The following is a 57,055-nucleotide window of genomic DNA, read 5'->3' on the forward strand; positions in this document are numbered from 1 at the left end:
ATCGGGGCGATCAAGTGTCGCGTCTCCGCAATAGGAAAACTCGATCAGGTCGCGCGGGCCGCAATGGGGGCAGGTGATGATCATCGAAACGGCCTCAATGTCTCCAGGGGAACGATCCCTGGCCCTTCTCGTCGATGACGTAGCCGCGGTGGAAGCGGTCGAGCGAATAGGCCGCGTTGAGGGGGTGCGGTTCGTCCCTGGCGATGGTGTGGGCAAAGCACCATCCGGACGCGGGTGTTGCCTTGAAGCCGCCGTAGCACCAGCCGCAGTTCAGATACATGCCGGGCAGGGGGCCGGTGGTAATGATCGGCGAACCGTCCATCGACATGTCCATGATGCCGCCCCAGGAGCGCAGCAGCTTGACCTTGGCGGCGGCCGGAAACAGCGCGGCGGCCTCGGCCATCACGTCCTCGACGATCGGCAGGTTTCCGCGCTGGGCATAGGTGTTGTAGCCGTCGATGTCGCCGCCGAAGACGAGGCCGCCCTTGTCGGACTGGGAGATGTAGAGGTGGCCGCCGCCGAAGGTGACGACCGTGTCGATCATCGGCTTGAGCGATTCCGACACGAAGGCCTGCAGCACGTGGCTTTCGATCGGCAGCCGGTCGATGCCGGCCATCTTCATGACGTGTCCGGTGGAGCCGGCGACACAGACCGCGACCTTCCTGGCGCGGATCTCGCCGCGCGAGGTCCTGACGCCGGTTACCTGGTCGCCGTCGCGCAGGAAGCCGGTGACCTCGCAATTTTCGAGAATGTCGACGCCGCGCCGGTCGGCGCCGCGGGCATAGCCCCAGGCGACGGCGTCGTGGCGGGCAGTGCCGGCGCGCGGTTGTTCGAGGCCGCCGAGGATCGGGAACCGCGCCGAACCGGACAGGTCGAGCCCCGGCACGCGCCGTTTCAGTTCATCCGGCGTCAGCATGCGGGCGTCGACGCCGAACAGGCGCATTGCGTTGCCGCGCCGCGCGGTGTCGTCCATCTGCGCCGGCGAGTGGCACAGGTTAATGATACCGCGCTGCGAGAACATGACGTTGTAGTTCAGTTCGTGGCTGAGGTTTTCCCACAGCTTCATCGAGTGTTCGTAAAAGGGCGTGTTGCCTTCCAGCAGATAGTTGGAGCGCACGATGGTGGTGTTGCGGCCGATATTGCCGGAGCCGAGCCAGCCCTTCTCGCAGACCGCGATATTGGTGATGCCGTGGTTTGCTGCGAGATAGTAGGCGGTGGCCAGGCCGTGGCCGCCGCCGCCGACAATGACGACGTCATAGGACTGCTTCGGCTCCGGCTTGCGCCAGGCCGGCTTCCATCCGGTATTGCCGGTGACGGCATTTTTCAGAACCTGCCAGGCAGAGTATTCCGCCATCGCCCCTCAGCCTTCTTTGCAATGACCGACAATCTAGCCCGCGGCGCGGCCGCCTGCATTGTAAAAAATCGCCCTGCATTTGCGCATTGACGACGGGCGGGTGTCGCGGCGGCGGCGCCCCGGCATTTCGTTTCTTTCGGACGGCGATTTTGTGTTATCAGCCGGTCGATGAGACATGTTGCGAGAATTCTGACGGTTTTCCTGTTGCTGGCTTCGGCGGGTCTGGCGATGGCGCAGGATTTCGACAAGACCTCGGCTGTCGTTGAAGGATTCGATCGCGACCTGACGCAGATCGCCGCCTCGCTGGAACCGGCGCGCCAGGACGACGCCGCGCTCGTGGCTCTCAACGAACGCATGCGGACGCTTAGCGACAACATCGTCCAGGCGGGCGTGGATCTTTCGCCCAGACTAACCGAAATCCGCGCGCGACTGGACCAGCTCGGACCGGCTCCCGAGGACGGATCGGAACCGGACACAATCAAGGAACAGAGAGATAAGCTCATCCAGGAACGCAGTCTTATCAATGCGTTGTTGGGAAAACTGGAAGATCTTTCCATCCGGGCGAAAACGCTCAGCAACGAGATTTCCGATGCGCGGCGCATCCTGTTCACCTCGACCCTGTCGCGGCGCTACGACATCACGGCGGCCTTCGGCCCGGATCTCCTGAGCGATGCCCGGCAGCGCTATTCCGACCTGACCTACAGAATCTCGTCGTGGGCGCGCTTCGCATGGCGGTTCAAATTCGGAGCGATGATGGCGGCCACCGTGCTTTCACTCGCCGCCGCCCTGCTTTTCATGGTGCTCGCTCGCAAGCTGCTCGGCCAGATGATCTGGCGCGACCCGACGGCCGAGGAACCCGGCTATTTCTCGCGGCTGACGGTCGGATTTCTCGGCACGGCGCTACCGACGCTGGGCGTCTGGCTATTTCTCATCCTCGTCTATGCGCTCTACACCAATTTCGGCGTGCTGCGCGGCGATATCGGGCTTTTATTGCTGACCTTCTTTGTCGGGATCGGCGTCATTTTCCTGGTCTGGCAGCTTGCGGAGGCGGTGTTCGCGCCGCGCCTGCCGGCCTGGCGGCTCGTCAAGGTTTCGAATCCGGCAGCGCTGACCCTGAAGCTGCTGGTGGTCGTCATGACAGTCACCATCGTCGTCAACGTCGTGATCACGGAGATGCTCAAGCTCGTCGGGGGCTCGCTTCCGATTACGGTCGCCAACGCGCTGGTCAGCAGCGTCACCGTTGGGGTCATCCTGTTGCTGATCGCGTTCGTGCGTCCGTTTCCGGGCGCGAACGGGGAAAGAGACCGGCGCTGGCCGGCATTGATCCGGATCCTGCTCGTTGGCACCGGGCTGATGCTGATCGGGTCGGCATTGTCGGGCTATATCGGATTCGCCGAATTCGTTTCCAAGCAACTCGTCATCACCGCCGCCATCGCGTCGACCATGTATCTGGGCCATCTCGCCGCGCGCGCGATGTCGCGCGAGCGCGCGCTGGCGCATTCAAAGTTCGGGCAGCGCTTGAGCGTTTCGCTGGAGCTCAGCGAATCGCGGCTCGATCAGCTGGGACTGCTGGCCGGGATCCTGCTTTCGCTCGCCATCATCATCATCGGCATGCCGGTGCTGCTGCTGATATGGGGCTTCAAGTGGGGCGACATCCGCGGCTGGCTTCTCGGCGCGGTCACCGAATTCACGATCGGATCGATCTCGATCTCGCTGACCGGAATCCTGGCCGGGATCGTTGTCTTTTTCATCGGTTTCTGGCTGACCAAACTGTTCCAGCGCTGGCTCGACGGCGACGTGCTGTCGCGCAGCCGGATCGATGTCGGCGTGCGCAACTCGATCAAGACCGGGGTCGGTTATGCGGGCGTCACGATCGCGGCGCTGATCGGCATATCCGCGGCCGGGATCAACCTGTCGCAACTGGCGCTGGTTGCCGGCGCGCTGTCGCTCGGCATCGGCTTCGGCCTGCAAAACATCGTGTCCAACTTCGTGTCCGGCCTGATCCTCCTCGCGGAGCGGCCATTCAAGGTCGGCGACTGGATCGAGGCCGGCGGGATCACCGGGACGGTGAAAAGCATCAATGTGCGCGCGACGGAAATCGAAACCTTCCAGCGCAAGTCGGTGATTCTGCCCAATTCGGACCTGATCAACTCCGCGGTCGGCAACTGGACCCACCGCAACACGCTGGGCCGGATCGAGATCCCGGTCGGCGTGTCCTACAAGAGCGATCCGAACCTGGTGCGTGACACGCTGCTTGAGATCGCGCATGACCACCCGCGGATCCTCAGCAATCCGGAGCCGTTCGTCGTTTTCGGCAATTTCGGCGATTCTTCGCTCGATTTCGAACTGCGCGCCTATCTCGCCGACATCAACTACATGCTGACGGTGAGCACAGAGGTGCGGTTCGCGATCTTCGAGCGCTTCAAGGCGCTCGGTATCGAGATTCCGTTCCCGCAGCGTGACGTGAACCTGCGTGTCGTCGGCAAGGAGGAAGAAATACCGATCGTGCTCCCCGAAGACGGCGAATTCGGCGTCATCAAGACCAGCAAGCAGAAACACAGGGACGATGACATCGACTGAAAGCCGTTCAGTTTCGGTTCAGGTGCGAAATCCTATATAAAGGTCAAGCAAGCGGGTGATCCCGCAATCAAGAAAGGGGGCGATGCCCTTGCGGCATCGTTTTAGAAGAATGAACAGAGTTCCGATTGCATTCCTCGCCGTCCTTGTCGCCACTTGCGCTGCCAGCGCCGCGACCTTGACCAACACGGACAGCGAAAGCCACACGGTCGTCGTGACCGAAGGCGGCGTCAAGAACGAGCTCGCCATCGCTGCCGGCGAAACGGTGACGTTTTGCAATGGCGGCTGCTTCCTGACGCTGCCCAACGGCGACCGCGCGGCGCTCGCCGGTCCGGAAAACGTGGAAATCGTCAAAGGCGAAGCGGTTATCAAGTAACCGGCTTCTTCGTCGAACTCGACCAAATTCATCAGCCGGCGGTGGTCCAAACCGCCGGTTTTTCCTGTTTCAGAGCCACCGCCAAGTACCGACTTTTCGGTTCTGGTCGCGCGGCGTTTTGCCGATGTCGCAAACAGGCTGAATTTGCGCCACCGCGCCGCCCTATAGTCTGGCCGCAATAGCACCTCGGAGTGGCGGGCAATGGCAAAATTTCCGGAAAAGGCGAAGGTCGTCATTATCGGCCTTGGCGGCATCGTGGGCGCATCGGTCGCCCATCACCTGATCGAGCGCGGATGGGACGACATCGTCGGCATCGACAAGTCCTCGATCCCGACCGATATCGGCTCGACCTCGCATGCGTCCGACTTCTGCTATGCGACCAGCCATGACTTCCTGTCCTGCTGGACGACGCTCTACTCGATCGATTTCTTCATGAAGCGCGGGCGCTATTCGAAGGTCGGCGGTTTCGAGATCGCACGTGTCGGCGATGACGGACGCATGGATGAGATCAAGCGCAAGGTTGCCTCCGCCAAAGCCTTCGGCACCGGGGCGCGGCTTGTCGACGCCGCCGAGATCAAGGCGAAGTTCCCGCTGGTCGAGGAGAGCCTGGTGCAGGGCGGCATGTGGGATCCGGACGCCGGCCTGGTCGCGCCGCGGTCGCAGACCGTGGCCGGCGAACTGGTCGACGAGGCGGTCGCCAGCGGCAAGCTCCAGTCCTTCGCCAACACCCCGGCGCAGGACCTGATCATCGAGAACGGCCGGATCAAGGGCGTGAAGACCCACCGCGGTACGATCGAGGCCGATTACGTCATCGTTTGCGCCGGCCTGTGGGGCCGCCTGATCGCCGAAATGGCTGGCGAGGATCTGCCGGTCATGCCCGTCGACCATCCGCTAACCTTTTTCGGGCCCTATACGGAGTTCGAGGGAACCGGCAAGGATATCGGCTGGCCGCTGCTGCGCGACCAGGGCAACTCGGCCTATATGCGCGATACCGGCGATCCGAAAACGCCGGAAGGCGGGCAAATCGAGTGGGGATACTACGAAGAGAAAAACCCGCGCCTGTGCCATCCGCGCGACATTCTGGAAAAGGAGCAGGCGCGGCTTTCGCCGTCGCAGCGCGACCTCGACATGGAGCAGATCATCGAGCCGCTGGAGCGGGCGATGGAACTGACGCCGATCCTCGGCGAACTGGGCTACAACGAAAGCCACTCGTTCAACGGGCTGCTGCAGGTGACGACCGACGGCGGTCCGTCGATCGGCGAGAGCCAGAAGGTGAGGGGGCTGTGGTACGCGGTCGCGATCTGGGTGAAGGACGGCCCGGGCATGGCCAAGCTGCTGGCCGACTGGATGACCGACGGCCGGACCGGAATCGACCATCACGCGATCGACTATTCGCGCTTCTATCCGCATCAGTTGGAAGAGCAGTACATCGAAGACCGCTGTTACGAGAGCGCGTTCAAGATCTACAATCCGGCGGTGCATCCGCGCGAACCCTACACGAAGGGCCGTAATATCCGCACCTCGCCCTTCTACGAGCGGGAAGTCGAACTCGGCGGGCATTTCATGGAACTCGGCGGCTGGGAGCGTGCGCATGGCTACGCGGCCAACGAGCACCTGCTGGAGAAATTCGGCGATCGCGTACCGGTACGCGAAAACGAGTGGGACAACCGCCACTTCTGGCGCGTCTCCAATGCCGAGCACATGGAGCTGAGCGAGAATTGCGGCATCATCAACCTGTCGCACTTTTCGATCGTTGATGTCGAAGGCCCGGACCATGTGGCGCTGATGGAGTGGCTGTGCGCCGCCAAGGTCGGTGGCGACAACATGGTCGGCAAGGGCATCTACACGCACTTCCTCGACGACGAGGGCATGGTGCGGGCCGACCTGACCGTGATCCGCATGGCCGACCGCTGCCGGGTAATCAACGGCGCCGACGCCGGGCCGCGCGACTATCACTACATGCGCCGGGTGGCCGAGGACAAAGGCTTCGATGTCACGATCACCGATGTGACGTCGAAATATGTGACCATCGGCATCTGGGGACCGAACGCGCGCACGACGCTGCAGAAGGTCGTCGAGGATCCGGACGGGCTTTCGCTCGAGAACTTCCCGTTTGCAGCGATCAAGCCGATCCGCATCGCCGGCAAGGACGTGACTGCTTTCCGGTTGTCCTATGTCGGCGAACAGGGCTGGGAACTGCATATGGCCTATGAAGACGGCCTTGCCGTCTGGGACGCGCTGCGCGAGACCGGCGTCACGCCGGTGGGCGTGGAGACATACGCAAACAGCCGCCGCCTGGAAAAGAGCCTGCGGCTGCAGAACGCCGATCTCCTGACCGAATACAATCTCTACGAGGCGGACCTTGCCCGTCCCAAGGTCAAGGAGGCCGATTTCCGCGGCAAGGCCAAGCACCTGGAATACCGGGCGCGCGACCATCAGCCGGCGATGCTGTGCACGCTGGTGATGACCGACAATGTCGATTCCAGTGGCGTCGCCCGCTACCCGGTCGGCATCATGCCGGTGATGGATCCGGAAACCGGCGAGACGCTGGTCGACGAACTCGGCCGCCGCTCGTTCACGACATCGGTCGTGTTCGGCCCGACGATCGGCAAGAACATCGCGCTCGCCTATCTGCCCTGGGCCTATTGTCAGGAAGGGCGCAAGCTGACGGTCGAGTATTTCGGCGAAACCTATCCGGTCGAGGTGGCGGGCGTCGGTTACAAGCCGCTCTACGATCCGGAGAACCTCAAGCCGCGGAGCTGACCTTCGCGGCGCGCACGAACGGAACGGATGTCCGATCATTTTTTCGCGATGGCGTTGTTTCGACATATGCCGCGCGGGGAATTTTCGCGTATCCTCCTGGCATGGGAAAAGCCGGATGTCTGGCGCCGGTTGCCGGCGCATTGCTCCTTGCCAGTGTGGTCCTGACGCCTGCAGCGACCCAGGAGAAGGTCGATGTCGCGCTCGTGCTCGCGGTCGACGTCTCGCGTTCGATGTCGCAGGACGAGTTGCGTATTCAGCGCGAGGGTTACGCGGCGGCGATCGCCAGCCCGCAGGTCGTGCAGGCGATCGGCGAGGGCGCCTACAGGCGGATCGCCGTGATGCTGTTCGAATGGGCCAACGACACCCACGCGCAGGAGATCGTCGGCTGGACGATAATCGAGAGCCAGGCGGACGCGGACCGTGTCGCCGCGACGCTGCTTGCGACGCACAGCGTCGGTCAGAGGCGCACCTCGATTTCAGGTGCCATTGATCATGGTGCGGGCCTGCTCGAAACCGTGCCTTTTGAGGCGGACCGCAGGGTGATCGACATTTCCGGCGACGGACCGAACAATCAGGGCATGCCGGTGACCGAGGCGCGCGACGCGGCGATCGCGAAAGGGATCACCATCAACGGCCTGCCGATGATTACAAGCGGCGGCGTCGGCCAGCGGTTTCATATCGAGGACCTCGACCGTTACTACACAAAATGCGTCATCGGCGGGCCGGGCAGTTTCGTGGTGCCGGTCAATGACTGGGACCAGTTCGCGGAGGTCGTGCGCCGCAAGCTGGTTCTGGAGATCGGCAGTGCGGATGATCCGGCGCCGCGCGTTGTGCCGGCGCAGTTCGTCCTCGAAGAAACGTATGATTGCCTGATCGGCGAAAAAATCTGGCAGATGCGCGGCTGGCAGTTCGACGATTTCAACCCGTGAGCGGGAAGGCTTGCCCACGCGTGAGCCCGCGGTTCACGCTGTCCGCGCAATGACCGTCCTTCGCATAGTGGCACTCCTGATCTGCATGACGCTCGCCGCCGGCAGCCTGTTGCCCGCAGCGGTGGCGCAGGAACGAGTCGATGTCGAACTTGTCATCGCCGTCGACGTGTCGGACTCGATGGGTCATTCCGAATTGCGGCAGCAAAGGGCCGGCTATGTCGCAGCCTTTCGCGCGCGGCAGGTGATTTCGGCGATCCGGGAGGGAAAACACCGCCGTGTCGCCGTGACCTATGTCGAATGGGCGCGCGACGACCTGAAGCGGGTGATCGTGCCGTGGACGATCATCGAGGATGCGGCCTCGTCGCGCGCATTCGCGGACAGGCTCGAAGCCGCACGGATCGCCAATATGCGCCGGACGTCGATCTCGGGCGCGATCCGCTTCGGCGTGGCGGCGCTCGCGGAAAACGGCATCGAGGGCGACCGGCAGGTTATCGACATTTCCGGCGGCGGACCCAACAACCAGGGCGGTCCGGTGACGGGCGCGCGCGACGCGGCCGCGGCAGCCGATGTGACGGTGAACGGGCTGCCGCTGCTCATCCAGCCCTGGTATCCGGGGATCGCGATGGGCGCGCCAGGGCTCGATCTCTATTACCGGCACTGCGTCGTCGGCGGGCCGGGCGCCTTCGTGGTGCCGGTTCGCTCGTGGGAGGAGTTCCCGAACGCGGTCTGGCACAAGCTGGTGATCGAACTGGCGGGGGCGCCGTCGCAGGAAGCGTCCGTCCTCCCCGCGCAGCTGCAGATCGGGCCGGAGGTCGATTGTCTGATCGGCGAGAAGGCGCGGCGCGCTATGGAGGACAAGCTCAAGTAGCCGGCCGGTATCGGCGTTTTGCACGGTTTTCCCGAGCGTAGGGCACTCGCGGACCGGATGTTTCCACTAGGCTTTCTACATGGACGGTTTGCGATTCCCGTCGGCGATGTTTCTGCCGGTCGCCCTCTTCGCGGGCGGCGGAGCGCTTCGCGCACAGGAGCGCATCCATGTATCGATTGCGCCATCGGCGAGAAGCTGCAGCGCGCGAGCGACAATTGAGGCCGGTCTGAAAGCCGATCAGGCGACCATCAACTGCTTGCGGTCGGCGCGCTCCTGCTGCGGCGATTTCGCATAGACCTCGCGGTAGCATTTGGAGAAATGCGACGCGGAGACGAAGCCGCATGCGATCGCCACCTCGACGACAGGCATCGACGACTGGATCAGCAGGTGGCGGGCGCGGTCGAGCCGGATTTCCAGATAGTAGCGCGCCGGCGAGCGGCCCATCTCCTGGCGGAACAGGCGCTCGATCTGGCGCCGCGACAGGCCGACGTGATCGGCGATCTCGATGAGCGACAGGGGTTCGGAAAGGTTGGCTTCCATCAGTTCGATGATGGTCAGCACCTTGGCGTTCTGGACGCCGAGGCGGGCGCGCAGAGGCAGGCGCTGGCGGTCGGTCGGGCTGCGCACACGGTCGGTCAGCACCATCTCGCAGATGCGGTTGACGGTGTTGTCGTCGAAATCGTCGCCGATGATCTTGAGCATCATGTCGAGCGCGGCGGTGCCGCCGGCGCAGGTGTAGACATTGCCGTCGATCTCGAACAGGTCGGAGAAGACGCTGACTTGCGGGAACGCTTCCTGGAAGCCGGGCAGGTTTTCCCAATGAATGGCGCAGCGCTTGTTGTTGAGCAGGCCGGCGGCGCCGAGCGTGTGGGCGGCGGTGCACAGCGCGCCAACCTTGACGCCGCGATTGTGTTCCTCGCGCAGCCATGCCGACAGCGACTTGGAGTGGTATCGCTCGATGTTCAATCCGCCGCAGACGAAGACGATGGACGGGCGGTGCTGGCCGAGCATGTATTTGCGCTCGTCGTCGATGGAGCTGTCGACGTCGATCTGGACGCCGTTGGACGCGCGCACGGGCTCGCCCGTCTTGCTGGCCAGGCGCCATGTATAGGCGTCATATCCGAGCACGCGATTGGCGCCGCGCAAGGGCTCGATGGCCGCGGTGAACGCAATCATCGTGAATTCGGGCATCAGGTAGAAAACGATCGTTTTCTGTGGGGCAGGTGCGTTCGTCATCGTCGCGCGGTCGCTCCCATCACTCGTTTCGCAGCTCTCGCTGTCGCATTCGGAACAGAAAATCAGTCTCTCGCGTTCCGGTCAAACAAAATCCGCGCGGGTATCCATGCGCATCACGCGTGGCCGGATCGGCGTGAAGAGCCCCGGCAACGGGATTGCCGAGGCGACCGATTGCTGCCGACGGTGTTGGAAATCGGATCAGCCGATGAAAAAACCATAGCGCGAGCCTGCGCGCGCGCCGGTTTCGCCGGGCATCGTGCGCGCTAGACGGGCGCGCTCGAACAGCGTGGTCTCGTTTACCGAAGTGCCGCGATTGCGGCGGAAAAACCTGGTGACAGCGTTCATTTTACACTCCATGCAATAGCCGGTTCACACGGAGCAGCCTTTTCGCGCCTCGACCGTTCCTACAGTGTTTTGGACACACCGACTGGCGGGAACGGGCCAGCTATTATCAAAGCGTTTTCCGGTTGCTTGGGTTCAACCGGGATCACGCTCCCTCATGGGCGGCTCTATGGCTCCCATATGGTCTTCACACGGTGCTTTCGCAATGCGAAATGCGAAGGGAATGCGAGGAAATGCGACATGCGGCGATGTCGCATATAAAACGGTAAACGAAGGATGACGAATGTCAGCCGCGGGCGCGGCGTCCGCCCTCGCGCCGGCGGCGGCCGGCGCCGCCCGCCTCGCCGCCGGATGCAAGCGCCTTTTTCGGCGGCAGCTTGACGGCTTTGGCGAGTTCCGGGAACGGATCGGTCTTGTTCGGCAGCGCCATGGCGGCGACGAAATGGTCCTGGAATTTCGGTTCCAGCGCCGTTTCGATCTTCTCGATCCTGCGCACGGTTTCCTCGATCTCGCGGCGGTAGTCGCGGTTGACGAGCGCCATGCGCGCGCCGGTGCCGGCGGCATTGCCGACCGCCGAAACCTTCGACAAGTCGCAATCGGGGATTAGGCCGAGCACCATGGCGTATTTCGGATCGATGAAGGAGCCGAAGGCGCCAGCGAAGCGGATCTGGTCGACATGGTCGATGCCCTGCTTGTCCATCAGGAGCTTGATGCCGGCGTATAGGGCCGCCTTGGCGAGCTGGATGGCGCGCACGTCGTTCTGGGTCACGGTGATCAGAGGATCGCCGTCATTCAGCACATAGGAGAAGGTGCGTCCGTTCTCGATGATGCGCGGCGACTTCGCGGCCATCGCGCCGTCGACGACACCGTCCTCGGAGATAATGCCAGCGAGGTACATCTCGGCGACGACCTCGATGATGCCGGAGCCGCAGATGCCGGTGATGCCGGTCTTGACGGAGTCGGCGAAGCCGTCCTCGTTCGACCACAGATCGCTGCCGATGACCTTGAAGCGGGGTTCGAGCGTTTCCGGGTCGATGCGCACGCGCTCGATGGCGCCCGGCGCGGCGCGCTGGCCGCAGGAGATTTCCGCGCCCTCGAAGGCCGGGCCGGTCGGGGACGATGCCGCGACGACGCGCTTCGAATTGCCGAGCACGATCTCGGCATTGGTGCCGACATCGACCAGCAGCATCATCTCGTCCTGGCGGTGCGGGCCTTCGGCGAGCGTCGCCGCGGCGGCGTCCGCGCCGACATGGCCGGCGATGCAGGGAATGACGTAGACGCGGCATCCCTGGTTCGCGTCGAGAGCGAGTTCCCTTGCCCGTGTGTGGATCGCGCCGGAGACGGCCAGCGCGAAGGGCGCGCCGCCCAGTTCCGTCGGGTCGATGCCGAGAAACAGGTGGTGCATGATCGGATTGCCGACGAAGACCGTGTCGAGAATGTCGTTGCGGTTTGCGCCGGATTCCTCGCAAACCTTGCCGATCAGGTCGTCGACGGCCTTGCGCACGGCATCCGTCATCGCCTCGCGCCCGTCCGGATTCATCATCACATAGGAGACGCGGCTCATCAGGTCTTCGCCGAAGCGGATCTGCGGGTTGGACGTGCCCGCCGAGGCAATCACGTGACCTGACAGCAGCGAAACCAGATGCAAGGCGATGGTCGTCGACCCGATGTCGCAGGCAATGCCCCAGGCTTCGTTGTGGAGGCCGGGCCAGAGCGCGATCATGCTTGCCTGCCCGGTGTCCTCGTCCTTGTGGATCGCCGCCGTGACGGCCCAGCCACCCTTGCGCAGCGTCGACTGCACGATCGGGAAGATATGCGGGTCGACCAGAATGTCGGTGAAGCCCCAATCTGTTTCGAGCGCCGCCTTGATGCGGTCGAGATCGCCGAGCGGCTTGTGCATGTCGGGTTCCTCGACCTCGACATAGCAGAGCTGGACGGCGGGCTTGCGCTCGAAGACGCGGGTGTCGGCCGCCTTGCGGATGATCTGGGCGTTGATCTGGACATCCAGCGGGATGTCGATGACGAGATCGCCCGTGATCGTCGCCGAACAGGAGAGGCGGCGGCCGGGCTTCAGGTCGCGCTTTTCGGCGTAGCGCCTTTCCTTCGGCCCGAAGGGGGAGAGGTGGTCATTGGCGGAGGTGATGCCGTGCTTGGCGAACTGGCCTTCCTGCACCTCGACCTGGCAGCGGCCGCAAATGCCGCGGCCGCCGCATACGCTTTCGACATAGACGCCGAGCTGCCGCGCGGCCTCGAGCACCGTCGTGCCTTCGGGAAAGCGGCCGCGCTTGCCCGACGGCATGAAGAGGATGAGAGGATCGGTCATTTCTGCGTTCCCGCGTCTGCGATCGGGACAATACGGGCTTTCCGGTTAAGCAATTGGAAGCCGGTCCGTGCGACCTTGGGCCGGCAACGAAAGGACCTTCCGCCATGCCGATGACGTTGCTGTCCGCCGTCTTGTCCAGTTTCTTCCTGGTCCGCCTGATCAAGGGGCCGTGGATGCGCCATCCGCATTATCTCGGCCTTGCCATGATCGGATCGATCCTTTCCACCGTCATTCTTGCGTCTGTCTCGCCCGGCATGGAGGACGAGTTCATCGCCGGAAATCTCGCCGCCTTCGCCGGCGCCTTTGTGGCGATCCAGGCCTTCGACAGGCTGAGCGGCATCAACGCGCCCTGACAGATGCCTTATCCGCGCGAGAGCCTTGCTTCGCGCCCGCCACGTCGTCCGCCCGCGCGGCCCGCCGGTGCGGCCGACACCGAGGCAGGGGCGCCCGCGGCATTCGGCTGATAATCCTTGTAGGTCCGGATCCAGTTCATGCAGTCCGGGTCGGTGCCGTTCAACACGTTGGCGGCGCGAACGGCTTCCATTTCCTGCGGGCGGCACGGGTTCATGATGGCCGAGGTCATGCCGGCGCCGATCACCATCGGGATGAAGCCGGCATTGATGCCATGGCGATGCGGCAGGCCGAAGGAGATGTTCGACAGGCCGCAGGTGGTGTTGACCTTCAGTTCCTCGCGCAGGCGGCGCAGCAGGGCGAAGACCTGTTTTCCGGCCGTGCCCATGGCGCCGATCGGCATGACCAGCGGATCGACGACGATGTCTTCCGGCTTGATGCCGTAATCGGCGGCGTGCTCGACGATCTTCTTGGCGACGGCAAAACGGACGTCGGGATCCTCTGAAATACCTGTCTCGTCGTTGGAGATGGCAACGACTGGCACGTCGTACTTCTTGCAGAGCGGCAGGATCGCTTCCAGCTTCTCCATCTCGCCGGTGACCGAATTGACCAGCGGTCGGCCCTTGGCGACCTTCAGCGCGGCCTCGATCGCGGCGGACACCGAAGAGTCGATCGACAGCGGTACGTCGACGAGTTCCTGGACGATCTGGAGCGTCTGGACCAGCAGCGCCGGCTCGGTGGCGTTCGGATCGACCGCGGTGACGCCTGCGTTGACGTCGAGCATGGTCGCGCCGGCGGCAACCTGTTCGAGCGCGTCCTTCCTGACCGTGTCGAAATTGCCTTCGACCATTTCGGCGGCCAGCTTCTTGCGTCCTGTCGGGTTGATGCGTTCCCCTATCACGCAGAAGGGCTGATCGAAGCCGATGATGATTTCACGGGTTGCTGATGCGACGACGGTGCGTGTCATAATGTCCTCGTTTAAGATATAAAGACTTCTTTATATCGTTATGGGTTTTCGTTCAAGGTCGGATGGCGGCCTGCTTAGCCGGTTCGTCCTTCCACGATCTCCTGCGGCGTCTGGCCATTTTCGGCACTGAGCATGTCTTCGAAGCGCTCGGCAACCATGCGATCGTCCGCGCGCATTTCGCGTTTCCACGGTTTGCGGCCTTTCAGGGCATCCGATTCGCTGACAATCTCGGCGACGTATTCCTCCTGGCGATAGGCCATCACATGGATGCCGGAGACGCCTTCGATCTCCTTCACCTCGTTGATGATGTCCACGCAAATGCGCTTGCCCTCGGCTTTCTGGTTCTCGGCCCCTTCCAGGCGCTTGATCACATGGTCGGGTATATGAATACCCGGCACGTTGGACCGGATCCATCGCGCGGTCTTCGCGGAGGCGAGGGGGCCGACGCCGCACATGATGTAGCATTTCTCGTGCAGGCCCATGTCACGCACCCGCTTCATGTACTCGGCGAACATGGGAACGTCGAAACAGTACTGGCTCTGTACAAACTGCGCGCCCGCCTCGATCTTTTTCGCAAGCCGGTGCGGGCGGAAATCGAAAGGCGGAGCGAAGGGATTGATCGCGGCCCCGAGAAAGACGGACGGTGAAGATGTCAGTTTTCTGCCCGACAGGAATTTGCCGTCGTCGCGCATGGTGCGAATGGTTTCCAGCAGCGACATCGAATCGAGGTCAAAAACCGGTTTCGCGCCGGGCTGGTCGCCTGCCTGCACACCGTCCCCGGTGAGGCACAGGATATTGGCGACACCCATTGCCGCGGCGCCGAGGACGTCCCCCTGAATGGCGATGCGGTTTCGGTCACGGCAGGAAATCTGCATCACGGGCGCATAGCCCATCCGGGTCAGCAGGGCACAGATTCCAACCGAGGACATGTGGGCGTTTGCGCCGGAGGCATCGACAGCATTGATCGCGTCGACCCAGCCGTCGAAGACGGCCGCGCGTTCGAAGACGTCGGCGGCGTTGGCGGAGTCGGGCGGATTCAATTCGGCGGTCACCGCGAATTCGCCGCGCCGCAACACGCGTTCGAGGCGCCCAAGAGACGAGTGTCCCGGAAGCGGATCAAGCGGCAAATCGATGCCAAGCGGATTCTCGTCGCTCTGCGGCGGGCGGTTGCCGGATTTTGATGTCATGACCGGTTTGCCTCCTCGCGCGCCGCCGCTGCCAATGCGGTCACGCGAAGCCATGAGGAGGTCTCGCGCAGCGACTGGTCGACGGGCTTCTGCACATCCAGAATAGCGTCGCGCTTGTTCATCCGGCGCGAACCGTTCCAGGCTTGCACCCAGACACACGGCATGTCCGGTTCGACTTCGCAGTTTCCGTTGGCGCGTACGCCGCCGCAGGGGCCGTTTCGCAACTGCTTCGGGCAGTTCATCGGGCAGGACATGCCTGTCGACGACAACACGCACTGGCCGCACATGCGGCAGTCGAACAGCAATCCCTTCACGCCCCGCTCGACAAATGTCACCGGTTTTTCAGCGCGGTTATACCCGACGGCCTTCCACACCGGATGCAGTGCCAGAAACGTGTTGGCGAAGTGGCTGTAGAACCATTCGAGGAAGCGCGAATGACGCACCGACCACAGACGGATCGTATAGGATTTGCGCTGGCGGCGGGCCAGTGTCAAATGAGCCGGGTTGAACGCGCCTTTCTCGGCAGCCTTTTTCTTCATCGCCTCCGGCGAGATGCCGGGCTTTGTGCGGCCGTCGGCCAGCGGGCTAGCCATCTGCGCGGCCTTCCGACTTGACGAGCGCCTTGAGGGCGCCGTCGTCGTATTTGTCGAGAATTTCATTCAAGGCGCGGTCGGCTTCGGCTTCGAGATCGTCGCTTACGGCAATCGGATCGCCCTTGCGCCACTCGGCCATATAGGCGTCGCTGTCGCGTGCGCCGACGCGCATCGCGCACATGTCGATGGCCTCCGTGAAGCGAAGCGGCAGTTCGCGTTTCGCGCTGTCACGCCGCTTGCGGATGATCACCTGTGCCGGGATATCGCGCCAATAGACTATGATCTTGTCAGCCACAGTTGTTCTCCATGTCGGTTCAGCAATGACGCAAGCCCGATTGTCCGGCTTGTTGCGCGACGACGTGCGGCAATTCAAAAGCGACAGCGCCGCGCCCAGTCAGATTACGCCGGCGGCCGGACGCATACCAAATTAAGCCAGTGATGCGGAGCGATTACAGGGTCAGAGCAGCCAGGAATGGGCGAAGGCGTGGGCGGCAAGGACGACGCCGACCATGATGCAGATCGCGACGACGCCGGTGACGACGCCGACGACGAGCCAGAAGCCGTCGCGCTCGGACAGGGCTATCCCGCAGATGAAGACGGCGAGCGCCGGCAGCCAGTTGCCGAAGGGGATCGGAATGACCACGGCGACGGCGAAGACAAGGGCGACCAGGCCGACGACCTTTTCCGCGCTCTTGGCGTTGGGAAAGGGCCAGTAGCGCGGCCGGACCCAGTTCTCCATCCGCTCGAGGAACGGGATGAGCCAGGTCGTCATCTTGTGGAAGCCCTTCTGGCTCAGCGAGCGGCGCAGAAAGAAGCGCGGCAGCCAAACGGTCGGATATCCCATCACCATCTGGAAGGCGACGAGGACGATCGGTACGCCGAGCAGAACGGTCGAGCCGGGCGGAAAGGGCAGCAGGTTGATCGAAGCGGTGAAGACGAGGAAGGTGGCGAAAGACCGGTCGGCGAGCGCGTTGCGGATGCGGCGCACGGAAACGGAATCGCGTTCCTCCGTCGCCAGCCCGGTCAGGACCTTCGAAAGCGGTCGCGGACGGCCATAGGATACCGTCGCTTCAGCCGCATCGAACTGGTCCGCCTTCTGCTGCAACATGCCGGTCTCTAGCCCTCGGAACGCCCATGGCGCCGCTGTGCGACGTCACGATGACGATATCCCCCATTTGCGACGATTTGGTTTACGATTGTGGCGTTTTTACCAACCGGTTGGCGTGCCGCATAGCGGGCGAAAGGTCGCCATATCCGGTCAGGCGGCGTTCGAAGGCAAGGCCGAGCAACTCGGCGCCGGCCCTGGCTTTCCCGGTGAGGGCGGGATCATCGGTCTGGGCGATGTAGAGCAGTCTCTCGTAACCGCCGAAATACATCTCCTTGAGTTCGGGATGGCGGTCGAGGCCGAGCGGCTTCAAAAGAAAGGTCTCGAAATGGCGGGCCAGGAAATCGGTGACGAAAAAGGTCCGCATATAGTCGTCATCCGCCGCCGCGAAGGCGTCATTGCCGAGATAGAAGGAAAAACAATGCGGCCCGGCGATGCGCTCGACGCCATGCTCCTGGCAGACCTTGTCGAGCATTCCGCCGGTACCGCAATCGGCGTAACCGACGAAGATATGGTCGTAGCCCTCGGCGCGCGCCTTCCTGATCGCCTTGTCGGTTTCGGGCGCGATGCGTTCGGGGTGATGATGGTAGTCCGCAGGCAGGCAGATCAGCGAAACATGATCGAGCCCGTTCATGCGGCAGACGTCGAGAATCTCGCGCGCAATCATGCCGCATGCGATCACCCTGACTTTTCGCTCTTGTCCGGCCATCTCGGTTCAGCTTTTTACCACGACACTGATAGATAGTGTGGATAACAGGGCTTGCCTATCGCGTACAATCGATACATGGCGCAAACGGATGGGAACCCTCGGGGTCAAGGGATGAATGCGCCTGAACTGTCAATAATATTGCCGGCTTACAACGAGGCGAAAAACATACCGCTGATCGTCGACAAGATCGCGGATGCCATGGGCGATATTCCCTACGAGATCATCGTGGTCGACGATGACAGTCCGGACGGCACGGCCAGGGTGACTCGGTCGATCGCACGCGAGAAGCCCTATGTGCGCTGTGTGCACCGGATCAACCGGCGCGGCCTTTCGGGGGCCTGCATCGAGGGCATGATGGCGGCGAATGCGCCGGTCGTCGCGGTGATGGACGCTGACATGCAGCACGACGAAACCCGCCTGCCGGTCATGCTGACGGAAATCCGCAAGGGTGCCGATCTCGTCATCGGCAGCCGTTACGTCGATGGCGGCAACGCGTCCACGGGCTTCCAGAAGAAGACGCGGGCGAAAGGCAGCGAACTGGCGACAGCGCTCGCCAACCGCATCACGGGCGCCTACACCACCGATCCGATGAGCGGCTTCTTCATGATGACGCGTGATCTTGCGGACCGGTCGGCGCGGGCGATTTCGCGTGACGGTTTCAAGATCCTGTTCGACATCGTCAGCCGGTTCGGTTCCGAACTGAATATCCGGGAAGTGCCGTTCCAGTTCCGCGAACGCAAGGAAGGTGAGAGCAAGCTCGGTTTCCTCGTGACGATCCAGTTCCTCGGCCTGCTGGCGTCTCGCTACACGGGTGGCTGGATCCCGGTGCCGTTCCTGCTCTACGGCCTGGTCGGGTTTTCCGGCCTGTTCGTCCACATGGCGACGCTGTTGTTCCTGAACGGTGTCGTCGGCGTCGGATTCACGGCGGCGCAAGTGGCGGCGACCTTTGCCGCCATGACTTCCAACTTCGCCTTCAACAACGAGGTGACGTATGCGCATCGCAAACTGAAGGGCTGGAAGTTCGTCACGGGGTTGTTGACGTTCTATGCAATCTGCGGGATCGGTGCGCTTGCCAATGTTTCGATCGCAATTCGGCTGTTCGAGTGGAACTGGTCGACGAGCGTTGCCGGTTTCGCCGGGGCGCTGATGAGCGCGGTCTTCAACTACGCGGTGACGAAGCTCGTCACCTGGCGCGATACCTGAAGTCTAGTTTTTCCGCTCGACCGGAATTGCGATGATCTCGAAACGGAGGAAGTTGCCGTTCTGCTGGCGGAGGATGCGCGGCTTGCCGGTGATCCGGTAACCGCCGGCATTCAAATCGTTGACGAGCAGGGCCCGAGCCTCATCAATCTCGCCGGGCTTTGCCGGTTGAACCGCGACGGCTTTTTGCGGATTGCCCGTTTCCAGATAGCGGAAGTGGCGCGGATCGAAGATGGGGACCACGGTCACCGCCGGTCCGAGCGCATGGCCCGCCTTGGCGCCGACGGTCCAAGTGCGCACGACGACGGCGTCTGGCGCTCCCAGGTCCGGCCAGGCATCGCGCAATGACGACCAGTCCTGTATTTGCCAGTTGATGTCCCAGCGCGGAGCGGCGGCATAGAACGGTCGCGTGATCATGCCCGTGTCCGCATGCAGGCCGACGGCAAGGGCGATTGCGGGAACCGCGACCGAGACAATCCGCCAGATCGTCAGGTTGACGCGTCGATAGCGGTCGCTGGCGCCGGCGACCCATTGTCCCGCAAGCGGAAAGCCGAAGAGGAAGCCGCTCATCGCCCAATGCGGCAATGACTTCCGGCTGACCAGCGCGATCGCGAGAAAGATGACGGGCGGCACGAGCGCGAACCAGGCAAAGAGCCGGTCGGCAGGCGCGCGCGGCCGCATGACACCTCTCACGGCCATGATCGCGATGACGATCCAGGTGCCCGGCAGAACGTAGACCATCTGACCGATGACCGTGATCAGGAAATTGACGGGCTGCAGCGAGCCGTGTCCCGTGCCGGCACGTCCGGCCTGAAAGCCGAACGATACCCAGTCATGACCGGCATTCCAGACCAGCGTCGGAACGAGACCGATGAAAGCGACGGCGAGCGTTGTCCACAGCACCGGCGACCGCAGCAGGCGGCGATGCGGCGGACTGGACAGCAGAAAGGCGAGGGCCGACAGGCCGAACAGGACAGCCTGGTATTTCGAGGCCAGCGCGAGCGCGAAACACAGGCCGGCGGCAAGCCAGCGGCCGGTGCGCAGTGGGTGGCCGGGGGCGAGTAGATCGGGAAGAACCACGCGCAAGGTCGCCAGCAGGAACAGGTCGAGCGGGCCGTCCGGGACGACGAAAAGATTGCCGGAGATGAAAAAGAATGGTGCGACGGAAAACCAGGCAAGCGCCCAGAACGCCGCCCGTTCGCCATAGGCGAGGCGGGTGATGTCGTAGAGGAGCCACGCGCTCGCGGTTCCGGCGAGAATGAAGGGAAGGCGGATCGCGAAGGCGTTTTCGGTTCCGGCCATCCAGGCCATCAGGCGGGCAAGCGTGAAAGCGAGCGGCGGATGGTCGTAATAGGACAGCGACCAGGCGCGCGATATGACGATGGCGTAGGACTCGTCGATCGTCGCCGGCATGAACCACGACACGACGAGCCGAAGCGCCAGAAAGACCGCAATCAGGAGGATGGCGTCCTGCGTTCCGTCTTTCACGGCAGGCTTGCCGGTCTTGCTTGTTTCCTCTCGCGTGCGCATCGCCGCTCTTCAATCGCTTTTTGCCGCCGGCGGCAAGGCAGTACGGCAAAAGGGCCGATGGAGCCTCAAGCAAAAGCCCGGGCGGAGGACCAACCCGGGCTTCAGGAGCGATTTTCGCGCAAATGGTGCCGAATCAGGCGGAGGCCAACCGGTTGTGCTTTCGCTTGATGAGATCCTTGGCGGTTTCGACCGCGACCGCGGCATCGCGGCAATAGGCATCGGCGCCGACGGCCTTGCCGAATTCCTCGTTGAGCGGCGCGCCGCCGACAAGCACGATATAATCGTCGCGAATGCCTTTTTCCTTCATCGTGTCGATGACCACCTTCATGTAAGGCATGGTCGTCGTCAGGAGGGCCGACATGCCGACGATATCCGGCTCATGCTCCTCGATCGCGGCGAGGTAATTCTCGACCGGATTGTTGATGCCGATATTGATCACGTCGAAGCCGGCGCCTTCCATCATCATGGCGACAAGGTTCTTGCCGATGTCGTGGATGTCGCCCTTGACGGTGCCGATGACCATCTTGCCGAGCTTCGGCGCGCCGGTTTCGACGAGAAGCGGCCGCAGAATCGCCATGCCGGCCTTCATGGCGTTCGCCGACAGCAGGACTTCGGGAACGAACAGGATGCCGTCGCGGAAATCCTCGCCGACGATGCGCATGCCTTCGACAAGCGCTTCGGTCAGAACCTCGTAAGGCTGCCAGCCGCGCTCGAGCAGGATATTCGTGCCCTCGATGATCTCCTCTTTCAGGCCGTCATAGAGATCGTCATGCATCTGCTGGACGAGCTCGTCGTCGGACAGTTCGGACAAAATGATTTCATCGTCGGACATGTTCTGTTTCATCCCAATGCTGGCGTGGACTACCCGGTGCCGTTGTGTAGCAGGATATTGAATCGGAAATAATCAAAAAAGCGCTTCAAATGCGACGGCGCCAAATGCTTTTGCGACCGGTTCACGGCCGTTCGGGGACGCATTCACTGTCGCGCCAGCGTCAATGGCTGGCGCGAATTGAAACGCCTGACGGCGCGACCGCCATCATTGTCGATTCATACGAGCCGGGCGCGAGCCGTTTCCGGCATATTCGATGTTCAAGGTGAAGACATGTCAGATTCCGCAGTGGAAACGGATGCAGAAGGCGCCGAAGGCGCACGCGGACGCGCCGGACGGCGCGCGGCAGGCGGCGCGGCGGCGCGGCGCGCGGCGCGAAGCGGCGGCCAGCGCAGCCCCGCCATGCCCTATATTACGCGCCGGGTTCCGGTCTACGAGGTCCTCGACGAGGAAGCCCTCGTCACGATCGAGACCAATGCCGACACGGTGCTGGAGGAAATCGGCATCGAGTTCCGCGATGACGAGGAAGCCCTGAAACTGTGGAAGGAGGCCGGCGCCGACCTCAAAGGCCAGCGCGTCCACTTCCCGAAAGGGCTTTGCCGCGAGCTCTTGAAAACCGCGCCCTCCGTGTTCACGCAGCATGCGCGCAACCCGGAACGCAGCGTCCAGATCGGCGGCAACGCAACGGTGTTCGCGCCGGTTTACGGCCCGCCCTTCGTGCGCGACCTCGATGGCGAGCGGCGCTACGCCACGATCGAGGATTTCCACAATTTCGTGAAACTCGCCTATCTGGCGCCGTCGATGCACCATTCGGGCGGAACGGTGTGCGAGCCGGTCGATATCCCGGTCAACAAGCGCCATCTCGACATGGTCTACAGCCACATCCGCTATTCCGATAAACCGTTCATGGGATCGGTTACAGCGCCGGAGCGCGCCGAGGACACGGTCGCCATGTGCAAGATCCTGTTCGGCGACGAATATGTGGAAAACAACACCGTCGTCATCAACCTGATCAACGCCAACTCGCCGATGGTGTTCGACGACACGATGCTGGGCGCGGCGAAAGTCTATGCGCGCCACAACCAGGCCTGCATCATCTCGCCGTTCATCCTGGCGGGCGCGATGAGCCCGGTGACGATCGCCGGCACGCTGACGCAGATTCTGGCCGAAGTGCTGGCCGGCGCGGCCTTCACGCAACTGGTGCGCGCCGGCGCGCCGGTCCTGTTCGGAACCTTCGCGGCGTCGATCTCGATGCAATCGGGCGCGCCGACATTCGGCACGCCGGAGCCGTCGCTCGTCTCCTATGGCGCGGCGCAGCTGTCGCGCCGTCTTGGCCTGCCGTTTCGCACCGGCGGATCGCTGTGCGGTTCGAAAGTTCCCGACGCGCAGGCCGCCGAAGAAAGCGCGGCGACACTCAACATGACGCTGCTCGCGGGCACGAACTTCGCGCTGCATTCGGCCGGCTGGCTGGAAGGCGGGCTGGTGTCGTCCTACGACAAGTTCATGATCGACGTCGACCAGCTCGGTATGCAGCAGCGTTTCGCCGAGGGCGTCGATATGAGCGCGAACGGTCAGGCGATGGAGGCTATCCGCGAAGTGGGCCCCGGCAGCCATTATCTCGGCTGCGATCACACGCGCGCCAATTTTGAAAACGCCTTCTACAGGTCGATGATCGCGGACAACAATTCCTTCGAACAATGGGACATCGAGGGCCGCAAGAGCGCCGACCAGCGGGCGAACGGTCTCGCGCGGCGGTGGCTCGAATCCTACGAGGCTCCGGCGCTCGATCAGGGGATCGACGAGGCATTGCAGGCGTTCATCCGCGAGCGCAAGGACTCCATGCCCGACGCTTTCAGCTGAAAGAAGCCCGTGGACGGCCGGGCTAAAGTGGCCGACATCATCCACGACGAAGTCTGGCGCGCGACGCGGCGTGAGCCGGAATGAGCCGGCTCGCCAACGCTCTTGCCGAACACGGGTTGATTGCGCGTGGTGGCTTCGTCTTCGCGGATGACGAGGATGCGCCGCCGGGGCTGTCGGGCAAGCCGGCGCGCAGCATCGTGCTGGCCGGTCACGGCGGCGGGACGATCTGGCCGCATTTCAAGGCTTGGCTCGACGCTCAACCAGCGTCGCCCGCCGATCCGCTCGATGCCTGGTCGAAGGAGGTTCTGGACAGTGTTGCGACGAGGGTCGGCGCACGCGCCGTCTTTCCGTTCGAGAAACCGTATTGGCCGTTCCAGCAATGGGCGATGCGCGCGGAAGGACTGCGTCCGTCGCCGCTCGGCATTTTGATGCATCCGGAATTCGGCCTCTGGCACGCGTATCGCGGCGCCTTGCTGTTCGATATCGATATCAAGATCCAGGCGCCTGCCAATCCGATTCACCTTTGCGACCTATGTGACGGAAAACCCTGCATGAATGCATGTCCGGCAAAGGCCGTGTCCGGCGCGGCGTTCGATGTCTCGTGTTGCCTCGGATTGCTGCGGACCGAGGATGGCGGCACGTGCCGCAGAGACGGATGTCTGGCGCGGTCGGGGTGCCCGCACGACCGGCACCGCTACGGACCGGAACAGATCGCGTTCCACATGGCGGCGCATCTCCGGGGCATTGCCGGCGGCTGAAAAAATTTCCTTCCGGACCCAAGGAATGGCAAGAACGCATCGTCACAGGTGTAATGATGACGATGCGTCCGGATGCGAACGGGCCGGAAACGGCCGCGCGGGAGGAAGACGATCATGCGCTCGCCCTACGGGCAAGCCATGGCGACCGGGATGCGTTTGCCCGGCTGATCGACCGTCACTACGCGACCATCCACCGCATCGCCTGGCGATGGTGCGGCAATGCCGGCGATGCGGACGACATCGCCCAGGAGGTCGCCATCAAGCTGGCCCGCGCGATCGGGAGCTGGCGCGGCGAAGCCGGATTTTCGACATGGCTCTACCGCATCGTGCTCAACACGGTGCGCGACCGGCAGCGGGCGCTCGCCGCGGAAAGGCGCCGGGTCGAGGCCTTCGCCGTCCAGGCGCTGGTCGACGCGCAGGGTTCGGATGAGTCCACGGATCCGGCGACGCGGCTGTGGGCCGCGGTCGGCACCCTGCCGGAACGCCAGCGCGACGCGGTTCTGCTGGTGCATGGCGAGGGGCTCGGACACGGCGCGGCGGCGGATGTGATGGGCGTGTCGGAGGGCACCGTTTCGTTCCACATTCACGAGGCGAAGAAGAAGTTGCGGGCGATGATGCAGGCGCCCGAGGATGAACTGTCATGACGCATGATTTCGATCTCGACGCTTTGAAGAGCGTGAAGCCGCCGGAGCCGTCGCAGGCCGCGCGCGAAACCGCGATGCGCGCGGCGCTCGACGCCTTCGACGACGAAACAAACAAGCGGCAGACCCAAGGATCGGCCTCCGGCGTCCGTCTCATGACCATTCTGCAACGGTCATGGAGCACGACAATGACAGCACTGACGAAAACCCGGTTGATGACGGGCACGGCCATCGCCACTATCCTGGTGGTTCCGCTCGCTGGCTATCTCGCCTTCAGCCTGATCAACGAAGGGTATTCCCCGCAGTTCCGGCAGGACACGCCGCTGATGGATCTCGGCGGCGCGAACCGAGCAAAGGACGAGGCCGACGCCGATGATTCGCGGATCGCCGCGGAACCGAAACCGGCGGACGGGGCGATCGCCGCGGCGCCGCCTGCTGCGGTCGCGGAATCCGAGGTGCGGGTTCAGAGCCCCGGACAGACGGGGCTTGCGAAAAGCGCGCCGTCGACACAATTGCGCCGGTCGGGCGAGAGTTTTTCGGCGGCAGGTGCGCCGGTGGCCGCCGACAGAATCGCGCCGATGCCGCGCGTCGAGGAACAGAGCGGCGACCGATTCGAGAAATTCGACAGCAATGGCGTGAAATCGGTCGCCGACGCGCCGGTTTCGACATTCTCCATCGACGTCGACACGGCATCCTATTCGGTCGTCCGGCGCTCGCTGATGGAAGGGCGGCTGCCCGACCCGGACAGCGTGCGGGTCGAGGAGCTGATCAACTATTTCCCCTATTCCTATCCGCTGCCGGAAAGCCGCCAGACGCCGTTCGGCGTCAATGTCTCGGTGTCGCCGACGCCGTGGAATGCCGACACCAAGCTGATGCATATCGGCATCCAGGGCTACGACATCGTTCCGTCCGAGCGGCCGGCGGCCAATCTGGTGTTCCTCATCGACGTGTCGGGGTCGATGAACGCGCCCGACAAGCTGCCGCTTCTTAAAAGCGCCTTCCGGCTGCTGCTCGACAAGCTCGACGACCGCGACACCGTCTCGATCGTCACCTATGCCGGCAATGCCGGCACGGTGCTGGAGCCGACGAAGGCGTCCGAACGCGAGAAGATCCTCCGGGCGATCGACACGCTGCAGCCCGGGGGTTCGACGGCGGGGGCGGCGGGGATCGAGGAGGCCTACCGGCTTGCCCGGGAAGCGAAGATCGACGGCGGCGTCAACCGCGTGCTACTGGCGACGGATGGCGACTTCAATGTCGGCGCGTCGTCGGACGCGGACTTGAAGCGCATGATCGAGAAACGCCGCGACGACGGCATCTTCCTGTCGGTGTTCGGTTTCGGGCAGGGCAATTACAACGACCAGCTGATGCAGGTGCTGGCCCAGAACGGCAACGGCACGGCCGCCTATATCGACACGCTTGCCGAAGCCCAGAAGACGCTGGTCGAGGAGGCGGGGTCGACACTGTTCCCGATCGCCAAGGACGTGAAGATCCAGGTCGAGTTCAATCCGGCCACCGTCGCCGAGTACCGGCTGATCGGCTACGAGACGCGGGCGCTCAATCGCGAGGACTTCAACAATGACCGCGTCGATGCCGGCGATATCGGCTCGGGCCATTCGGTGACCGCGATCTACGAGATCACGCCGGTCGGCAGCCCCGCCGTGAGCGTCGATCCGCTGCGCTACGGCGAGGCGGAGAAGCCCGCGGCGACAAATGCCGCCGGTACGGACGAATACGCATTCCTGAAACTGCGCTACAAGCTGCCGGATGGCGCCAGGAGCACGCTGGTGACGACGCCGGTCGGGCCGGCGCAGGAGAAGGCGTCGGTGGCGGGGCTTGGCGACGATACGCGGTTCTCGATCGCGGTCGCGGCCTTCGGCCAGAAGCTGCGCCATGAGGATGCGGTCGCCAACTATTCCTGGAACGCCATTCGCGATCTGGCGGCGAAGGCGCGCGGCGAAGATTCCTATGGTTACCGCGGCGAGTTCCTGCGGCTCGTCGGGCTGGCCGAAAGTCTCGACCGCTGAGCGGTGCCCGTCCGGTGCCGGCAAACGGCGCCGGACGCTCGCCATATTGAACCCGGAAGCGTGTTCGACTATATGGGGCGCATCAAGGGCACGAGGCGCCCGCCGCTCACCGGTTTTCCGATGGTGAAGCCTCCCGGTTCAGTCCGGTACGACAGCAGACCCGTTTCAACGCGGTCCTGCGGCAATGTGAGCTCCCGCCAGACATGACCGTACGAACAGAACGGAACTGCAGTCATGACCAATATACTTGCCCCCGACATCGCCAGACCGCGCACCCGCGACCAGGCGAAACAATACGCCAGGACGTTGCGCCGGGACCTTGCCGCGCGCGGTGTCGCCATCAGCCATTCCCAGGCGCTGGAACGCGTCGCGGCCGAACTCGGCTACCGCGACTGGAACACCGCGGTGGCGCGGCTGTCCAACGAACCCGAATTCCGCATCCAGGTCGGGGACGCCGTCAGCGGCACCTATCTCAAGCAGCCTTTCACCGGCCGCGTGCTCGCGCTGCGGGAAATCGCCGGCGGAAGCCATTTCCAGGTGACGCTTCATCTCGACGAGGCGGTGGACGTGGTGACCTTCGACAGCTTCTCGTCGTTTCGCCAGCGCGTCAACGCGACGATCAACGACGAAGGCGTGTCGCGCAGCCGCACCAGCGACGGCGAGCCGCATCTCGTCATCCGGCGGCTGACATCCGCCGTCGCCTGAGCGGCGCGCCGGCCGCCATAAAAATCCGCGCCCGGCATTGACTTGGATATGCCGGGCGTGTGCCTTTGGCGCATGACACTGACGCTTGCCGATATCTTCAAGGCGCAGAAGACGATTGCCGGGACCGCGACGGACACGCCGCTGGTCCCGTCGCCTTTCATGTCGGAATTTTGCGGCCAGGAATTCCTGCTCAAGCTGGAAAACATGCAGCCGATCGGCGCCTTCAAGCTGCGCGGCGCGATGAACGCGATCGCCAACCTGCCGGAGGGGACGGCGGGCGTCGCCTGCTGCTCGACGGGAAACCACGGCCGCGGCGTTGCCTATGCGGCGCGCGCGCGGGGATTGAAAGCCGTGGTTTGCATGTCGTCGCTGGTGCCGCGGGCCAAGGTCGACGGCATCCGCGCGCTCGGCGCCGACGTGCGCATCACCGGAACCAGCCAGACGGACGCGCTTGCCGAAAGCAGGCGATTGCAGGCGGCCGAGGGGCTCGCGGTGATCTCGCCCTTCGACGATCCCTTCGTGATCGCCGGCCAGGGGACGATCGGGCTCGAGGTGCTGGCGGCGCGGCCCGATCTCGACACGATCCTGGTGCCCCTGTCGGGCGGTGGGCTGGCGGGCGGCATCGCGCTTGCCGCCAAGACGATCAAGCCGGAGATCAGGGTGATCGGCATTTCCATGGACCGCGGCGCGGCGATGCATGAATCGCTTGCCGCCGGCCATCCCGTCGAGGTGACGGAGGTGGCGAGCCTCGCGGATTCGCTCGGCGGCGGCATCGGCATGGACAATGAATATTCCTTTGCGCTGTGCCGTGACCATCTCGATGATACGGTGCTGGTGACGGAGGAGGATATCTACGCCGCGATGCAGGCGCTCTATTACGAGGACCGGATCGTCGCCGAGGGCGGCTCGGTGGTCGGGATCGCGGCGCTTCTTTCGGGCAAGCTCGACAAGCCAAAAGGCCCGACGGCGACGATCGTCACCGGGCGCAATCTCGACATGGGCCTCTTCACGGCGATCATGACCGGCGAGGACGTGCAACTGGGTGACAGGAAAGTGCGGGGGAGACGCCATGGATCATGAGGTTCTGGTCGCGACGGAAAAGGAACTGCGCACAGCGGTGAAACTCGACCTCGCGGCGATCGAGGTGGTGGAAAAGGCCTTCGTGGCGCTGGCTTCCGGCGAGGTCGTGATGCCGCCGATCCTGTCGATGGACCTGCCGGCGGTGCATGGCGAGGTCGACGTCAAGACCGCGTGGATTCCGGGCTTCGACGGTTTCGCGATCAAGGTCAGCCCCGGTTTCTTCGACAATCCGAAACTGGGCCTGCCGAGCCTCAACGGGCTGATGATCCTGTTTTCGGCGAAGACCGGCCTCGTCGAGGCGCTGTTTCTCGACAATGGATACCTGACCGACATCCGCACGGCGGCGGCCGGCGCGGTGGCGGCGAAATACCTGGCGCCGGGCACGGTGCGCACGGCCGGCGTGATCGGCACCGGCGTGCAGGCGCGCCTGCAGATCGCGGCGGCGCATCTGGTGCGGCCGTTCCGGCGCGTCCTCGTCTGGGGCCGCGACCTCGACAAGGCGAAGGCCTGCGCGGCGGATATCGCGCAGATGATCCCGGTCGAGGCAATTGCCGTCGAGGAGGCGGCGCGCGCCGTCGGGGACTGCGAATTGCTGGTGACGACGACGCCGGCGCGCGAACCGGTGGTCAAGGCCGAATGGCTGCATCCGGGCATGCATGTCACCGCGATGGGCTCGGACCAGGCGGGCAAGAACGAGATCGAGCCGAAGGCGCTGGCCGAGGCCGACCTGTATGTCGCCGACCGGGCCAGCCAGTGCGAGATGCTGGGCGAGTTGCGCGCGGCGATCGCCGCCGGGCTGTGGACCGGGCGCATGCCGTCGGAACTGGGCGACGTCATCACCGGCAAGACGTCCGGGCGGCCGTCGCCGGGCGCGATCACCATCTGCGACCTGACCGGCACCGGCGCGCAGGACACGGCGATCGCGACGCATGCCTTCGCGGCGATGCGCGAAGCGGGCGGCGGCACGTCCATCGCGACGTAGGTGCAGGGGGGCATCCGATATCGGCGCCGTCCCCCCTCTGTCCGCTTGCGCGGACATCTCCCCCGCGAGGGGGGAGACTTTTTGTCCCGTCCTTAAGCTTGTCCCGTCCTTAAGCGTCGCTTCGCTCGCTGACGGGCTCTGTGGCGCGCGTGGCCGTTTCCGCTACGAATTGGAATTCGACATGTCGCGATAGATCTTCCAGCTTCCGTCGGCCTGGCGTTTGAGGATCGTCAGGAACTTGCCGTCGATATGCATGTCCTCGCCCTTGACGGTCCGGTCGGCATCGTAGGTGCCGCGCGAATAGGCCCAGTCGCCGGTCACGACGATCTCTTCCGGGTTGATGTTCATCGAACTTGTCGGGGTGGCCGCGAAGGACTTGGGAACGCCTGCATCGAGCGCTTTCCTGTCGCGCGCCGGCGAGCCCTCGGACATCTTGATGCCGTTTTCGTCCCACAGCGCCAGCCAGGCTTTGGCGTCGCCGGCGACGCGCGCGGCGGCGTATTTCACCCAGATGTCGCGGATCGCCGCTTCGTCGTCCGCCGCGGCCGCATTGCCCATGCCGGCAAGCGTGACACCGCTTGCGAACAGGACGGCAGCCAGACCCAAAAAGACACGTCTCAACATGGTCTCCTCCCTTGAGAGTTGGTGCAGTGCAAGTCAAATGCGTTGAGGGCGGATGTTTCATTGACAGCCGTCAAGACTATTTTCTGCGATTTGTGCCTCTTTGACTGCGCGATCGCTATTCCGGACTGCGGATATCGCGAATTCTCCTTTGAAATAACTTGTTTATGCGCGGATCCTCAGGTCGGTCCCGAGGATGACGATTTTCGATCGGGCCAGGAGGGCGTGCGTGATCGCCGCCTCGGGTTCCTTGCCTTGGCCGCTAGTGCATTTGTCCGCCATCGCGTCCCCCTCTCTTGTGATTTCCAAGGACTTGCTCGCTGCGCGTCGCAAGCCCGGGAAATCACTTTCTCCCCCTCCAGGGGGGAGAGTCGGCGCGCGTGATCGCCGCCGCGCTTCCTCTCAGAAGCCCGGATCAATCGAAACAGCTTGTCCGGCCAGCTCACGACGTGTCTTCCCGCTCCAGCGACAGCGCCAGCGCGTGGCACTCGGTGAGCACGTCGTCGACTTCGTGAAAGACCCGCTTGCGGCGGCCGGGCGGCCAGCCGGGGCGCATCGGCGAGAAATACTTGCTGCGATTGATGCCGAGATCCCGGCGCGCGCGCCAGCGAGCGAGACGTTTGGCCTGTCCGGGGAGATCGTCGAGCGCGCGCCTCAGCGCGTGCAGGCGGCGGCAGAGCCGCGCGGCGTCGATCTCGTCGTCGGGCGTGGGGATCCGGATTTCGGGGATCGGGCGCGGTTCGGAAATGCCGATGACGCAGATGCGCGGGAAGGATTTTGCGCGGCGGCGCGGGCGGACGCCGAAGCGCTTGCGGGGATCGAGCAGGGGCAAGGCCGGCGCGGCGGGGGCGGATGTGGTTGTGGTGGTGGATGTTGTGGTTGTTGTGCCGGCTTGTTTGCGGAGCGCCACCACAACAACAACATCGCGCGCGGCGATGACGATCAGACGGCGGACGGCGGATTCGGCCGCACGGAGAATGCGCAGGAGATGATTGCGCAGATGGCGGGGCAGGGTGGCCACAATCGCGCCCTCGCCCAGCCCGGCCATGGCGAACAGCGCCGCGAGAACGCGCAAAAGCGCCGCGCGGTTGCGTTCTATCGCCCTGTCCCAGTTGATCATGCGCTTCCGTCTCCGGGTTTGGGTCCGGGAGAAGGGTAAGGGAGGTTGTGGGGCGGTGGATAAGTTGGGCGGGCTTGTCTCCTCCGCAAGGGGGGAGATAGGCGTCAGCGTACCACCAGGACCTGCCAGGCGATAAGGGCGGCGAGGAGGACGAGCAGCGCGCCCGAGACGGCGAGCGAGAAGCGGATCGCCTGCCGGACCTTGGCCTGGCGGTAGCGCGTGCGGGGCTTCACCCCGCGCACGATGAAGACAAGCTGGCCGGAGAGATGGATCGAGGCGAGGTTGACCGCCAGCAGCAGGGCCGCGTCGCCGGCCATCAGCCACTGCGCCTTGCCGAGGAACAGGCCGATGGCGGCGGCCGGCGGCATCAGCGCGACGGCGACCATGACGCCGACCAGGACCGAGGCCGCGCCCGCCGTCAGCGACAGGGCGGCGGCGACGCCGGAGGCGAGCGCCAGCGCGATGTTCTCGAAACCGACGGAGGCGCGCGCGGCGAGTTCGCCGGTCGTCACGTCGAAGGGCAGGACGACACCCAGCGCCGCGCCGATGGCGACGGCCAGCGCGATGCCCGCGGCGCTCGCCAGCAAGCCCTGCACGATCAGGTTCTTCTCGCCGAGCGTCACGCCGAGAATCGAGCCGAGCACAGGGCCGAGCAGCGGCGCGATCACCATCGCGCCGATGATGACGGCGACGTCGTCGCCGATCATGCCGAGCGCGGCGACGACCGCCGAGATGGCGACCAGGATCAGGAAGGTCGGGGTCAGGCCGGCATTGCGCGATATCTGCGCCAGCAGCTCCTCGCGCGTCTCCGAAATCTCGGTCTCGTTTTCCGCCTTGTCCTCGCGCGATTTCGACACCACGGCGTCGAGCGGATTGATGGCGATCTTCCAGTCCGGCGTGTCGTGCAGGGCGCGCTGCAGGTCGTCGAGCAGCTTCTGCTGGACCTTGTGGGTGGAGAGGAACGAGACCGTGCGCACCGGCCCCTTCGCGGCCGAGATGCCGGCGAGCGTCACGCCCTCGCGCTCGCCCACCTCGATGACCTTGTCGACCGCGTCTCTGGGAACAACGACATGGATATATTGATGGGTCATCGCGGTTCCGGCGGGTCTCGTGGGTCGGTGATGCGATGGTAGTCCGGCGGCGGAGGTTGCGGCAAGGAAGGGGGGGTGGGGCTGTTGGAGGACATGGCCGACAAAAGGACACACCGCGGGAGCCCTGGACGGGACGGGGGCTACGTCATGGATGACGAGATGAAGACTTAATCTTCTTCCTCGATTTCTTCACTAGTTGGCTGTCTTTCAAGCGCCCATAGAGTTGTCGGCATGCCTTCGGCCATGACATGCTGATATTTTTGTGTGAGTTCGTCCATTTTTGCTGAATACGCAATCGAATGTTCTTGATTCTCCGTAAGTTGGAACATCATTGCCATAGCTCCCGTCTGCATTGCTCTCAAGTCGAGTTCAAAACGGTCTGATAAAGCGGTAAAATGCTGTTGAGAAATATTTTCTTTGTTATCTTCGATAAATTCCGCGCCTCTAACGACATTACGAAAGCCCATTTGAAATGTATCCCAATACCGGCGAAAATTATTATCCCCCCAATAGAAGCCAGCCTCTCCTGCTAGCGCAGTAATATGCTCATTGGCATCGAATTTTGCAAAATGCGTCGGAGCTAAATTTGCGATAGCATACTGGTTTATCTTTTTCGACAGTTCATACCGATCAGAGAGAAATCTATCCTCGAAGAAGACACGCCGTCGTCTACTGCTGTCTGCGAGGGTAGATTGAAGGCGCTGTAACGCCTCTTTATCAACCTTCCAAACAAAATAAGGGGCCGAAAGAACTCGTAGAAATATGAGCGCGACTACAATGGAAAGTATCAAGATAGCAATAAATCCGGGGCCCCACTCCGGGATCGGTGCCTCCTTTATCCAAAACCAAGCCGGAACTGCTAGTGTGGCAAATACGGAAAGCGCATCGGCCCAGCGGAGCGACGGGCGCAATGCGAATCGAACGCTGCGTGTAATAAACTCGCCCAACATTTCGAAAGCCTGCCCTTAATTCTCGCAATTGTGGAGTCTTGCTCTGCGTCCATTGTGAATTTCATCAAGACTGATGCTCGGCCCGATGCTCGAAAGAGTGTAATCTGACGTTATGCATTCCTGAATTTGATCCGCCATCGCGAGCCCCTCTCTTGCAAAAGCTAAGGACTTAGCTCTGCCAAGCCCAAGCTTTTGCTTTCTCCCCCGCAAGGGGGGAGATAGGTGGCGCGAACCACGCTTCCCGCGTTCAGCTTCCGGACGGGATGCCGAGGACCGTCACGCAGAGCGAGATGAGCCCGGCGACCAGGAAGAGCGCCATGCGGCGGCGGCGTGCCTTCAGGCCGGTCAGGCCCCAGGCGAGCGTCAGTGCCACCGCGCATTGCGCGAAATAGAAAAGCGCAAAGGCTTGCGAGGCGAGCGTGACGAGCCTGAAGACATCGGTGCCCCAGGTGACGGCGATCGCCACGGCGGCGATGAGCGGGTAGGTGGCGCGCGGGGTCAGGCGGCCGTGCGTGATGTCCTCGATCAGGCCCGCGCCGCCGACCGAATCCGCGACCGAGGCGCTGAACTGGCTGGCCACGGCGCTGACCACCAGGATCAGCGGCAGGACCGGCGCGACATGGCCGACGAGACCGACAATCGCCGCGATGCCCTCGTCGCCGCCGAGCTTGCCGAACAGCACGGTGACGAGCGAAAAGAAGGCCAGATAGACCGCCGCCGCGATCAACTGGGCATAACGCATCGTGCGAATCCGGGTTTTCGCATCGAATTCGTCGCCGATGAAGCGCGACGTCTCGAAGCCCTGCACCACGATCAGCAGGCCGAGCACCACGCGGCCGGTGTGCCAGTCGATCTCCGGCGTGTCGGCGGGGAGGCGCCAGTCCCCCGCCGTCAAGGCATTGCCGTTGTAGAGCAACAGGCCGGCCAGAAGCGCGGCGATCACCGCGAGATTGACGCCGACGGTGTATTCCTCGAGCCCTTCGAGCATGCCGAGGCCCCGCGTCATGCCGAGAAGGCCGAGCGTCGCCAGGATGCCGGTGGCGATCAGCCTGGCCAGATTCGCGTCTTCCACCCCGATGCCCTTGAGGAGGAAATTTCCAAGCAAAACAAGGTAATAGGCCACCGAGACGAAATAGGCGAAGGCGAGGACGAAATGGGAGAGCCGTTCGAGGCCGACCGCCAGCCTGTGATTGCCTGCGCTTTTTTCGTCCTCCAGCAGCGGCTCGACATGGGCGATGTTGAAGCGGATCGCCTCGCCGACGATGTAGGAGGCCGCGATCAGGCCGGCCATCGCCACGATCGCCCAGATGCCGACCTCGCGGGCCAGCAGAGGCACCGAAACGAGGAAGCCGGAGCCGATGATGGAGGCAAGCGGCGTTACCGTCGCGCGCCAACCGGCCAGCGCCCTCACGCGGGGGCTCAGCAGGACACAGGCCGCGGCGAGGGTCACGAGCCCGACAAGGATGTTCTCGGTCACCGGTTCTGGTCTTCCTTCTCCGACTCGAGCGAACCTACCGGTTTATCTGTGACACAACCGCGCCGGCGGAGAAACCGGGGCAATCGACCCGCGGCCGCCGATTCCGCGCATGTCGCATTCTTCCCCCCTGACGGTCGGATTCCTCATCTCCGGCGCCTGAAAATCTGTTGTGATGGACATTGCAGATTGCCGGAGGACCGCATGCAACAGGACCAGCCGTCCGATCCCGACCCGACGACCGACACGCTTGTCTCCGAGGCGGTCGCCGACGCCGTTCTGGAGGAGGCGCCGGCGCGCCATCGCCGCGGCGGCGGGCGGTCGGCCAATGCGCGGCGCGGCGGGGCCGCCATCCGGCAGATGCCGTGGACCGACGTGATCAACCGCGACCACCCGACAGAGCCGGTGCCGCCGGAAGGCGTCGACGCGATCCACAACGGCGCGATGCGGGTGCTGGAGGAAATCGGCATCGAGTTCCTCAACCCGGAGGCCGTCGCGGTGCTGCGCGACGCCGGCTGCATCGTCGACGGCGAGAATGTGCGCATGGGCCGCGATTTCGTCATGGAGATGCTCGCCAAGGCGCCGACCGAATTCACGCTGACGCCGCGCAACCCGGACCGCAAGATCACCATCGGCGGCCGCCACATGGTGTTCGGCAATATCTCGTCGCCGCCGAACTGCTCCGACATCGAGCGCGGCCGGCGCAGCGGCAATCACGAGGACTACAAGAACTTCATCAAGCTGACGCAGTATTTCAACTGCATCCATTTCGCCGGCGGCTACCCGGTCGAGCCGATCGACATCCACCCGTCGGTGCGCCATCTCGACTGCCTCTACGACAAGCTGACGCTGACCGACAAGGTGGCGCATGCCTATTCGCTCGGCACCGAGCGCGTCGAGGACGTCATCGAAATGGTGCGCATCGCCGGCGGGCTGACGCATGACGAGTTCGACGCGACGCCGCGCATGTATACCAACATCAACTCGACCTCGCCGCTGAAGCACGACTGGCCGATGCTGGACGGGGCGATGCGGCTGGCGCGGCGCGGCCAGCCGACGATCGTGACGCCGTTCACGCTTGCGGGCGCGATGGCGCCGGTGACGATGGTCGGCGCGGTGACGCAGTCGGTCGCGGAGGCGCTCGCCTGCATCGTGCTGCTGCAATGCATCAATCCGGGCGTCGGCTGCGGCATCGGCACGTTTACCTCCAACGTGGACATGAAGACCGGGGCGCCGGCCTTCGGCACGCCGGACTATGTGCGCGCGACGCAGATCACCGGCCAGATGGCGCGGTTCTACAAGCTGCCGCTCAGATCCTCGAACACCTGCGCGGCGAATACGCCGGACAACCAGGCGACATGGGAATCGATGATGTCGATGTGGGCGGCGGTGACGTCGGGAACCAACATGGTCTACCACGCGGCCGGCTGGCTCGAAGGCGGCCTGTGCGCGTCCTACGAGAAGTTCATCATGGACTGCGAGGTGCTGCAGCAGTTCATCGCCTACATGCAGCCCTACACGACCACGGAAGAGGACATCGCCGTCGACGCGATCAAGGAGGTCGGGCCGGGCGGGCATTTCTTCGGCATCCAGCACACCCAGGACCGCTACGAGACGGCGTTCTATTCGCCGTTCCTGTCGGACTGGTCGAACTACGAGAACTGGGAGGATCGCGGCGCGGTGACGACGGTGGAACGGGCGAACAAGGTGATGAAGCAGATCCTCGCCGAATATGAGGCGCCGCCGATGGACGAGGCGATCCGCGAGGAACTGGCCGACTTCGTCGCGCGGCGCAAACAGGAAGGCGGCGCGCCGACGGATTTTTGACCATGACGATGTTCGACTGGCATGCGGAGCGCGCCGATCTCGACGGGATCGCGCAGCTCGACACGGAAGAGGCGGGCGAGGCGATCGATCTTGTCGCGGTGCGCGGCTACCGGCTCGGGCGGGTGCGCGCCAAGATGGCGGAATTCGGCATCGACGCGATGATCCTGACCGACCCGGTCAATATCCGCTACGCGACCGGCACGCGCAACATGCAGATCTTCACGGCGCGCAACCAGCCGTCGCGCTACCTGGTGCTGACGCAGAACCGCTCGATCCTGCACGAATTCACCGGGGCGCTGCATCTGGGGCAGGGCTTCGAGACCGTGGACGAGGTGCGCCCGGCGATGACGGCGAGCTTCGTCGCCGCCGGCGAACATATCGCCGAACGCGAGAAAGCCTGGGCGCGCGAGACCGGCGCGCTGCTGAGGGAGCTTGCAGGCTCCGGCGCGACGGTCGGGATCGAGCGGATCAATGCCGGCGCGGCCGTGGCGCTGGGTGACGAGGGATTTCGGCTTGTCGACGCGCAGCAGCCGGTGGAACTGGCGCGGGCGATCAAGTCGGCCGAGGAGATGAAGTGCGTGCAAGCCTCGTTGCGCGCGACCGAGATCGGCGTCAAGCGCCTGTGCGACGCAATCCGTCCGGGGCTGACGGAAAACGAACTCTGGTCGGTGCTGCACCAGGCGGTGATCGCGCAGGGCGGCGACTATGTCGAAACGCGGCTCTTGAATTCCGGCAAGCGGACCAATCCGTGGTTCCAGGAGACCGGCGCCAAGGTGATCGGCGAAAACGAGCTGATCGCGCTCGATACCGACGTGGTCGGCTGCCACGGCTATTATTCGGATTTCTCGCGCACCTTCCATGCCGGGCCGGACAAGCCGAGCGAAGCGCAGCGCGAACTCTACAAGACGGCCTACGAGCAGGTGCACCACAATATGGGCATATTGCGCCCGGGCATGACGTTCCGCGACTATGCGGAGGCGGCCTGGGACATCCCGGAGAAATACCACGCCAACCGCTATTATTTGTCCGCGCATGGCTGCGGGATGACCGGGGAATATCCGTATCTCTATCACCGCGCGGATTTTCCGGATGCCGGCTATGACGGCGTCATCGAGCCGGGCATGACGCTGTGCGTGGAGAGCTTTATCGCCGAAGAGGGGCGCGGCGAGGGCGTCAAGCTGGAACAACAGGTGCTGGTCACCGAAACGGGCATCGAATTGCTGTCGCGCTTTCCCTTCGAGGAGGCGTTGCTTTGAGCGGTACCCCCACCCTTCATCCCTCCCCACAAGGGGGAGGGAAGACCTTTGCTTTGCCGCTTGTGCTTGGTGCATTGCGGCAGGCGGAAACGTCTGTGCCGGTGTCCTCCCTCCCCCTTGTGGGGAGGGATGAAGGGTGGGGGTACTTCACGATCAGGACTGGGAGAGTTGGGACATGAAAACTCAAACGCGTGTCGTCGTCATCGGGGGCGGGGTCGTCGGCTGCTCGGTGCTGTATCACCTGGCCAAGGCCGGCTGGACCGACATCATGCTGATCGAGCGCTCGGAGCTGACGTCGGGCTCGTCCTGGCATGCGGCGGGCGGCTTCCACACGCTGAACGGCGATCCCAACGTCGCCAAGCTGCAGGCCTACACGGTCGGGCTCTACAAGGAGCTGGAGGAGATTTCCGGCCAGTCCTGCGGGCTACACCTGACCGGCGGCGTGATGCTGGCGGAAAGCCCGGAGCGGATGGACTTCCTGCGCTCTTTGCACGCCAAGGGCCGGCATCTTGGCATGCAGACGGAGCTGATCACGCCGCTGGAAGCCAAGGCGATGTTCCCGCTGATGGACGAGACGAATTTCGTCGGCGCGCTGTGGGACCCGGTGGAGGGCCATCTCGACCCGTCCGGGACGACGCATGCCTATGCCAAGGCGGCGCGGACGCTCGGCGCCGAGATCGTCTTGCGCAACCCGGTCAAGGAGCTGACGCAGGACGCCGACGGCACCTGGAACGTCGTCACCGAGCAGGGGACGGTGCGGTGCGAGCATGTCGTCAATGCCGGCGGGCTTTGGGCGCGCGAGGTCGGCCGGATGGTCGGGCTCGAACTGCCGCTGCTCGCCATGGAGCACATGTATTTGCTGACCGAGGACATGCCCGAGGTGATCGAGTTCAACGAGACCTACGGGCGCGAACTGATCCACGCGATGGATTTCCGCGGCGAGATCTACACGCGCCAGGAACGCCAGGGCATGCTGCTCGGCACCTACGAGCAGGATTGCCGGCCGTGGTCGCCGGTCAATACGCCGTGGGATTTCGGCCACGAGCTGTTGCAGCCGGACATCGAGCGCATCGCGCCGTCACTGGAGATCGGCTTCAAGCATTTCCCGCCCTATGAGCGCGCCGGCATCAAGCAGATCATCAACGGGCCGTTCACCTTCGCCCCCGACGGCAACCCGCTGGTCGGGCCGGTGCAGGGGCTGACGAATTTCTGGTCGGCCTGCGCGGTGATGGCCGGCTTCTCGCAGGGCGGTGGCGTCGGTCTGACGCTCGCCAACTGGATGGTGCATGGCGATCCGGGCGCCGATGTCTGGGGCATGGACGTGGCGCGCTACGGCGAGTGGGCGACGCTGCGCTATACCAACGCCAAGGTGCGCGAGAACTATTCGCGGCGTTTCCGCATCCGCTATCCGAACGAGGAACTGCCTGCCGCGCGGCCGCACCAGACGACGCCGCTCTACGACATCATGGTCGCAAACAACGCCGTGATGGGGGACTCGTGGGCGCTGGAGACGCCGTTGTGGTTCGCGCCGTCGAAGGAGGAGGCGCATGACGTCATCTCCTTCCATCGCTCCAACGATTTCAAGCATGTAGGCGAGGAAGTGAAGGCGGTGCGCGAATCCGTCGGCGTCTCGGAAATCGCCAATTTCGCCAAATACGAGGTCTCCGGGCCGGGGGCGGAGGCGTTTCTGTCGAAGCTGATGACCAACACCATGCCGAAGACCGGCCGCATCGTGCTGACGCCGATGCTGAACGAGTTCGGCAAGCTGATCGGCGACTTCACCATCGCCAAGGCGGGCGAGGACCGGTTCATGATCTGGGGCTCGTCGGCGGCGCAGGTCTATCACATGCGCTGGTTCGAGCGGCATTTGCCCGACGACCGGTCCGTGCATATCCATCGCTTTGACCAGACGCTGGTCGGGCTGACAATCGCCGGGCCGAATGCCCGCAAGGTGCTGGAAAAGCTGACCGACGACGACGTCTCGAACGAGGCGTTCCGCTTCATGGATTTCCGCGAGATGGCGATCGGCTCGGCGCCCTGCATGGTCAACCGGATCTCCTATACTGGCGATCTCGGCTACGAGATATGGATGGCGCCGGCCTATGAGCGGCTGGTCTATGCGGCGATCAGGCAAGCCGGGGCCGAATTCGGCATCCGCGATTTCGGCATGCGGGCGCTGCTGTCGATGCGGCTGGAAAAGAATTTCCCGACCTGGGGGCACGAATTGCGGCCGATTTACGGGCCGTTCGAGGGCGCGATGGACCGGTTCGTCAAACTCTCGAAGAACGACTTCATCGGCCGCGAGCAGGCGGCGAAGGAGAAGGAAGAGGGGCCGAAGCGCCGCCGGGTCTCGTTCATCATCGAGGCGGGCACGGCGGACGTGATGCATGACGAGCCGGTCTGGGCGAAGGTCGGCGACACCGACTACGGCACCATCGAGGCGCCGCACGGCGCCGGGCCGAAGCGTTTCGACGCCGACAACAAGGAGTTCGAGCATCCGGGCATGAAGCAGATCGTCGACGGCGACTGGCGGGTGGTCGGCTGGGTCACGTCGGGCGGTTACGCGCATGGCGTCGGGTGCTCGATGGCGCAGGGCTATGTGCCCGCGGCGCTGGCCGACAATGCCGGGGAGGGCCTGTTCGAGATCGAGATCCTCGGCGTGCGCTGCCCGGCGAGGATCGCGGTGGAGCCGCCGTTCGATCCGGAAGGGGAGCGGATGCGGGGGTAGGGCGCCTACAGCCCGGTGACGTCGTAGGTCCAAACCCGGAAGGACTTCAGCAGGTGCGGGCCGAAGGAGTTGATCAGCGGCACGTCGGCGGCATCGCGGCCGCGCGCGACGACGATGCGGCCGATGCGCGGCATGTTGTTGCGCGGGTCGAAGGTGATCCAGCTTCCGCCGAGCCAGACCTCCATCCAGGCGGAAAAATCCATCGGGTCGAGGATCGGCACGCCGATATCGCCGAGGTGACCGTTCACGTATCGCGCCGGGATGTTCATGCAGCGGCAAAGCGTGATGGCGAGGTGGGCATAGTCGCGGCAGACGCCGACGCGCTCGTGATAGGCTTCCAGCGCCGTGCGCGTGGCGCGCGCCTTCATGTAATCGAAGGCGAGGTGGTTATGCACGAAGTCGCAGATCGCCTGCACCCTGGTCCAGCCGGGTTCGACATGCTCGAACATGTCCCAGGCGATCTGGCTCAGCTGGTCCGTTTCGCAATAGCGGCTGCCGACGAGATAGGCGAGGCATTCGTCGGGCAGGTCCGGGATCGCGATTTCGGCCGCATCGGGACAGACGGGATCCTCGGTGCCGGGGTCGGTAATCGTGGCATCCGCCCAGATCGAAAAGTCGCCCGGCGGCGCCGTGAAGCGGCGGCAGACATTGCCGAATATGTCGAGATAGGTGTGCGTCGCGACCGCCGGCGTTGTGATCAGTTGTTCCGGCGCCACCAGGTCGCCACGGCGCTCGGGACGGATCTCCATCAGGCAGACCATGGGGGTTGGCTGCTCGCAATGGACCGTAATGTCGTAGCCGAAACGGATGCGCATCAATGCGGTCTAGCGGAAATCCGCGGATGTCAGCACATATTCCGGCTTGCGGCTGTGGGAATGCGCCTCGGACGCGACGCTTTCGATGGTGTCGCGCTTTCTGTCGAATGCGGCGAGATAGGCCGATTCCTCGTTCAGGCCCGGGGGCACATGGTCGACAATGGCGTCGACATCGACCCGGAAGGGAACCGTGTGCATCCCTTCATATCCATAAAAGCGCACCTGGCGGCGCGTTTCGTCGTAATTTCTGCTTCGGTTGGGAAAAGCCAGAGTCATCGTAAATGTCCTTAAATTATTCAATTCATCAAATCATACGGCGCCGTTTCCGGCCGAACCGCAAGGGCGGCCCGGTGTCATTTGCCGGAATCTCCGCCGACCGGTACCAATCCGGCGAACAAACCCGGCTGGGGAGGCGCTTCGATCGCCTCGCGGAAGAATTCGGTTCCCGCCGCATCGAGGATGCGTACGAGATCGGGTGTTTGCGGCATGGCGCGCGAGGCGGCGAGCTTGACCGCAATGCTTTTCGCCGCCGCATGGCTGACGGCGTCGCAACAGACCCGATCAACCACGGCGAGCATGCCGTCCGTCTGGCGGGTTCGGCAATATTCGATCGTGATCCTCATCCGTTTCGCTTGCCCGAACCGCGCGATGCTATTTTTTCTTGCCGGTAAAGCCGCCGGCCTCGATGATCTTCATCGGCGATGCGGCGCCGGCGGACACTGCCGCTTTCGCCTGCTTGTCCTGCTTCGGTTTTCGGATTTCCTTGTTGCTGCGTTTCTGACCCTTGGCCATGATCGATCCTTTCGGGATGCGTGAGTGTCACTGGGTATCGTTTTCGGAGTCTTCGCCGCGCTGCCGGTCCAGTTCCAGGGCGGCCTCGAGGTCGGCGTGGTCTATTCCCACCATCTGCCGGCTGCGCGCGCCGGCGCGTATGGCGGGCAGGTGGATGAAGGTGGCGACGCGGTGCCAGGCGATCCAGGACAGGCCCTCGACGACCTGCTCGTCCTCGTCGATGTCGTATTCGCCCGCAGGCTGGGCGTCGTCGAGCCCGGCCAGGAAAAAGGGATGGCGGAAACTGGCGGTGGAGCGGCGGGTGCGTGTCTGCATCGGATGGTCCTGCGTGGCGGAAGAGCTGTTCCGCGGGAAAAGGCGCACCGCTCGTCTTCGCTGGTGCCGGCGCAGGAAACGCAGAATGACGCCGCTCCCATCCTGTAGGAGGGCATTCCATGCATATACGGTATTACAGGAAAAGATAGTCGCGCCGGGATTGTGGCTTATTCGCGTCCGGCCGGATTACCTCGAGGTGGGTCAAGGCCCGAGGGGATTCGTCACACGGCTGTCACGCGACTCTGAGATTTGGCGGTCATGGGGACGCAGGGCACCGACGGCGAGAGCATGGAAAAGAAATTCCGCACGCTTTTTCTTTCAGATATCCACCTCGGGACGCGGGGGTGCCGCGCCGACATGCTGCTGGATTTCCTGCGCGAACACGACGCCGAGCGGATCTATCTCGTCGGCGACATCTTCGACGGCTGGCGGCTGAAGCGCGGCTGGTACTGGCCGCAAGCGCACAATGACGTGGTGCAGAAGTTGCTGCGCAAGGCGCGCAAGGGCGCCGAGATCATCTATGTGCCGGGCAACCACGACGAGGTGATGCGGCACTATCTCGGTACGCATTTCGGCGGCATCGAGGTGAAGGCGCGCGACATCCACGAGACCGCCGACGGCAAGCGGCTGCTGGTCATCCACGGCGACCAGTTCGACATGGTGGTGGTCAACGCCAAGTGGCTCGCCCATGTCGGCGACGTCGCCTACACGGTCGCGCTGGCGGTCAATTTCTGGTTCAACGGCCTGCGCCGCCTGTGGGGCGGGCAATACTGGTCGCTGTCGAAATGGGCCAAGCTGCGCGTCAAGCAGGCGGTCAATTTCATCGGCGCCTATGAAGCGATTCTCGCGCAGGAAGCCCAGAAGTCGGGCGTCGACGGCGTCGTCTGCGGCCATATCCACCACGCCGCGCTCGAGGACCTGAACGGCATCCGCTACATCAATACCGGGGACTGGGTGGAAAGCTGCACCGCGGTTGTCGAGGAGCAGGACGGAACGCTCCGGCTGATCGACTGGTCGGCCGTCACGCGCGAACGCAACAGCCGCTTGCCGGTGGTCGTGCCGCAGGCAGGCAACCGCGCGGTGCGCAAACCGAAAACGCAGAAAACGGCGGCCTGAGCGGGCCGCTGACAGGAAAGAGCCAGGCCATGAGCGATGTGCTGACCGTCAAAGAGCAGCTTGGCGCTGCGGTTCACCAGAATGCGGCCCTGTCGAAGACCGGCCTGCTGGAGCGGATTTTCTCCAACGCCTTCAATGGCCTCGTCTATCCGCAGATCTGGGAGGACCCGGACGTCGATATGGCGGCGCTCGCAATCGAGCCGCACCACAACCTGGTCTGCATCGCGTCCGGCGGCTGCAACATGATGAGCTACCTGACGGCCGGCCCGGCCTCGATCACGGCGGTGGACCTGTCGCCGGCGCATGTGGCGCTCAACCGGCTGAAACTCGCCGCCGCGCAGCATCTGCCGGATCACGAGACATTCTACGCTTTATTCGGACGCGCCAACGTCAAGGGCAATGCCGAGTTGTTCGACCACAGCCTCGCGCCGCATCTGGATGCCGCGAGCGTCGACTACTGGAACGGCCGGCGCGGGATCAACGGCCGGCGCATCGAGATGTTCGAGGACGGGTTCTACCGGCAGGGGCTGCTCGGCTGGTTCATCGGCTCGGCGCATCTGCTGGCGCGGCTGTTCGACGTCGACCTGAAGACATTCCTCGCCTGCACCACGCTGGAGGAACAGAAGGCGTGGTTCGACGCAAACCTGGCGCCGGTTTTCGAGACGCGGCTGGTCAGGTGGCTCGCCGGCAACAAGGCGACGCTGATCGGGCTCGGCATCCCGCCGCAGCAATACGATGCGTTGGCGGGTGCGGCCGGGGGCGACATGCTGGCGGTGCTGCGCGAGCGCACGCGGGCGCTGTTTTGCGATTACCCGCTGTCGGAAAACTATTTCGCCTGGCAGGCGGTCAACCGCGCCTACAAGCGCGAGGGCGACGGGCCGGTGCCGCCCTATCTGCGGGCGGAGAATTTCGAAGCGCTGAAGGCCAATGCGGGCAGTGCCGCGATCCACAACCGCTCGCTGACCGACCTGCTCGCCGAAACGTCGGCGGGGTCGAAACACGGCTATGTTCTGCTCGATGCGCAGGACTGGATGAACGACCGGCAGCTGAACGACCTGTGGTCGCAGATCACCCGGACGGCGGCGCCCGGCGCGCGCGTGATCTTCCGCACCGCCGGCATTCCGACGATCCTGCCCGGCCGCGTCGACGACGCGATCATGAAGCGCTGGACCTATCACGCGCGCAAATCGGCCAGCTGGACGCGGGCCGACCGCTCGGCGATCTATGGCGGCTTCCATCTCTACACGCTGGACGGCTAGAGCGATGGCCGGAATGGGGATGACGGATCGCGACGGCGCCACGCATTCGTCCGGGGCACATTCTCCCGGTTCGCATGACGGGCTGATGGACGCGATCTACCGCAACCAGCGCCATATCTACGACGCGACCCGCAAATACTACCTGCTCGGCCGCGACCGGCTGATCGCGGGGCTCGATGCGCCCGACGAGGCCAAGGTGCTGGAAGCGGCCTGCGGGACGGGGCGCAATCTCGTCGTGGCGGCAAGGCGTTACCCGAAGGCGCGGTTCTACGGTTTTGATATTTCGGAGGAAATGCTGAAACAGGCGCGCCGGAACATCGACAGGGCGGGGCTTTCGGACCGCATCACGGTCGCCCAGGGCGATGCGACGGATTTCGATGCGGAAGCGCTGTTCGGCGTCGCCGGTTTCGACCGGATCTTCATCTCCTATTCGCTGTCGATGATCCCGCCATGGCGCGCGGCGATCGCCGAGGCGCTCGCCCATGTCTCACCGGGCGGATCGCTGCATGTGGTCGATTTCGGCCAGCAGGAAAGGCTGCCGGGCTGGTTTCGCGCCGGGCTGCATGCGTGGCTGGCGAAATTCCATGTCGAACCGCGCGCGGACCTCGAAGCGGTACTGCGCGAGGCGGCGGATGAGGCCGGCGGGACGCTGTCCTTCGACGCGCTTTACCGCGACTACGCGCGTTACGGCGTGATCCGGCGCCGGGTTTGACGGGCGCAGGGCGCGCTGCCGGACGTATCATTTTCGGACAATGATGCCGCAATGCCACACCCCGCGGCTTGCCGGATCAACTGGTTTCCCTTAGGAAATTCTTAATGTTGCATTAAGTCGGGGGCGAGACATGACGTATCATCGCAATCTGTTGAACAACACGGCCCTCACGACGACGCTGGTTCTCGGCCTGGGCATATCCGGAGCATGCGCTGCCGACATGGTCGCGGAGCCGATGGCGGCGCCGGCGCCCATGATCGCAACCGGATCGCTCCCCGCGGTCTCCCAGCTCAACGGCAAGATCGACATCTCCGGCGGCGGTGTGCAGCCGGGCTACGATCCCAACAATTTCTTCGTTCGGACCCAGGGGCTGAGCAGTTTCGACAGCGCGTTCAAGGTGAGGGGGGCGGTCTCGGTACCGCTCGCCCATGCCTACGGTTTGCAGCTTGACGGCGTGATCGGGCAGATCGCTTCCAAGACCTACGGACATGGCGCGGGCCACCTGTTCTGGCGCGATCCGGCGATCGGCCTTGTCGGCGGCTATGCAAGCTGGACGGGCTGGGACAATGTGAATTCCTACCGCTCCGGCGTCGAAGGCGAATATTACGCCGGCAGGTTCACCGCGTCGGGCGTCCTGGGTTACGAGTGGGGCGATGTCGATAACGGCGTGTTCTCGATCGAGGATTTGAGCTTCTACGCCAATGACGATTTCAAGCTGTCCGTCGGGCACCGTTTCTCGAAGGAAATCGGCCACAGCCTGGCACTCGGCGCCGAATACCAGTTCCTCAAGACCCGCAATGTCGGCTATGCGGCCTTCGTGGACGGCCGCGTCGGAGAGAAGGACTACCAGTCCATCTTCGCCGGTATCCGGCTCTATTTCGGCCAGGACAAGAGCCTGATCCGCCGTCACCGCGAGGACGATCCGGATTTCCACGACGAGCCGGGCAGCGTGGTCTCGTGCATGCACGCGCCGAATTCTCCGTCGATGGTGGATTCGATCGGCGAGGCTCCTCTGGAGAAAAGCCCCAGCGTTTTTGACAGCATTATCAGCCCGCTTTCCGTCCCGGACGTTCCGTGCAACTCGGATTATACCTATCTGCCGCCGGACTGAGCCGTATCAGCCGATCTCGTTGCGGAATGACTCGTGCTTGCGGCGGCCCGGTCCGGGCTGGAGCGACTTTTCCACAATCGTGAACGAGACCGGCTCGTCCAAGCCGGTTTCGAGTATTTCAGCCAGTCGTGGCCGTTGCGCCTCGACCTGCCGCAGGTCCAGCCCGTCGACGCGGATTTCCAACGCGCCGATTCCGGTCTGGGCGATCTGCCAGGCACAGGGCTTCATCACAGCGTCGAGTTCAGCTTCCGGCACGTCGGGGAAAATCTTGCGCCCGCCGGCGGTCGAGAAGCGGGCGCGCGCCCGGCCGTGGATTTTCGAGATTGCGGGCAGCGAGCGGCCGCAGCCGCAGGGCCGGTCGCTCAGGGTCACGTAGTCGCCGAGGTCGTAGCGAATGAACGGCATGTGGAAATTGTAGAAGCCGGTCGCCACGATGCGCCCGGTTTCCCCTGGCCCCGCCGGCTTGCCCTCGTCGGTAATGACCTCCAGAAAGGCGCTTTCGGCGGCGAAGTGGTGCAGCGGGGAATGGTTGCAGGGAAAGGCGACGATGCCGATCTCGCGGGCTCCGAGGATGTCGACCGGATCGAGGCCGAAGACGCGGCGAAGATCATCATGAACCGCTTGCGAGCAGGGTTCTGCGCTGGTGGCGATCGAGGTCAGGGGAAGCGAGCGGCCGGTACGTTCCAGTTCCAGCGCGATCCGGCGCGCATTGGTCGCCCAGGTGAACAGCGAGCGGGGCTGGCACCGCAGCAGCCATTCGACCTGCTTGTCGGTATCGGTGTTGATGTCGAGCAGGGCGTAATCCCCGGTGCCTTCGCCGTGCGTCCAAGCCTTGCGCGTCGACCCTTCCGGCCATGACGAGTTGCCGCTGACATCCAGGCGAATGTCGCAGAGGCGGGCGTTCAGGTCGAAACCGTGATCAAGATAGATACGCAGCGTGTTGCCGGCATCGGCGGCGACGGCGGCAAGGCTGCGGATGAAGTGAAACGGCGATCCGCCCGAGCCCATCGTCCGGTCGGGCAGGGCGTTGCCGGCGTCGGCCGGAATCATCGTCGCCTTGAGGTGTTCGGCGTGTTCCTGCGCTTCCTGGCGCGCAAGGACCGGCACGTCCTGCCAACGCGACAGGTCGAGCGTGCCGTCGGCATCGAAGACCGCGTCCAGGCGGTCCTTGTAAAAGGGGACGGTCTGGCGGGCGTGGCGAAGCAGGGTCTCCAGCCGTCTTGCCTGATAGAGAACGAGCGCTTCGACCGGCCGGCGTTCGAGATCGCGCAGGCGTTCGAGGACCTGCTGTCCGGGTTCCTTGCTCTGCGGTTGGTCGGGATTGGTCATCGGGTACGAAACGGCGGCTTTTTCCAGTCGATCACAGACAGCTAATGGAGCCGGGCGCCATGTGCCAGCGCAAAGGGACCAAGGCGCGGAAAATTCATCGCGGAACCGGGCGGTTGTAGACCGCATGACACCGATGTCCTATCAGGATTTCGACCCGAAAACAGCGAGGAGATGCGCCATCATGCCCATGATCACCCTGACAGCATCCGACGGTTTCGAACTCGGCGCCTACCGCGCCGACCCGGAAGGGCCTCCGCACGGCGGCATCGTCGTGATCCAGGAAATCTTCGGCGTGAACTCGCATATCCGCTCGATCTGCGACCGGCTCGCCGCCGACGGCTATGCGGCGGTTGCGCCGGCGCTGTTCGACCGTACCGAGCGTGGTTTCGAAAGCGGCTATTCGCCGGAGGAAGTCGAACGGGCGCGGGGTTTCCTGGCCGATCCGGACTGGGACGCCTTCCTGCGCGACACCGACGCGGCGCGCGCGGCGGTGGCCGATGCCGGCAAGACGGGCATTGTCGGATTCTGTCTCGGCGGCTCGATCGCTTTTCTGGCGGCAACGCGGTTCGACGGCTATGCCGCTTCGGTCGGTTTCTATGGCGGCCGCATCGCGGCCCATGCCGACGAAACGCCGCGCTGCCCGACGCAATTGCATTACGGCGCAGAGGATCACGGCATCCCGATGAGCAATGTCGACACGGTGAAGGCGAAGCGGCCGGACGTGGATATCTTCGTCTACGAGGGCGCCGGACACGGTTTCAATTGCGACGAACGGGCAAGCTATCACCCGGCCGCGGCGAAGCTCGCCTGGGGGCGCACGATGGCGTTTCTCGGCACGCATGTCGGGTAGGGCACAGCCCCGCCATTTTTCCGCCCGCTCGGCGGTTCAGACATTGCGGCATGGGGCCTCGTGAAGGACTGACAGCGAAGGTGCGCGCGGCATGACGCCCGGAGCGGCGATGCCACCGGTCGCGCATGCCGCGACGGGACGGATCGGCGCGCTCGGCCATCGCCTCCGCGATCCCGGTTTCCTTGCCTCGCTGGCCCTGCATCTCGCTTTCCTGCTGGCGCTGCTCTTGGCGGTGCCGAAACCGCCGCCGCCGGTGCACAAGGAAAGGAGCATTCAGGTCCAGCTGCTCGATCCGGGGCAGTTCGAGGCGATGATCCGGCCGCAGCCATCCGCCATTCCGGCGCCGGCATTGCCGGCGCCCGCGATGGCGCTGCCGGAATCGCCTCCGGACGTCATCTCCTTTCCGGCCGACTTGCCGCCGCCGCCGCATGCCGGGGAGACGATCGTGGCAAAGCGTTTCCTGGCGATGGCGGCGCTGGACGATCCGCGCAGCGCCGACGCCAAGGCGGCCCTGCCGCAACTCGCGCCCGACGAGCGCGTCGTGCAATTGTGCTCGATCGAGGCGCTGGAGCAGATCGCGGCGCTGGGCGGCGACTACAACCCGGACCTGCTCGCCGCCTATTCCATGGGCGACATCCGGATCGGGCGCGACGCTATCGACGCGGCGGGCGCGGCATTCCGCAGCAGGGGAAAGTGGTACCGGCTCGCCTTCAAATGCTCGCTGACGCGAAAGCTCGACGACATCGCGGCCTTCGAATTCCGCATCGGCGACCAAATTCCGCATGTGCAATGGGCGGCGCACAATCTGGTCGAGGGCAATGACGAAGACTGAGGTCAGTCGACCGCCGTGATCTGCCACTTGCGGCGGGTTTGCGCGTTCAGGTCGATGAGAAATTCCTCGAAGACGCGCAACTTGCGCGGTTTCAGGCGATGCTTCTTGTGCACGACATAAATCTGGTCGGCCTGCGGGCGGCAGGATTCCAGCACCGGAACCAGCTTTCCCGCCTTGACCTCCTGATAGACAAGGTAACTCGCCAGCTGCAGGATGCCGGCGCCGCGAACGGCGGCGGCCACGGCGGCCTCGGCGGATTCGAAGGCAAGCGCCCCGGCTACCGGGACCGTCGAATTCCGCCCCGCGGTGCGGAAGCGCCAGGGAACGGGCCGGCCGGTCGCCGTCGACAGGACGGGGATGCAATTGTGCCCGCCGAGATCATCGGGCGCCGCCGGCACGCCGCAGCGTTGGAGATAGGCCGGAGCCGCAACCGTCATGTAGGGGATCGCGCCGACCGGCCGCGCAACGATGTCGAGGGCCGGGATCGGGCCGATCACGACGGCGGCGTCGATTTCCTCGGCGACGAAGTCCGGCAGGCTGTTGCGCGACAAAACCTGCAGCTCGATCTCCGGATAGGCGTCGCAAAAACGCGGCAGCGCGGGAGCGACAACGAGGCGGGACAGGCCGGGGGGTATCTGCACGCGCAATCGTCCGCGCGGCCGCCGCTTCGCGCCGCCGACCTCGTCCTCCAGGCTTTCGATATCGGCGACGATGCCGCGGGCTCGGTCGACATAATGCTGGCCGTCTTCGGTGAGCCGAAGGCTGCGGGTCGTGCGCTCCAGCAATTGCACGCCGAGATATTTCTCCAGGTCCGACACGATGGCGCTGGCGGCGCCGCGGGCCATGCCGAGATCGGCGCTGGCCGCCGACAGGCTGCCGCGCTCGGCGACGCGCAGAAAGACTTTCATTGCCCGCAGCTGGTCCATCGACGTTCCAACCGGATTGTCCGAATTTTCCGGAAAGTGAATGTATTTATGCCCGGCTTCTCAGGAAATGAAAATCGGATATTTGGGCGCTCCATCCGGCCGCGGACGGTCCGCAGCCCAACAGGAGACGGCATGATGAACGCCGAAACAAAAATCACCGCCGAGGCACAGGCCAAGGAAGATCTCTACTACATGGTCCACAAGGGCATTCGCTTCGCCAATGCCAGGATGCTCGTCGCGATCGGGCAGACCGACCCGGCCGACGATGCCGCCGTCGATGCCACGCTCGCCCGGCTTGCCGAGCATCTCGAGATCAGCCGCAGCCATCTGGAACACGAGAACAGCGCAATCCACACCGCTATCGAGGCGCGCTGCCCGGGCGGCAGCGATCACGCGTCCGAGGATCACGGCGAGCATCTGAACTCGTTCGAGGAACTCGCCCGGCTGGCGGAAGACGTCGCCTCGGCAACCATCGACCGCGCGGCGAAACTGCGCCGTCTCTACCAGCGCTTCGCGCTGTTCGTCGCCGACGACTTCGCGCACATGCATGAGGAGGAGACCGAATTGCAGCCATTGATCGAGAAGCATTTCTCGGCCGAGGAAATCGCCGGCATCCATCAGCGGATCGTGCAGAACATTCCGCCGATGAAGATGGCAAAGTTCCTGCGCTTCATGCTGGGCGGCGCGAGCCCGGCCGAACGCATCGGGATGCTGACCGGCATGCAGACGGGCATGCCGGCGGACATCTTCAACGGGATGATGGAAGCGGTGACCGGCGCGAAGTGGCGCATGGGCGACTGGGATGCGCTGGAGCGCGCGGTATGTTGACCGGCCGGTCGCCGAGGCCGGGAGGCGGGTCCGCACCCGCCGCCGGCTTTGCCGGGCGAACCGTGCCCGATCCAGGCAAATGCACGCGCACTTGCCCCGGTTGTCCCTACGGGGCGAAGTCTACGGAACGCTGAGAGAAGGACGCCGGGAGGCGTCCTCGTTCCGTCACGGCATGCGCCTGCACATTGTGCGTTGCGAAAAGGTAACTTTCCGATTCTCAATTTCGAGGGGCAGGCGATAAGCATTTGTTTAAATTTGATTCAATCTAATGACCTCCAGCAACGTAAGCCGGAAGTCCCCAGATGAAATCCCTGAAAATATCGCACCGCATCTATGTTCTCACCGCGCTCGCGCTCGCCTTCATGGCGGCGGCCGTCGCCTATGAAACCTATTCGGGCCATGCCATCGCCGTTGCCGAACGCAAGGCCAAGCTCGCCGACATGAACGCCAATGCCGTCTCGATCATGGCGGATTACAACGCTCGCGCCGAAGCCGGCGACATGACGGTCGACGAGGCACAGAAGCGCGCCACGGACGCGATCATGGCGATGCGTTACGGTACGGACGGCTATTTCTGGCTGCAGCGCCTCGACGGCGTGATGATCGCTCACCCGATCAAGCCCGCGCTGAACGGCAAAAACCTGATCGGGATGGAGGATCCGACCGGCAAGAAGTTCTTCGCCGAGATGATCGACGTCGTCGAAGCGAAGGGCGCCGGTTTCGTCGATTACATGTGGCCGAAGCCCGGCTTCGACGCGCCGGTGAAGAAATATTCGCATGTGGCCGGATTCAAGCCCTGGGGCTGGGTCGTCGGCACGGGCGTCTATGCCGACGATCTGCAGGCGCTGCTGATGCGCTCGATCATGACCGCGGTCATCACGCTGCTGGTCACGGCGGTTGCCACGATGCTGGCCGCCTTTGCCATCGGCCGCTCGATTTCGCGTCCGATCACGGATCTGAAGACGGTGATGAACGAGGTTGCGCGCAACGACACGACAAACGACGTGCCGCATGCGACGCGCGGCGACGAGATCGGCGAGATGGCGAACGCGCTGGTCGCGTTGCGCGAATCCGTCGTCGAGCGCAACGAACTGGAGCTGCGCAAGGACGAGCAGCAGAAGGAAATCGAAGGCCAGCGCCAGGCCCATGACGCACAGACGGCCCGTGTCAGCGCCGCCCAGATCGCGGTTGTGGACTCGCTTGGCGCCGCGCTCGACCGGCTCTCCGCCGGCGACCTGACGGTCGAGGTCGACGATCTCGGTTCCGACTACGCCAAGCTGCGCGCCGACTTCAACCGCACCGCCGCCCAGCTTCGCACCATGGTCAGCTCGATCGCCAAGACCATCGAGACGATCCAGGGCGGGGCGAGCGAGATCAGCTCGGCGACCAACGACCTGTCGCGGCGCACCGAACAGCAGGCCGCGGCGCTCGAGGAAACCGCCGCCGCGCTCGACGAGATCACCGCGACGGTGAAGCAGTCGTCGACCGGCGCCGCCGAGGCGCGCGACATCGTCGCCAAGGCGCGCGACGAAGCCGAGGAGTCCGGCAGTGTCGTGCGCAACGCGGTCTCGGCGATGGGCCGCATCGAGGAATCGTCGCGGCGGATCACCGAGATCACCACGGTCATCGACGAGATCGCCTTCCAGACCAACCTGCTGGCGCTGAATGCCGGCGTGGAAGCGGCGCGTGCCGGCGAGGCCGGCAAGGGCTTCGCGGTGGTCGCGCAGGAAGTGCGCGAACTCGCCCAGCGCTCCGCCACCGCGGCCAAGGAGATCAAGAGCCTGATCGACACCTCGGCCTCGGAAGTCGAGAACGGGGTCGAACTGGTCAACGCGACCGGCGCCGCCCTGAAGGCGATTGCCGACGGCGTGCAGGAGATCAGCCAGCGCGTCGAGACGATCGCGACATCGTCGCGCGAACAGGCGATGGGTCTGCAGGAGATCAACGTCGCGATCAACGACATGGACCAGACCACGCAGCAGAACGCGGCGATGGTCGAGGAGACGACCGCTGCCAGCCATTCGCTCGCCGAGGAGGCGCAGAACCTGGCGCAGATGATCGCCCAGTTCTCGACCGAGGAACGGCGCGAGACCGGCGAGCCGCGCAGGGACGCGCAGCGCAAGGCGGCCTGATCGTTCCGCGCCACGATCCAGCATGAAAAAGACCAGCCGGGGCAAAACGTTGCCCCGGCTTTTTCATGTCCGATTCACCCGAAGACGAGGGGGCCGAGAACCGCGCCGGCGGCAAGCGCCACGGCGATGCCGATGACGTCCAGCCCGGCGCCGGCGCGGATCATGTCGGTTCGGGTGACGGCGGGATTGGCGAAGACGATGGCGTTGGGCGGCGTCGCCACCGGCAGCATGAACCCGATCGACGCGGCCATCGCCACCGGCAGGGCGAACACCATCACATCGGCTCCCATCGCCAGCGCCATCGCACCGGCGACGGGCAGGAAGATCGCCGCCATGGCGGTGTTGGAGGCGAGTTCGCCGAGATAGACGATGATCACCGCCAGCGTCAGCAGGATCGCGATCACGGGAAAGCCTTGCAGCGCCTCGGCGCGTTCGCCGATCCAGACGGCGAGGCCGGTGTCGTCGATCGCGGACGCCAGTGCGAGCCCGCCGCCGAACAGGATCAGCACGTCCCAGCGCAGGCCCGCGGCGGTGTTCCAGTCGAGCAGGCGCGTTTTTTGGCCGCCGCCGGCGGGAATGACGAACAGGGCGACGGCGCCGGCCATGGCGATGCCGGCGTCGGTGAGCGCCAGGCCCGGAACGAGCTTCGCCAGCGCCGGGCGGGCGACCCAGCCAAGCGCGGTCAGAAACGCGACGACGGCGACCCGCTTTTCGCCCGATGACATCGCCCCGAGCCCGGAAATGCCGACGTCCATGTGGCCCGGTTCCGGCCGGAAGGCCCATCTGGTCAGGACCAGCCACGTGACCGGCAGCAGGATGAAGACGACGGGCAGTCCGACCAGCATCCACTCGGCGAAACCGATGACGACGCCGTGGGTCTTTTCCATATAGGCGGCGAACAGCGCGTTGGGCGGCGTGCCGATCAGCGACCCGATGCCGCCGATGGTCGCGGCATAGGCCGTGCCGAGCATGACCGCGGGCGCGAATTCGCGGTCGCCGGAGCGCATGGCGGCGATCGAGGCGGCGATCGGCGCGACCACCATCGCCGCCGCGGTGTTGGAGATCCACAGGCTGAGGAACGCGGTGACGGCCATCACGGCAAGAATGACGACGGCCGGGTCGCCGCTGGTCCTTGCCAGGATCGCGAATGCCAGGCGGCGGTGCAGGTTCCATTTCTCGATGGCGCGCGCGATCAGGAAGCCGCCGAGAAACAGGAAGATCACCGGATTGGCGTAGGACGGGCCGAGCCGCTCGACCGAGGCGATGCCGAACAGCGGAAAGAAGACCAGCGGCAGCAGCGCCGTGACGGGAAGCGGCAGCGCCTCGGTCATCCACAGGACGGCCATGATCAGGCCGATGGCGCCGGCGGACTGGGCCTCGCGGCTCAGCCCGGCGAAGGGTCCGGTGATGGTGAGCGAGGCGATGAGAGCGACGGCGATCCAGATGGCGGCCGTTGCGAAGCCGCGTGTTCTTGTCTTGTCATTCATGGTCTGGCGCGCCGCTCCTCTCTGCGATTCCCGGCGACCGTAACGGTCATGGAAGCGGCACGAATTGACGGCGGTCAAAGCTGCCGAATGGCGGTATGACCGAACGTTTCTCCGTTGCAAACATATAACGATGTCTTTATATCATTATATCAGTTGCAATCGAGGTATTCGCATGTCCAATCCGCTTTCCGATCTCATCGCCGAAAAGGGCGTGCTTCTCGCCGACGGGGCGACGGGCACCAATCTGTTTGCGATGGGTCTGATGTCCGGCGACGCGCCCGAATTGTGGAACACGGACGCGCCGGAAAAGATCACCAAGCTGCACCAGGATTTCGTCGACGCGGGCGCCGATATCATCCTGACGAACTCGTTCGGCGGGACGCGGCACCGGCTGCAGCTGCACGACGCGCAGGACCGGGTGTTCGAACTCAACAAAAAGGCCGCCGAACTGGCGCGCGCGGTCGCCGACAAGGCGGACCACAAGGTCATCGTCGCGGGTTCCGTCGGGCCGACGGGAGAACTGCTGGTACCGCTCGGCGCGCTTACCTTCGAGAAGGCCGTCGAAGCGTTCAAGGAACAGATCGAGGGGCTGAAGGCCGGCGGCGCGGATGTCGCCTGGATCGAGACCATGTCGTCGCCGGAGGAAATCCGCGCGGCCGCCGAAGGCGCGATCGCGGCGGGGATGCCCTATGTCTTCACCGGGTCCTTCGATACGGCCGGCAAGACGATGATGGGCCTGCATCCGAAGGACATGCACACGGTGCTCGACGGGGAGCCGGAACAGCCGATCGCGATCGGCGCCAATTGCGGCGTCGGCGCGCCGGACATCCTGTCCTCGCTGCTCGACATGAGCGCGGCGAAGCCGGACGCGACGCTGATCGTCAAGGGCAATTGCGGCATTCCGCAATTCCAGGGCGAGAAGATCGTCTATTCGGGCACGCCGGAACTGATGGCCGACTACGTCCATCTCGCGCTCGATGCGGGCGCGACGATCATCGGCGGGTGCTGCGGCACGACCTGCGATCACCTCAGGGCGATGCGCGAAGCGCTGGATCACCACACAAAGGGCGCGCGGCCGACGCTGGACGACGTGGTCGCCAAGATCGGGCCGTTAAAGAACAAGTCGGCGGCGACCGGCGATGCCGCGCCGCGCCGCGAACGCCGGGGCCGCCGGCGCGGCTGACGCCGGCGTTCACACAAGTCCGTTTTCAATCAGGAATTGCGCTGTGGCGCACAGGGCTTCGTCCACCGGGATGAAGTCCATGCCGAAGACCTCGCGCGTCCGAGCACTGGTAAATTCGCGGCGAATGTCGAGCAGCGGAACCGCAGTCCTGGCGGCGCTGTCAACCTGCGCCAGCATGCGGACCGCCGCGTTTGGCGCGCGCCGGGTGACGATGCCGCGGTCCGGGTACCGCGCGGCGAGAACTGCCGCCATTTCCGGAAACCAGAGAAAGCCCGAGACGCCGAGATGGCGGGCGCCGATGCTTTGCGGCGTGGCTATCGCCCGGACATGCATGGCGGCGATATCGCGCACGTCGACGAGGGCGAAGCCGATATTGGGCACCGCCGGATCCTTGGCGCGCAGGATACGCTGGACGAGCGCCAGCGACGTGCCGATATGGCCGTCGAGCGGCGGACCGATCACGAGGCCCGGGTTGATGACGGTCAGGTGCATGTCGGGCGCCTGCGTGCGCACGAAATCCCAGGCGGCGCGTTCGGCCAGCGTCTTCGACTTGGCGTAGGGCGTGATCTCCGGCCAGTCGGGGTCGGACCAGTCGCTTTCGTCGTAGATCCTGCCGGCCGGCATGCCGCCGGATTCTCCCACCGCGGCGATCGACGACGTCAGGACGACGCGGGTTATGCCGGCGGCTTTCGCGGCACGCAGGGCGCGCAACGTGCCGTCGACGGCGGGGCGGATGATATCGTCCTCGTTCTGCGGCTGTTCGAGGGGGAGGGGCGAGGCGGTGTGGACGAGGACGTCCATGCCTTCGGCCGCCTCGGTCCAGCCGCTGTCGGACATCAGGTCGAGCTCGACGAAGCGCAGCCGGCTTTCGGCGGCTGGATCGGAAAGATGCGGGCGCACCGCGTCGGCGATCTCGTGTTCACGATCCGTGGCGCGCACGGAGCCGCGGACGGTGTAGCCCTCTTCGAGCAGCTGCAGGGCGATGTGCTTGGCGATGTAGCCGGAGGCCCCG

Annotated in this window: 53 protein-coding genes (1 of these 53 cut by a window edge); 26 read left to right on the plus strand and 27 right to left on the minus strand. The window is 64.3% G+C overall.

Features of this window, described 5'->3' with window-relative positions; genetic code table 11:
• Nucleotides 1-84 (minus strand): sarcosine oxidase subunit delta (locus tag IG169_RS13280; RefSeq protein ID WP_193176772.1); only part of this gene is annotated, 84 nt, incomplete at its 3' end.
• A gap of 10 nt (nt 85-94) precedes the next feature.
• Nucleotides 95-1,354, minus strand: coding sequence for a sarcosine oxidase subunit beta family protein (locus IG169_RS13285; RefSeq protein ID WP_193176705.1), 1,260 nt, complete (start codon nt 1,352-1,354; stop codon nt 95-97).
• Nucleotides 1,355-1,522: 168 nt separating this feature from the next.
• Between IG169_RS13285 and IG169_RS13290 the strand changes: the two genes are divergently transcribed.
• The 5 genes from IG169_RS13290 to IG169_RS13310 all read left to right on the plus strand — a co-directional run bounded on the left by IG169_RS13290 (nt 1,523) and on the right by IG169_RS13310 (nt 8,867).
• Nucleotides 1,523-3,934, plus strand: coding sequence for a mechanosensitive ion channel domain-containing protein (locus tag IG169_RS13290; protein ID WP_193176706.1), 2,412 nt, complete (start codon nt 1,523-1,525; stop codon nt 3,932-3,934).
• Nucleotides 3,935-4,043: 109 nt separating this feature from the next.
• Nucleotides 4,044-4,307: a hypothetical protein gene (locus IG169_RS13295; protein WP_193176707.1), complete on the plus strand. Its 264-nt coding sequence runs from the start codon at nt 4,044-4,046 to the stop codon at nt 4,305-4,307.
• 201 nt (nt 4,308-4,508) lie between these two features.
• A complete protein-coding gene (locus IG169_RS13300; RefSeq protein ID WP_193176708.1) occupies nt 4,509-7,070 on the plus strand; it encodes a GcvT family protein in 2,562 nt (853 codons plus the stop codon).
• A gap of 101 nt (nt 7,071-7,171) precedes the next feature.
• Nucleotides 7,172-7,999: a DUF1194 domain-containing protein gene (locus IG169_RS13305; protein ID WP_193176709.1), complete on the plus strand. Its 828-nt coding sequence runs from the start codon at nt 7,172-7,174 to the stop codon at nt 7,997-7,999.
• 49 nt (nt 8,000-8,048) lie between these two features.
• A complete protein-coding gene (locus IG169_RS13310; protein WP_246717371.1) occupies nt 8,049-8,867 on the plus strand; it encodes a DUF1194 domain-containing protein in 819 nt (272 codons plus the stop codon).
• A gap of 237 nt (nt 8,868-9,104) precedes the next feature.
• Here the strand turns inward: IG169_RS13310 and IG169_RS13315 are convergent, their stop codons facing one another.
• The 3 genes from IG169_RS13315 to IG169_RS13325 all read right to left on the minus strand — a co-directional run bounded on the left by IG169_RS13315 (nt 9,105) and on the right by IG169_RS13325 (nt 12,768).
• Nucleotides 9,105-10,103: a GlxA family transcriptional regulator gene (locus IG169_RS13315; RefSeq protein ID WP_193176710.1), complete on the minus strand. Its 999-nt coding sequence runs from the start codon at nt 10,101-10,103 to the stop codon at nt 9,105-9,107.
• Between the two features lie 198 nt (nt 10,104-10,301).
• The gene (locus IG169_RS13320; RefSeq protein WP_193176711.1) at nt 10,302-10,448 is read right to left on the minus strand and encodes a hypothetical protein; all 147 of its coding nucleotides are present in this window, start codon (nt 10,446-10,448) and stop codon (nt 10,302-10,304) included.
• 283 nt (nt 10,449-10,731) lie between these two features.
• Nucleotides 10,732-12,768: an ASKHA domain-containing protein gene (locus IG169_RS13325; protein ID WP_193176712.1), complete on the minus strand. Its 2,037-nt coding sequence runs from the start codon at nt 12,766-12,768 to the stop codon at nt 10,732-10,734.
• A gap of 104 nt (nt 12,769-12,872) precedes the next feature.
• Between IG169_RS13325 and IG169_RS13330 the strand changes: the two genes are divergently transcribed.
• A complete protein-coding gene (locus IG169_RS13330) occupies nt 12,873-13,121 on the plus strand; it encodes a hypothetical protein (protein WP_193176713.1) in 249 nt (82 codons plus the stop codon).
• 8 nt (nt 13,122-13,129) lie between these two features.
• On the opposite strand, the gene IG169_RS13335 is transcribed toward IG169_RS13330, so the two are convergent.
• The 6 genes from IG169_RS13335 to IG169_RS13360 all read right to left on the minus strand — a co-directional run bounded on the left by IG169_RS13335 (nt 13,130) and on the right by IG169_RS13360 (nt 17,680).
• Entirely contained in the window at nt 13,130-14,086 is a 957-nt protein-coding gene (locus IG169_RS13335) for a methyltetrahydrofolate cobalamin methyltransferase (protein ID WP_193176714.1), read from the minus strand.
• 74 nt (nt 14,087-14,160) lie between these two features.
• The gene (locus IG169_RS13340; RefSeq protein WP_193176715.1) at nt 14,161-15,273 is read right to left on the minus strand and encodes a methylenetetrahydrofolate reductase; all 1,113 of its coding nucleotides are present in this window, start codon (nt 15,271-15,273) and stop codon (nt 14,161-14,163) included.
• Nucleotides 15,270-15,812 (minus strand): methylenetetrahydrofolate reductase C-terminal domain-containing protein, encoded by a 543-nt coding sequence (locus IG169_RS13345; protein WP_193176774.1) that lies wholly within the window; start codon nt 15,810-15,812, stop codon nt 15,270-15,272. Before IG169_RS13345 ends, IG169_RS13340 begins: the two co-directional genes overlap by 4 nt.
• A gap of 46 nt (nt 15,813-15,858) precedes the next feature.
• Complete coding sequence (locus tag IG169_RS13350) at nt 15,859-16,161, minus strand: virulence factor (protein ID WP_193176716.1); 303 nt, start codon at nt 16,159-16,161, stop codon at nt 15,859-15,861.
• 162 nt (nt 16,162-16,323) lie between these two features.
• On the minus strand, nt 16,324-16,974 hold the full coding sequence (locus IG169_RS13355; RefSeq protein WP_193176717.1) for an exopolysaccharide biosynthesis protein: 651 nt from the start codon (nt 16,972-16,974) through the stop codon (nt 16,324-16,326).
• An 82-nt stretch (nt 16,975-17,056) separates the two neighbouring features.
• Nucleotides 17,057-17,680, minus strand: a complete 624-nt coding sequence (locus IG169_RS13360) for a DUF1638 domain-containing protein (RefSeq protein WP_193176718.1) — start codon at nt 17,678-17,680, stop codon at nt 17,057-17,059.
• Between the two features lie 111 nt (nt 17,681-17,791).
• Here IG169_RS13360 and IG169_RS13365 point away from each other — a divergent pair, with 111 nt between their 5' ends.
• Entirely contained in the window at nt 17,792-18,883 is a 1,092-nt protein-coding gene (locus tag IG169_RS13365; RefSeq protein ID WP_193176719.1) for a glycosyltransferase, read from the plus strand.
• A gap of 3 nt (nt 18,884-18,886) precedes the next feature.
• Here IG169_RS13365 and IG169_RS13370 read toward each other — a convergent pair whose 3' ends face one another.
• Nucleotides 18,887-20,368 (minus strand): glycosyltransferase family 39 protein, encoded by a 1,482-nt coding sequence (locus tag IG169_RS13370; RefSeq protein WP_193176720.1) that lies wholly within the window; start codon nt 20,366-20,368, stop codon nt 18,887-18,889.
• 175 nt (nt 20,369-20,543) lie between these two features.
• A complete protein-coding gene (locus IG169_RS13375; protein WP_193176721.1) occupies nt 20,544-21,242 on the minus strand; it encodes a corrinoid protein in 699 nt (232 codons plus the stop codon).
• Nucleotides 21,243-21,512: 270 nt separating this feature from the next.
• On the opposite strand from IG169_RS13375, the gene IG169_RS13380 reads away from it, so the two are divergent.
• From IG169_RS13380 to IG169_RS13410, 7 genes are all read left to right on the plus strand, one after another.
• Nucleotides 21,513-23,099, plus strand: a complete 1,587-nt coding sequence (locus IG169_RS13380) for a trimethylamine methyltransferase family protein (protein ID WP_193176722.1) — start codon at nt 21,513-21,515, stop codon at nt 23,097-23,099.
• Nucleotides 23,100-23,179: 80 nt separating this feature from the next.
• A complete protein-coding gene (locus IG169_RS13385) occupies nt 23,180-23,857 on the plus strand; it encodes a 4Fe-4S dicluster domain-containing protein (RefSeq protein ID WP_193176723.1) in 678 nt (225 codons plus the stop codon).
• Between the two features lie 56 nt (nt 23,858-23,913).
• On the plus strand, nt 23,914-24,501 hold the full coding sequence (locus IG169_RS13390) for an RNA polymerase sigma factor (RefSeq protein ID WP_246717372.1): 588 nt from the start codon (nt 23,914-23,916) through the stop codon (nt 24,499-24,501).
• Entirely contained in the window at nt 24,498-26,522 is a 2,025-nt protein-coding gene (locus IG169_RS13395; protein ID WP_193176724.1) for a vWA domain-containing protein, read from the plus strand. Before IG169_RS13390 ends, IG169_RS13395 begins: the two co-directional genes overlap by 4 nt.
• Before the next feature lie 234 nt (nt 26,523-26,756).
• The gene (locus tag IG169_RS13400) at nt 26,757-27,227 is read left to right on the plus strand and encodes a glyoxalase superfamily protein (protein WP_193176725.1); all 471 of its coding nucleotides are present in this window, start codon (nt 26,757-26,759) and stop codon (nt 27,225-27,227) included.
• 72 nt (nt 27,228-27,299) lie between these two features.
• The gene (eutB, locus tag IG169_RS13405; RefSeq protein ID WP_193176726.1) at nt 27,300-28,307 is read left to right on the plus strand and encodes a hydroxyectoine utilization dehydratase EutB; all 1,008 of its coding nucleotides are present in this window, start codon (nt 27,300-27,302) and stop codon (nt 28,305-28,307) included.
• The gene (locus IG169_RS13410; RefSeq protein WP_193176727.1) at nt 28,297-29,289 is read left to right on the plus strand and encodes a cyclodeaminase; all 993 of its coding nucleotides are present in this window, start codon (nt 28,297-28,299) and stop codon (nt 29,287-29,289) included. The genes eutB and IG169_RS13410 overlap by 11 nt, the downstream gene beginning before the upstream one ends.
• A 162-nt stretch (nt 29,290-29,451) precedes the next feature.
• On the opposite strand, the gene IG169_RS13415 is transcribed toward IG169_RS13410, so the two are convergent.
• From IG169_RS13415 to IG169_RS13435, 5 genes are all read right to left on the minus strand, one after another.
• Nucleotides 29,452-29,913 carry a YybH family protein gene (locus IG169_RS13415; protein ID WP_193176728.1) on the minus strand — a complete coding sequence of 154 codons (462 nt, stop codon included), beginning with the start codon at nt 29,911-29,913 and terminating at the stop codon, nt 29,452-29,454.
• Between the two features lie 439 nt (nt 29,914-30,352).
• Entirely contained in the window at nt 30,353-31,030 is a 678-nt protein-coding gene (locus tag IG169_RS13420) for a hypothetical protein (RefSeq protein ID WP_210326008.1), read from the minus strand.
• A gap of 104 nt (nt 31,031-31,134) precedes the next feature.
• The gene (locus IG169_RS13425; protein WP_193176729.1) at nt 31,135-32,121 is read right to left on the minus strand and encodes a TIGR00341 family protein; all 987 of its coding nucleotides are present in this window, start codon (nt 32,119-32,121) and stop codon (nt 31,135-31,137) included.
• 167 nt (nt 32,122-32,288) lie between these two features.
• Nucleotides 32,289-33,071: a hypothetical protein gene (locus IG169_RS13430; RefSeq protein WP_193176730.1), complete on the minus strand. Its 783-nt coding sequence runs from the start codon at nt 33,069-33,071 to the stop codon at nt 32,289-32,291.
• A 247-nt stretch (nt 33,072-33,318) separates the two neighbouring features.
• Complete coding sequence (locus IG169_RS13435; protein WP_193176731.1) at nt 33,319-34,548, minus strand: hypothetical protein; 1,230 nt, start codon at nt 34,546-34,548, stop codon at nt 33,319-33,321.
• Between the two features lie 201 nt (nt 34,549-34,749).
• Between IG169_RS13435 and IG169_RS13440 the strand changes: the two genes are divergently transcribed.
• From IG169_RS13440 to IG169_RS13450, 3 genes are all read left to right on the plus strand, one after another.
• A complete protein-coding gene (locus IG169_RS13440; protein WP_193176732.1) occupies nt 34,750-36,372 on the plus strand; it encodes a trimethylamine methyltransferase family protein in 1,623 nt (540 codons plus the stop codon).
• 2 nt (nt 36,373-36,374) lie between these two features.
• A complete protein-coding gene (locus IG169_RS13445) occupies nt 36,375-37,628 on the plus strand; it encodes a M24 family metallopeptidase (RefSeq protein ID WP_193176733.1) in 1,254 nt (417 codons plus the stop codon).
• A 175-nt stretch (nt 37,629-37,803) separates the two neighbouring features.
• Nucleotides 37,804-40,356 (plus strand): GcvT family protein, encoded by a 2,553-nt coding sequence (locus IG169_RS13450; protein WP_193176734.1) that lies wholly within the window; start codon nt 37,804-37,806, stop codon nt 40,354-40,356.
• Between the two features lie 5 nt (nt 40,357-40,361).
• On the opposite strand, the gene IG169_RS13455 is transcribed toward IG169_RS13450, so the two are convergent.
• From IG169_RS13455 to IG169_RS13475, 5 genes are all read right to left on the minus strand, one after another.
• Nucleotides 40,362-41,171 carry a transglutaminase-like domain-containing protein gene (locus IG169_RS13455; protein ID WP_193176735.1) on the minus strand — a complete coding sequence of 270 codons (810 nt, stop codon included), beginning with the start codon at nt 41,169-41,171 and terminating at the stop codon, nt 40,362-40,364.
• Nucleotides 41,172-41,180: 9 nt separating this feature from the next.
• Nucleotides 41,181-41,447, minus strand: coding sequence for a DUF1488 family protein (locus IG169_RS13460; RefSeq protein WP_193176736.1), 267 nt, complete (start codon nt 41,445-41,447; stop codon nt 41,181-41,183).
• A 77-nt stretch (nt 41,448-41,524) separates the two neighbouring features.
• Nucleotides 41,525-41,794, minus strand: coding sequence for a hypothetical protein (locus IG169_RS13465; RefSeq protein ID WP_193176737.1), 270 nt, complete (start codon nt 41,792-41,794; stop codon nt 41,525-41,527).
• Between the two features lie 28 nt (nt 41,795-41,822).
• Entirely contained in the window at nt 41,823-41,963 is a 141-nt protein-coding gene (locus tag IG169_RS13470) for a hypothetical protein (RefSeq protein WP_193176738.1), read from the minus strand.
• Nucleotides 41,964-41,990: 27 nt separating this feature from the next.
• Entirely contained in the window at nt 41,991-42,278 is a 288-nt protein-coding gene (locus IG169_RS13475) for a hypothetical protein (RefSeq protein ID WP_193176739.1), read from the minus strand.
• A gap of 258 nt (nt 42,279-42,536) precedes the next feature.
• On the opposite strand from IG169_RS13475, the gene IG169_RS13480 reads away from it, so the two are divergent.
• The 4 genes from IG169_RS13480 to IG169_RS13495 all read left to right on the plus strand — a co-directional run bounded on the left by IG169_RS13480 (nt 42,537) and on the right by IG169_RS13495 (nt 46,476).
• Complete coding sequence (locus tag IG169_RS13480) at nt 42,537-43,394, plus strand: UDP-2,3-diacylglucosamine diphosphatase (RefSeq protein ID WP_246717373.1); 858 nt, start codon at nt 42,537-42,539, stop codon at nt 43,392-43,394.
• A 29-nt stretch (nt 43,395-43,423) separates the two neighbouring features.
• Nucleotides 43,424-44,653 carry a BtaA family protein gene (locus tag IG169_RS13485; RefSeq protein ID WP_193176740.1) on the plus strand — a complete coding sequence of 410 codons (1,230 nt, stop codon included), beginning with the start codon at nt 43,424-43,426 and terminating at the stop codon, nt 44,651-44,653.
• Between the two features lie 13 nt (nt 44,654-44,666).
• A complete protein-coding gene (locus IG169_RS13490) occupies nt 44,667-45,365 on the plus strand; it encodes a class I SAM-dependent methyltransferase (protein WP_428982249.1) in 699 nt (232 codons plus the stop codon).
• Between the two features lie 130 nt (nt 45,366-45,495).
• Nucleotides 45,496-46,476, plus strand: a complete 981-nt coding sequence (locus IG169_RS13495; protein WP_193176742.1) for a hypothetical protein — start codon at nt 45,496-45,498, stop codon at nt 46,474-46,476.
• A 6-nt stretch (nt 46,477-46,482) separates the two neighbouring features.
• On the opposite strand, the gene IG169_RS13500 is transcribed toward IG169_RS13495, so the two are convergent.
• On the minus strand, nt 46,483-47,805 hold the full coding sequence (locus IG169_RS13500) for a phenylacetate--CoA ligase family protein (protein WP_193176743.1): 1,323 nt from the start codon (nt 47,803-47,805) through the stop codon (nt 46,483-46,485).
• A 181-nt stretch (nt 47,806-47,986) separates the two neighbouring features.
• Here IG169_RS13500 and IG169_RS13505 point away from each other — a divergent pair, with 181 nt between their 5' ends.
• Nucleotides 47,987-48,655, plus strand: coding sequence for a dienelactone hydrolase family protein (locus tag IG169_RS13505; RefSeq protein ID WP_246717374.1), 669 nt, complete (start codon nt 47,987-47,989; stop codon nt 48,653-48,655).
• 91 nt (nt 48,656-48,746) lie between these two features.
• Nucleotides 48,747-49,487: a DUF930 domain-containing protein gene (locus IG169_RS13510; protein WP_193176744.1), complete on the plus strand. Its 741-nt coding sequence runs from the start codon at nt 48,747-48,749 to the stop codon at nt 49,485-49,487.
• 2 nt (nt 49,488-49,489) lie between these two features.
• Here the strand turns inward: IG169_RS13510 and IG169_RS13515 are convergent, their stop codons facing one another.
• Nucleotides 49,490-50,413: a LysR family transcriptional regulator gene (locus IG169_RS13515; RefSeq protein WP_193176745.1), complete on the minus strand. Its 924-nt coding sequence runs from the start codon at nt 50,411-50,413 to the stop codon at nt 49,490-49,492.
• A gap of 132 nt (nt 50,414-50,545) precedes the next feature.
• Here IG169_RS13515 and IG169_RS13520 point away from each other — a divergent pair, with 132 nt between their 5' ends.
• The gene (locus IG169_RS13520) at nt 50,546-51,241 is read left to right on the plus strand and encodes a hemerythrin domain-containing protein (RefSeq protein ID WP_193176746.1); all 696 of its coding nucleotides are present in this window, start codon (nt 50,546-50,548) and stop codon (nt 51,239-51,241) included.
• Nucleotides 51,242-51,543: 302 nt separating this feature from the next.
• A complete protein-coding gene (locus tag IG169_RS13525; protein WP_193176747.1) occupies nt 51,544-53,373 on the plus strand; it encodes a methyl-accepting chemotaxis protein in 1,830 nt (609 codons plus the stop codon).
• Nucleotides 53,374-53,447: 74 nt separating this feature from the next.
• Here the strand turns inward: IG169_RS13525 and IG169_RS13530 are convergent, their stop codons facing one another.
• On the minus strand, nt 53,448-54,860 hold the full coding sequence (locus IG169_RS13530) for an SLC13 family permease (RefSeq protein ID WP_193176748.1): 1,413 nt from the start codon (nt 54,858-54,860) through the stop codon (nt 53,448-53,450).
• Between the two features lie 172 nt (nt 54,861-55,032).
• On the opposite strand from IG169_RS13530, the gene bmt reads away from it, so the two are divergent.
• A complete protein-coding gene (gene bmt, locus IG169_RS13535) occupies nt 55,033-56,043 on the plus strand; it encodes a betaine--homocysteine S-methyltransferase (protein WP_193176749.1) in 1,011 nt (336 codons plus the stop codon).
• Between the two features lie 9 nt (nt 56,044-56,052).
• Here bmt and IG169_RS13540 read toward each other — a convergent pair whose 3' ends face one another.
• Nucleotides 56,053-57,055, minus strand: partial view of an NAD-dependent epimerase/dehydratase family protein gene (locus IG169_RS13540; protein WP_193176750.1) — the 3' portion only. 29 nt of this gene lie beyond the right edge of the window; the window shows 1,003 of its 1,032 coding nt (coding positions 30-1,032); its start codon lies beyond the right edge, outside the window; its stop codon occupies nt 56,053-56,055.

Origin of the sequence: Oricola nitratireducens (genome assembly GCF_014904745.1) — a bacterium.
Classification (GTDB): Bacteria; Pseudomonadota; Alphaproteobacteria; order Rhizobiales; family Rhizobiaceae; genus Oricola; species Oricola nitratireducens.

Bases quoted from the DNA above. Each gene is read 5' to 3' on its own strand.
- IG169_RS13285 (WP_193176705.1), bottom strand. From the start codon at position 1,354: ATGGCGGAATACTCTGCCTGGCAGGTTCTGAAAAATGCCGTCACCGGC.
- IG169_RS13290 (WP_193176706.1), top strand. From the start codon at position 1,523: ATGAGACATGTTGCGAGAATTCTGACGGTTTTCCTGTTGCTGGCTTCG.
- IG169_RS13295 (WP_193176707.1), top strand. From the start codon at position 4,044: ATGAACAGAGTTCCGATTGCATTCCTCGCCGTCCTTGTCGCCACTTGC.
- IG169_RS13300 (WP_193176708.1), top strand. From the start codon at position 4,509: ATGGCAAAATTTCCGGAAAAGGCGAAGGTCGTCATTATCGGCCTTGGC.
- IG169_RS13305 (WP_193176709.1), top strand. From the start codon at position 7,172: ATGGGAAAAGCCGGATGTCTGGCGCCGGTTGCCGGCGCATTGCTCCTT.
- IG169_RS13310 (WP_246717371.1), top strand. From the start codon at position 8,049: ATGACCGTCCTTCGCATAGTGGCACTCCTGATCTGCATGACGCTCGCC.
- IG169_RS13315 (WP_193176710.1), bottom strand. From the start codon at position 10,103: ATGACGAACGCACCTGCCCCACAGAAAACGATCGTTTTCTACCTGATG.
- IG169_RS13320 (WP_193176711.1), bottom strand. From the start codon at position 10,448: ATGAACGCTGTCACCAGGTTTTTCCGCCGCAATCGCGGCACTTCGGTA.
- IG169_RS13325 (WP_193176712.1), bottom strand. From the start codon at position 12,768: ATGACCGATCCTCTCATCCTCTTCATGCCGTCGGGCAAGCGCGGCCGC.
- IG169_RS13330 (WP_193176713.1), top strand. From the start codon at position 12,873: ATGCCGATGACGTTGCTGTCCGCCGTCTTGTCCAGTTTCTTCCTGGTC.
- IG169_RS13335 (WP_193176714.1), bottom strand. From the start codon at position 14,086: ATGACACGCACCGTCGTCGCATCAGCAACCCGTGAAATCATCATCGGC.
- IG169_RS13340 (WP_193176715.1), bottom strand. From the start codon at position 15,273: ATGACATCAAAATCCGGCAACCGCCCGCCGCAGAGCGACGAGAATCCG.
- IG169_RS13345 (WP_193176774.1), bottom strand. From the start codon at position 15,812: ATGAAGAAAAAGGCTGCCGAGAAAGGCGCGTTCAACCCGGCTCATTTG.
- IG169_RS13355 (WP_193176717.1), bottom strand. From the start codon at position 16,974: ATGTTGCAGCAGAAGGCGGACCAGTTCGATGCGGCTGAAGCGACGGTA.
- IG169_RS13360 (WP_193176718.1), bottom strand. From the start codon at position 17,680: ATGGCCGGACAAGAGCGAAAAGTCAGGGTGATCGCATGCGGCATGATT.
- IG169_RS13365 (WP_193176719.1), top strand. From the start codon at position 17,792: ATGAATGCGCCTGAACTGTCAATAATATTGCCGGCTTACAACGAGGCG.
- IG169_RS13375 (WP_193176721.1), bottom strand. From the start codon at position 21,242: ATGTCCGACGATGAAATCATTTTGTCCGAACTGTCCGACGACGAGCTC.
- IG169_RS13380 (WP_193176722.1), top strand. From the start codon at position 21,513: ATGTCAGATTCCGCAGTGGAAACGGATGCAGAAGGCGCCGAAGGCGCA.
- IG169_RS13385 (WP_193176723.1), top strand. From the start codon at position 23,180: ATGAGCCGGCTCGCCAACGCTCTTGCCGAACACGGGTTGATTGCGCGT.
- IG169_RS13390 (WP_246717372.1), top strand. From the start codon at position 23,914: ATGACGATGCGTCCGGATGCGAACGGGCCGGAAACGGCCGCGCGGGAG.
- IG169_RS13395 (WP_193176724.1), top strand. From the start codon at position 24,498: ATGACGCATGATTTCGATCTCGACGCTTTGAAGAGCGTGAAGCCGCCG.
- IG169_RS13400 (WP_193176725.1), top strand. From the start codon at position 26,757: ATGACCAATATACTTGCCCCCGACATCGCCAGACCGCGCACCCGCGAC.
- eutB (WP_193176726.1), top strand. From the start codon at position 27,300: ATGACACTGACGCTTGCCGATATCTTCAAGGCGCAGAAGACGATTGCC.
- IG169_RS13410 (WP_193176727.1), top strand. From the start codon at position 28,297: ATGGATCATGAGGTTCTGGTCGCGACGGAAAAGGAACTGCGCACAGCG.
- IG169_RS13415 (WP_193176728.1), bottom strand. From the start codon at position 29,913: ATGTTGAGACGTGTCTTTTTGGGTCTGGCTGCCGTCCTGTTCGCAAGC.
- IG169_RS13420 (WP_210326008.1), bottom strand. From the start codon at position 31,030: ATGATCAACTGGGACAGGGCGATAGAACGCAACCGCGCGGCGCTTTTG.
- IG169_RS13425 (WP_193176729.1), bottom strand. From the start codon at position 32,121: ATGACCCATCAATATATCCATGTCGTTGTTCCCAGAGACGCGGTCGAC.
- IG169_RS13430 (WP_193176730.1), bottom strand. From the start codon at position 33,071: ATGTTGGGCGAGTTTATTACACGCAGCGTTCGATTCGCATTGCGCCCG.
- IG169_RS13440 (WP_193176732.1), top strand. From the start codon at position 34,750: ATGCAACAGGACCAGCCGTCCGATCCCGACCCGACGACCGACACGCTT.
- IG169_RS13445 (WP_193176733.1), top strand. From the start codon at position 36,375: ATGACGATGTTCGACTGGCATGCGGAGCGCGCCGATCTCGACGGGATC.
- IG169_RS13450 (WP_193176734.1), top strand. From the start codon at position 37,804: ATGAAAACTCAAACGCGTGTCGTCGTCATCGGGGGCGGGGTCGTCGGC.
- IG169_RS13455 (WP_193176735.1), bottom strand. From the start codon at position 41,171: ATGCGCATCCGTTTCGGCTACGACATTACGGTCCATTGCGAGCAGCCA.
- IG169_RS13460 (WP_193176736.1), bottom strand. From the start codon at position 41,447: ATGACTCTGGCTTTTCCCAACCGAAGCAGAAATTACGACGAAACGCGC.
- IG169_RS13465 (WP_193176737.1), bottom strand. From the start codon at position 41,794: ATGAGGATCACGATCGAATATTGCCGAACCCGCCAGACGGACGGCATG.
- IG169_RS13470 (WP_193176738.1), bottom strand. From the start codon at position 41,963: ATGGCCAAGGGTCAGAAACGCAGCAACAAGGAAATCCGAAAACCGAAG.
- IG169_RS13475 (WP_193176739.1), bottom strand. From the start codon at position 42,278: ATGCAGACACGCACCCGCCGCTCCACCGCCAGTTTCCGCCATCCCTTT.
- IG169_RS13480 (WP_246717373.1), top strand. From the start codon at position 42,537: ATGGGGACGCAGGGCACCGACGGCGAGAGCATGGAAAAGAAATTCCGC.
- IG169_RS13485 (WP_193176740.1), top strand. From the start codon at position 43,424: ATGAGCGATGTGCTGACCGTCAAAGAGCAGCTTGGCGCTGCGGTTCAC.
- IG169_RS13490 (WP_428982249.1), top strand. From the start codon at position 44,667: ATGGGGATGACGGATCGCGACGGCGCCACGCATTCGTCCGGGGCACAT.
- IG169_RS13495 (WP_193176742.1), top strand. From the start codon at position 45,496: ATGACGTATCATCGCAATCTGTTGAACAACACGGCCCTCACGACGACG.
- IG169_RS13500 (WP_193176743.1), bottom strand. From the start codon at position 47,805: ATGACCAATCCCGACCAACCGCAGAGCAAGGAACCCGGACAGCAGGTC.
- IG169_RS13505 (WP_246717374.1), top strand. From the start codon at position 47,987: ATGCCCATGATCACCCTGACAGCATCCGACGGTTTCGAACTCGGCGCC.
- IG169_RS13510 (WP_193176744.1), top strand. From the start codon at position 48,747: ATGACGCCCGGAGCGGCGATGCCACCGGTCGCGCATGCCGCGACGGGA.
- IG169_RS13515 (WP_193176745.1), bottom strand. From the start codon at position 50,413: ATGGACCAGCTGCGGGCAATGAAAGTCTTTCTGCGCGTCGCCGAGCGC.
- IG169_RS13520 (WP_193176746.1), top strand. From the start codon at position 50,546: ATGATGAACGCCGAAACAAAAATCACCGCCGAGGCACAGGCCAAGGAA.
- IG169_RS13525 (WP_193176747.1), top strand. From the start codon at position 51,544: ATGAAATCCCTGAAAATATCGCACCGCATCTATGTTCTCACCGCGCTC.
- IG169_RS13530 (WP_193176748.1), bottom strand. From the start codon at position 54,860: ATGAATGACAAGACAAGAACACGCGGCTTCGCAACGGCCGCCATCTGG.
- bmt (WP_193176749.1), top strand. From the start codon at position 55,033: ATGTCCAATCCGCTTTCCGATCTCATCGCCGAAAAGGGCGTGCTTCTC.